Source organism: Streptomyces ureilyticus (genome assembly GCF_011045025.1).
Taxonomy (GTDB): Bacteria; Actinomycetota; Actinomycetes; order Streptomycetales; family Streptomycetaceae; genus Streptomyces; species Streptomyces ureilyticus.
In genome coordinates this window covers 1-41,896 of sequence record NZ_JAAKZX010000073.1, presented here as the reverse complement: position 1 = coordinate 41,896, position 41,896 = coordinate 1, and the positions used below count along the sequence as shown (strand labels likewise).

Annotated in this window: 42 protein-coding genes and 3 pseudogenes; 19 read left to right on the top strand and 26 right to left on the bottom strand. The window is 70.7% G+C overall.

Annotation, left to right across the window (positions count from 1 at the left end; genetic code table 11):
• Window positions 1-152 precede the first annotated feature (152 nt).
• Window positions 153-638: pseudogene (locus tag G6048_RS22880) on the top strand (Rv1733c family protein); the annotation flags it as partial.
• Window positions 639-745: 107 nt separating this feature from the next.
• On the opposite strand, the gene hypE reads toward G6048_RS22880, so the two are convergent.
• The 12 genes from hypE to G6048_RS22820 all read right to left on the bottom strand — a co-directional run bounded on the left by hypE (window position 746) and on the right by G6048_RS22820 (window position 11,985).
• Complete coding sequence (hypE, locus tag G6048_RS22875; RefSeq protein WP_165341458.1) at window positions 746-1,780, bottom strand: hydrogenase expression/formation protein HypE; 1,035 nt, start codon at window positions 1,778-1,780, stop codon at window positions 746-748.
• A complete protein-coding gene (hypD, locus tag G6048_RS22870; RefSeq protein WP_165341457.1) occupies window positions 1,777-2,880 on the bottom strand; it encodes a hydrogenase formation protein HypD in 1,104 nt (367 codons plus the stop codon). The genes hypE and hypD overlap by 4 nt, the downstream gene beginning before the upstream one ends.
• Entirely contained in the window at window positions 2,877-3,512 is a 636-nt protein-coding gene (locus G6048_RS22865; protein WP_165341456.1) for a CBS domain-containing protein, read from the bottom strand. The genes hypD and G6048_RS22865 overlap by 4 nt, the downstream gene beginning before the upstream one ends.
• A complete protein-coding gene (locus G6048_RS22860; RefSeq protein WP_165341455.1) occupies window positions 3,505-4,854 on the bottom strand; it encodes a Ni/Fe hydrogenase subunit alpha in 1,350 nt (449 codons plus the stop codon). Before G6048_RS22860 ends, G6048_RS22865 begins: the two co-directional genes overlap by 8 nt.
• Window positions 4,851-5,666, bottom strand: a complete 816-nt coding sequence (locus G6048_RS22855) for an NADH-quinone oxidoreductase subunit B family protein (RefSeq protein WP_165341454.1) — start codon at window positions 5,664-5,666, stop codon at window positions 4,851-4,853. The genes G6048_RS22860 and G6048_RS22855 overlap by 4 nt, the downstream gene beginning before the upstream one ends.
• Before the next feature lies 1 nt (window position 5,667).
• Window positions 5,668-6,474 (bottom strand): FAD/NAD(P)-binding protein, encoded by an 807-nt coding sequence (locus G6048_RS22850; protein WP_165341453.1) that lies wholly within the window; start codon window positions 6,472-6,474, stop codon window positions 5,668-5,670.
• Entirely contained in the window at window positions 6,471-6,935 is a 465-nt protein-coding gene (locus tag G6048_RS22845; RefSeq protein ID WP_165341452.1) for a Crp/Fnr family transcriptional regulator, read from the bottom strand. The genes G6048_RS22850 and G6048_RS22845 overlap by 4 nt, the downstream gene beginning before the upstream one ends.
• Window positions 6,932-8,086 carry a 4Fe-4S dicluster domain-containing protein gene (locus G6048_RS22840; RefSeq protein WP_165341451.1) on the bottom strand — a complete coding sequence of 385 codons (1,155 nt, stop codon included), beginning with the start codon at window positions 8,084-8,086 and terminating at the stop codon, window positions 6,932-6,934. The genes G6048_RS22845 and G6048_RS22840 overlap by 4 nt, the downstream gene beginning before the upstream one ends.
• 148 nt (window positions 8,087-8,234) lie before the next feature.
• Window positions 8,235-8,492 carry a HypC/HybG/HupF family hydrogenase formation chaperone gene (locus G6048_RS22835; protein WP_165341450.1) on the bottom strand — a complete coding sequence of 86 codons (258 nt, stop codon included), beginning with the start codon at window positions 8,490-8,492 and terminating at the stop codon, window positions 8,235-8,237.
• Window positions 8,493-8,498: 6 nt separating this feature from the next.
• Window positions 8,499-10,787, bottom strand: a complete 2,289-nt coding sequence (hypF, locus tag G6048_RS22830) for a carbamoyltransferase HypF (RefSeq protein WP_165341449.1) — start codon at window positions 10,785-10,787, stop codon at window positions 8,499-8,501.
• Window positions 10,784-11,290, bottom strand: a complete 507-nt coding sequence (locus tag G6048_RS22825; protein ID WP_165341448.1) for a hydrogenase maturation protease — start codon at window positions 11,288-11,290, stop codon at window positions 10,784-10,786. The genes hypF and G6048_RS22825 overlap by 4 nt, the downstream gene beginning before the upstream one ends.
• Window positions 11,291-11,763: 473 nt before the next feature.
• Window positions 11,764-11,985, bottom strand: a complete 222-nt coding sequence (locus G6048_RS22820; protein ID WP_165341447.1) for a hypothetical protein — start codon at window positions 11,983-11,985, stop codon at window positions 11,764-11,766.
• Between the two features lie 451 nt (window positions 11,986-12,436).
• On the opposite strand from G6048_RS22820, the gene G6048_RS22815 reads away from it, so the two are divergent.
• Window positions 12,437-12,859, top strand: a complete 423-nt coding sequence (locus tag G6048_RS22815) for an Hsp20/alpha crystallin family protein (protein ID WP_165341446.1) — start codon at window positions 12,437-12,439, stop codon at window positions 12,857-12,859.
• A gap of 406 nt (window positions 12,860-13,265) precedes the next feature.
• Here the strand turns inward: G6048_RS22815 and G6048_RS22810 are convergent, their stop codons facing one another.
• The gene (locus G6048_RS22810) at window positions 13,266-13,724 is read right to left on the bottom strand and encodes an OsmC family protein (RefSeq protein WP_165341445.1); all 459 of its coding nucleotides are present in this window, start codon (window positions 13,722-13,724) and stop codon (window positions 13,266-13,268) included.
• A gap of 199 nt (window positions 13,725-13,923) precedes the next feature.
• Here G6048_RS22810 and sqr point away from each other — a divergent pair, with 199 nt between their 5' ends.
• Entirely contained in the window at window positions 13,924-15,165 is a 1,242-nt protein-coding gene (gene sqr, locus G6048_RS22805; RefSeq protein WP_165341444.1) for a type III sulfide quinone reductase, selenoprotein subtype, read from the top strand.
• A 16-nt stretch (window positions 15,166-15,181) separates the two neighbouring features.
• Window positions 15,182-15,499, top strand: a complete 318-nt coding sequence (locus tag G6048_RS22800; RefSeq protein WP_165341443.1) for a TusE/DsrC/DsvC family sulfur relay protein — start codon at window positions 15,182-15,184, stop codon at window positions 15,497-15,499.
• 193 nt (window positions 15,500-15,692) lie between these two features.
• Here G6048_RS22800 and G6048_RS22795 read toward each other — a convergent pair whose 3' ends face one another.
• Complete coding sequence (locus G6048_RS22795; protein ID WP_165341442.1) at window positions 15,693-16,418, bottom strand: CBS domain-containing protein; 726 nt, start codon at window positions 16,416-16,418, stop codon at window positions 15,693-15,695.
• Window positions 16,419-17,032: 614 nt separating this feature from the next.
• Between G6048_RS22795 and G6048_RS22790 the strand changes: the two genes are divergently transcribed.
• The 3 genes from G6048_RS22790 (at window position 17,033) to G6048_RS22780 (ending at window position 19,708) form a co-directional block, all read left to right on the top strand.
• Window positions 17,033-17,941 carry a universal stress protein gene (locus G6048_RS22790; protein WP_165341441.1) on the top strand — a complete coding sequence of 303 codons (909 nt, stop codon included), beginning with the start codon at window positions 17,033-17,035 and terminating at the stop codon, window positions 17,939-17,941.
• Window positions 17,942-18,602: 661 nt separating this feature from the next.
• Window positions 18,603-19,115, top strand: coding sequence for a universal stress protein (locus G6048_RS22785; RefSeq protein ID WP_165341440.1), 513 nt, complete (start codon window positions 18,603-18,605; stop codon window positions 19,113-19,115).
• A gap of 83 nt (window positions 19,116-19,198) precedes the next feature.
• Window positions 19,199-19,708 carry a flavodoxin domain-containing protein gene (locus tag G6048_RS22780; RefSeq protein ID WP_165341439.1) on the top strand — a complete coding sequence of 170 codons (510 nt, stop codon included), beginning with the start codon at window positions 19,199-19,201 and terminating at the stop codon, window positions 19,706-19,708.
• Window positions 19,709-20,022: 314 nt separating this feature from the next.
• Here the strand turns inward: G6048_RS22780 and G6048_RS22775 are convergent, their stop codons facing one another.
• The gene (locus tag G6048_RS22775) at window positions 20,023-21,459 is read right to left on the bottom strand and encodes an MBL fold metallo-hydrolase RNA specificity domain-containing protein (protein WP_165341438.1); all 1,437 of its coding nucleotides are present in this window, start codon (window positions 21,457-21,459) and stop codon (window positions 20,023-20,025) included.
• A gap of 374 nt (window positions 21,460-21,833) precedes the next feature.
• Between G6048_RS22775 and G6048_RS22770 the strand changes: the two are divergent.
• Window positions 21,834-21,987: pseudogene (locus G6048_RS22770) on the top strand (sugar ABC transporter ATP-binding protein); the annotation flags it as partial.
• 148 nt (window positions 21,988-22,135) lie between these two features.
• On the top strand, window positions 22,136-22,507 hold the full coding sequence (locus G6048_RS22765; protein WP_235990205.1) for a hypothetical protein: 372 nt from the start codon (window positions 22,136-22,138) through the stop codon (window positions 22,505-22,507).
• A 652-nt stretch (window positions 22,508-23,159) separates the two neighbouring features.
• On the opposite strand, the gene G6048_RS22760 is transcribed toward G6048_RS22765, so the two are convergent.
• Complete coding sequence (locus tag G6048_RS22760; protein ID WP_165341437.1) at window positions 23,160-24,143, bottom strand: Acg family FMN-binding oxidoreductase; 984 nt, start codon at window positions 24,141-24,143, stop codon at window positions 23,160-23,162.
• A gap of 252 nt (window positions 24,144-24,395) precedes the next feature.
• Between G6048_RS22760 and G6048_RS22755 the strand changes: the two genes are divergently transcribed.
• Window positions 24,396-24,725, top strand: coding sequence for a hypothetical protein (locus tag G6048_RS22755; RefSeq protein ID WP_165341436.1), 330 nt, complete (start codon window positions 24,396-24,398; stop codon window positions 24,723-24,725).
• A 496-nt stretch (window positions 24,726-25,221) separates the two neighbouring features.
• On the top strand, window positions 25,222-27,132 hold the full coding sequence (locus tag G6048_RS22750; protein ID WP_408056155.1) for a stealth family protein: 1,911 nt from the start codon (window positions 25,222-25,224) through the stop codon (window positions 27,130-27,132).
• Window positions 27,133-27,801: 669 nt separating this feature from the next.
• Here G6048_RS22750 and G6048_RS22745 read toward each other — a convergent pair.
• Window positions 27,802-29,565 carry a sensor histidine kinase gene (locus G6048_RS22745; RefSeq protein ID WP_165341435.1) on the bottom strand — a complete coding sequence of 588 codons (1,764 nt, stop codon included), beginning with the start codon at window positions 29,563-29,565 and terminating at the stop codon, window positions 27,802-27,804.
• 443 nt (window positions 29,566-30,008) lie between these two features.
• Here G6048_RS22745 and G6048_RS22740 point away from each other — a divergent pair, with 443 nt between their 5' ends.
• Window positions 30,009-30,596 carry a hypothetical protein gene (locus G6048_RS22740; RefSeq protein ID WP_206342010.1) on the top strand — a complete coding sequence of 196 codons (588 nt, stop codon included), beginning with the start codon at window positions 30,009-30,011 and terminating at the stop codon, window positions 30,594-30,596.
• Between the two features lie 193 nt (window positions 30,597-30,789).
• Here G6048_RS22740 and G6048_RS22735 read toward each other — a convergent pair whose 3' ends face one another.
• Together G6048_RS22735 and G6048_RS22730 are read right to left on the bottom strand one after the other, a co-directional pair.
• The gene (locus tag G6048_RS22735) at window positions 30,790-31,164 is read right to left on the bottom strand and encodes a hypothetical protein (RefSeq protein ID WP_165341434.1); all 375 of its coding nucleotides are present in this window, start codon (window positions 31,162-31,164) and stop codon (window positions 30,790-30,792) included.
• 27 nt (window positions 31,165-31,191) lie between these two features.
• Complete coding sequence (locus G6048_RS22730; RefSeq protein ID WP_165341433.1) at window positions 31,192-31,704, bottom strand: hypothetical protein; 513 nt, start codon at window positions 31,702-31,704, stop codon at window positions 31,192-31,194.
• Window positions 31,705-31,917: 213 nt separating this feature from the next.
• On the opposite strand from G6048_RS22730, the gene G6048_RS22725 reads away from it, so the two are divergent.
• The 5 genes from G6048_RS22725 to pspAB all read left to right on the top strand — a co-directional run bounded on the left by G6048_RS22725 (window position 31,918) and on the right by pspAB (window position 35,925).
• Entirely contained in the window at window positions 31,918-32,910 is a 993-nt protein-coding gene (locus G6048_RS22725; protein ID WP_165341432.1) for an Acg family FMN-binding oxidoreductase, read from the top strand.
• A 396-nt stretch (window positions 32,911-33,306) separates the two neighbouring features.
• Window positions 33,307-34,083, top strand: a complete 777-nt coding sequence (locus tag G6048_RS22720; protein WP_165341431.1) for a PspA/IM30 family protein — start codon at window positions 33,307-33,309, stop codon at window positions 34,081-34,083.
• A complete protein-coding gene (pspAA, locus tag G6048_RS22715; protein WP_165341430.1) occupies window positions 34,080-34,358 on the top strand; it encodes a PspA-associated protein PspAA in 279 nt (92 codons plus the stop codon). The genes G6048_RS22720 and pspAA overlap by 4 nt, the downstream gene beginning before the upstream one ends.
• Window positions 34,359-34,363: 5 nt before the next feature.
• On the top strand, window positions 34,364-35,266 hold the full coding sequence (htpX, locus tag G6048_RS22710; RefSeq protein WP_165341461.1) for a zinc metalloprotease HtpX: 903 nt from the start codon (window positions 34,364-34,366) through the stop codon (window positions 35,264-35,266).
• A gap of 80 nt (window positions 35,267-35,346) precedes the next feature.
• On the top strand, window positions 35,347-35,925 hold the full coding sequence (gene pspAB / locus G6048_RS22705) for a PspA-associated protein PspAB (RefSeq protein WP_165341429.1): 579 nt from the start codon (window positions 35,347-35,349) through the stop codon (window positions 35,923-35,925).
• 77 nt (window positions 35,926-36,002) lie between these two features.
• Here pspAB and G6048_RS51000 read toward each other — a convergent pair whose 3' ends face one another.
• Window positions 36,003-36,128 (bottom strand): hypothetical protein, encoded by a 126-nt coding sequence (locus G6048_RS51000; protein WP_268978972.1) that lies wholly within the window; start codon window positions 36,126-36,128, stop codon window positions 36,003-36,005.
• A 223-nt stretch (window positions 36,129-36,351) separates the two neighbouring features.
• Between G6048_RS51000 and G6048_RS22700 the strand changes: the two genes are divergently transcribed.
• Together G6048_RS22700 and G6048_RS22695 are read left to right on the top strand one after the other, a co-directional pair.
• Entirely contained in the window at window positions 36,352-36,615 is a 264-nt protein-coding gene (locus G6048_RS22700; RefSeq protein ID WP_165341460.1) for an SHOCT domain-containing protein, read from the top strand.
• A gap of 49 nt (window positions 36,616-36,664) precedes the next feature.
• On the top strand, window positions 36,665-36,916 hold the full coding sequence (locus tag G6048_RS22695; RefSeq protein WP_165337584.1) for a DUF2933 domain-containing protein: 252 nt from the start codon (window positions 36,665-36,667) through the stop codon (window positions 36,914-36,916).
• A gap of 407 nt (window positions 36,917-37,323) precedes the next feature.
• Here G6048_RS22695 and G6048_RS22690 read toward each other — a convergent pair whose 3' ends face one another.
• The 6 genes and pseudogenes from G6048_RS22690 to G6048_RS22675 all read right to left on the bottom strand — a co-directional run.
• Entirely contained in the window at window positions 37,324-37,980 is a 657-nt protein-coding gene (locus tag G6048_RS22690; protein WP_165341428.1) for a potassium channel family protein, read from the bottom strand.
• Window positions 37,977-38,636, bottom strand: a complete 660-nt coding sequence (locus G6048_RS51465) for a potassium channel family protein (RefSeq protein ID WP_165341427.1) — start codon at window positions 38,634-38,636, stop codon at window positions 37,977-37,979. The genes G6048_RS22690 and G6048_RS51465 overlap by 4 nt, the downstream gene beginning before the upstream one ends.
• A 132-nt stretch (window positions 38,637-38,768) precedes the next feature.
• Window positions 38,769-39,080: pseudogene (locus G6048_RS51460) on the bottom strand (cation transporting ATPase C-terminal domain-containing protein); the annotation flags it as partial.
• A complete protein-coding gene (locus G6048_RS49740) occupies window positions 39,080-39,880 on the bottom strand; it encodes an HAD-IC family P-type ATPase (protein WP_328826695.1) in 801 nt (266 codons plus the stop codon). The gene G6048_RS49740 and the pseudogene G6048_RS51460, both read right to left, overlap by 1 nt.
• Window positions 39,881-39,942: 62 nt before the next feature.
• Window positions 39,943-41,484: a cation-translocating P-type ATPase gene (locus tag G6048_RS49735; RefSeq protein WP_235990204.1), complete on the bottom strand. Its 1,542-nt coding sequence runs from the start codon at window positions 41,482-41,484 to the stop codon at window positions 39,943-39,945.
• Between the two features lie 25 nt (window positions 41,485-41,509).
• Window positions 41,510-41,896: molybdopterin oxidoreductase family protein (locus tag G6048_RS22675; protein WP_328826692.1), on the bottom strand; the 387-nt coding region annotated here is incomplete at its 5' end.

The following is a 41,896-nucleotide window of genomic DNA, read 5'->3' as shown; positions in this document are numbered from 1 at the left end:
GGCGGGGCCGGCATAACTCATGCTGGCCATCGCGTAGCACGCGAGCGCGGCCGTGCACCCGCCGGGACCGAGAGGTCACAACCCTACCCGTGAGGGCTGCAGAAGGGATGGTCCTCTAATGAGCGAGGGGACCCCCACCACGCCGCAGCGATGTCGTTGAAGCCCGGCTGCTGCTCGGGGTCTGGTGCCTCGCGGCGGCCGCCGGCGCTGCCGCGGGCACGGCGACCGCGCACGCTGTGGTGCAGAACCTGGAGAGCCGACGAGCCGAGCGGCACGCCGTCCTGGCCGTGCTCATTCAGGGCGCTCCTCGTGCCACCTCCGAGGCCGCCGGGGCCGGCGACCAGGTGTGGGCCAAGGTGCGCCGGACGGCGTCGGACGGTTCGACCCGCACGAGCCTGGCCCGGGTCGACCCTGGAGAGAAGACCGGAGCCAGGACGCAGATGTGGCTGGACCGGAACGGCAAGCTGGTGCCCGCGTCCGTGGCCGGCGTGGAGGCCGAGTTTCAGGTCGTGGCGCTGGGCACGACGACCGCGGTGGGCGCCGGCGCGGCCGTCCTGTCCGTCGGATGGATTGTGCGCGGACGCCTGGAGCGGCGGCGCATGCCAGCAGTGGGACAGGGAGTGGGCCTGGTTCGGTGAGCAGTGGGGGCAGACCGGCTGACGGTCGGACGGATTCCTGCCGCTCGCCCTCGGTCAGAGGGCATCAGAGGGTCGGGGGTGCCTGGTCCCCTTCGCTCGAACAACAGTCAGCAGATCCGCGGTAGTTGCTCACCCAGCGGCATCTCCACGATCCGTCGGGCGCCCACCAGGGTCCGCAGCGTCACCCGTCCACGCGGCCCTTCCAGAAGCACCTCGCCGATCCGCACCGCTTTGGCTCCCTCGGGCACGGATCGCATCATGGCCAGGGCCTCGTCGGCCACGGCGGCGGTGACGAAGGCGACCAGGCACCCCTCGTTGGCCACGACCAGCGGGTCGAGGCCGAGCAGGTCACAGGCGGAGGCCACGGCCTCCGGTACCGGGACCGCGCTCTCGTCGATCTCGACGGCGACGGACGAGTCGCGGGCGATCTCGTTGAGGGCTGCGGCGAGCCCGCCCCGGGTCGGGTCCCGCAGGACGTGTACATACGGGCCGAGCGGCGACATCGCTCGCACGAGGCGGTGCAGTGGCTGGGTGTCCGAGGCGATGTCGCTCTCGAAGCCCAGGCCCTCGCGTGTGCTGAGCACGGTCGTGCCGTGCAGCCCGATCGGCCCGGACAGCAGCACCGCGTCGCCCGGGCGGGCCAGGGCGGCGGACGGGTGCAGCGATCCGGTCCGCTGCCCGATGCCGGTGGTGTTGATGAACAGCTTGTCGGCCGCGCCGCGGCCCACGACCTTGGTGTCCCCGGTCACGACGGGCACGCCGACGGACTGCGCGGCCTTGCCCAACGAGCGGAGTACGGACCGGAGTTCGGACAGCGGCAGCCCTTCCTCGACGATGAGGGCCACGGACAGGGCGAGCGGCCGGGCGCCGCGCATGGCGAGGTCGTTGACCGTGCCGTGAACGGCGAGCGAACCGATGTCACCGCCGGGGAAGAACAGCGGGCTGACGACGAAGCTGTCCGTACTGACCACCAGGTCGGGGCTCCCCGGCAGCAGCGCGGCGTCCTCCATCGGGCCCGAGCCGCTGTCGAAGGCCGGAAGGATCAACTGGTCGAGCAGATCCGCGGTCAGGCGGCCGCCGGCGCCGTGGCCCAGCAGGACGACCTCGTCCTCGTGGTTCGGGGTGGGGCATTCGATGGTCATGCCGAGCTCCTCGCAGACGTGCGTCCGGCCGCGTGGAAAGCGGCGCAGGTGCCCTCGGTCGACACCATGGGCGCGCCGAGGGGATGACGTGGTGTGCAGCGGGTGCCGTACGCCGGGCAGTCGGTGGGCAGGCGGGCGCCTGTGAGGACGGCACCCGCGATGCACTCCGGGTCCTCCACCGGTCGTAGTCCGTCCACGTCGAAGCGATGGGCCGCGTCGAACCGCTCGTACTCCTCAATGAGTTCGAGGCCACTGCGGGGCAGCGGACCGATGCCGCGCCAGGCCCGGTCGGTGACCCGGAAGACGGTACGCACCGCATCCTGAGCCCGGGTGTTGCCGGATCGGCGCACGGCCCGCGCGTACTGGTTCTCCACCTCGTGGCGGCCCGACTCCAGCTGCCGTACGGCCATGAGGATGCCCTCCAGCAGGTCCAGCGGCTCGAAGCCGGTGACCACGATCGGCACCCGGTACCGGGCGGCGATCGGCTCGTACTCGTGCCAGCCCATCACCGCGCAGACGTGCCCGGCCGCCAGAAAGGCCTGCACCTCGCAGTCGGGGTCGTCGAGCAGCGCGGTCATCGCAGGGGGCACCAGGACGTGGCTGACCAGCATCGAGAAGTTGGTCAGGCCGAGGCGGGCGGCGTGCAGGACGGCCGTCGCGTTGGCGGGCGCCGTCGTCTCGAATCCGACGGCGAGGAAGACCACTTCGCGTTCCGGGTGGTCGGCGGCGATGCGTACGGCGTCCATCGGTGCGTAGACGACGCGGACGTCAGCGCCCCGCGCCCGCAGAGACAGCAGGTCCGTGTCGGTGCCGGGGACGCGCAGCATGTCGCCGAAGCTGGTGAGGATGACGCCGGGGCGGGCCGCGATGTTCATGGCCCGGTCGAGGGTCTCCAGCGGGGTCACGCAGACCGGGCAGCCGGGACCGTGGATCATGCGCATGCCGGCGGGCAGCAGTTCGTCGATGCCCTGGCGCACCAGAGTGTGCGTCTGGCCTCCGCAAACCTCCATGATCCGCCAGGGGCGCGTCGCGGTGTCCCGCAGCTCGTCCAGCAGGCGCCGGGCGAGGACGGGATCGCGGTACTCGTCCAGGTACTTCATCGGTGCGTCAGTTCCAGTCGGATGTCCACGACCCCCTCCACTGCCCGCACGGCCCGGGCCACGACGGGGACGAGTGCGCGGTCGGGGAGGGAACCGCCCAGCGTGACCACGCCCTCGGTCACCGACACCGTCAGTGTGGTGGTGAGCGGGAGCTGGTTCAGAACGGTGTGCCGGATCTCCTCGGCGATCTCCTCGTCGGAGCGGAGGAAGACCTTGAGCAGGTCGCCGCGGCTGACCACGCCCTGCAGGATGCCCACGCCGTCCACGACGGGCAGCCGCTTGACGTGCCGGCGGGCCATGATGCGGGCGGCCTTGGCCAGCGAGGCGTCCGCGTGCACGGTGACGGCCGGGGTGGTCATCAGTTCGCCCGCGGTCACCGCCGCCGCCTTCGCCCGCTCGGCGGGCTCGCCCGGGTTGACGTCGGTGTAGTCGGCGTCGCGGAACTCCTCCTTGTGCAGCAGATCGGCCTCGGAGACCACGCCGATGACCCGGCCCTCGCCCTCCAGGACCGGCAGCGCGCTGACCTTCCACTGGTCGAACAGCTCGACGATCTCCTTGAAGGACGCGTCGCGCCCGACGGCGACGACGGTGTGCGTCATCACATCGCTCACGGTGTACGGGGCTTCAGGCATCGCGGCCTCCAGAGGTGCGGACGACCCTCAGGTCGAGGAAGTGGGTGGAACAGGAGATGCAGGGATCGTGGTTGCGGATGGTCCGCTCGCACAACGCCGTCAACTCGGCGTCGTCCGGGTCCTGTTCAGTGATGGCGTGCTGCGCGACGCGGCGCAGATCGTCCTCGATGGCGCCCTGGTTCTGCGCGGTGGGCGGCACTAGGAGGGCGTCGGTGACAGTGCCGTCGGCGTCGAGGGCATAGCGGTGGTAGAGCAGCCCTCGCGGGGCCTCGGTTGCGCCGTGTCCGACACCGGCGGCGGGTGGCACGTCGGTGTACGGGCGCCCCGGCGGCTCGTACTCCTCGATGATCCGCAGCGCCTCGTCGACGGCGTACACCACCTCGACGGCCCGCACGAGGATGGACCGGAACGGGTTGCGGCACACCGAGCCCTCGCGTGGATCGCCGAGCCCCGCCTCCCGGGCCGCCTCCAGGGCTGCCGGGGACAGGCGGCGCCCGCTGATCGCGAACCGGGCGAGGGCCCCGGTGAGGTGGCGGCGCCCGTCGAGCCGCGAGTGCAGAGCGGTGGAGTGCGGCACGTGGGTCTCGGTGACGCGGTCCGTGAAGTCCCGCACCGGGAACGAGCCGAGGGTGCCGTCGGAGCGCAGCACGGTCGGGGTGCCGCCCTCGATGGAGTACGTGTCCGGGGCGGCCAGTGCCAGCAGGTCGGCGTCGACACGGGCGTCCGGGAAGTCGAACCCCGCCACCCAGCGCACGGTCTCCCGGGCGTCGTCGAGCGCCTGCTTCAACTCCTCGGCCAGTGGCCGCAGTTCGGCACGGGTCGGGGTCCGGTGGAAGCCTCCGAGTCGTACGTTGACGGGGTGGACGGCCCGTCCGCCGAGCAGCTCCATGAGGGAGTTGCCCGCCTTCTTCAGCCGCAGCCCCCGCTCCACGTCGGCCCGGTGCGTGCGGGCCAGTTCGATGGCGCTGGCGCGTCCCAGGAAGTCCGGGGCGTGCAGCAGGTAGATGTGCAGGGCGTGGCTCTCGATCCACTCTCCGCAGTACAGCAGCCGGCGCAGCTCACGGATCACCGGATCGACCGTCACCCCGCAGGCGTCCTCGATCGCCGAGCACGCGCTCATCTGGTACGCCACCGGGCAGATCCCGCACACGCGGGCCGTGATGTCGGGCGGCTCGGTGTACGCACGGCCGCGCAGGAACGCCTCGAAGAAGCGGGGTGGTTCGTAGATGTCGAGCCGGGCCTCGGTGACCGTGCCGTCGTGGACGTGCAGGCGCAGCGCGCCCTCGCCCTCGACCCGGGAGAGCGAGCCGACGCGCAGGACACGGGATCCGCGGTGGGTCACGTCCTCGCCTCCTTGTCGATCTTGTCGAATGCGGCGGCGTTGAAGGTGTGCAGGAGCCGTTCGACGGCGGCCTCGTCGAGACCGCCCGCCCGTTTCCCACCACCGCCCTTGCCGGAATCGCTACGCGATGCACCTCCGTTGCGCAGCAGCGGAATCAGCGCGGGCAGGTTCACCGAACCCGACGGGCCGAAGCAGCCGAAGCAGCCGCGCCCGTACGCCGGGCACAGTGCCCCGCACCCGGCGTGCGTGACCGGGCCGAGGCAGGGGGCGCCGTGGGCGACGGTGACGCAGACGGTTCCGCGCCGCTTGCACTCGAAGCACACGCTGTGGTTCGGGACGTCGGGCTTGCGGCCGGCGAGGAAGGCGGTGATGACCTCGAGGAGCTGGCGGCGGTCGATGGGGCAGCCGCGCAGTTCGAAGTCGACGTCGACGTGGGCCGAGACGGGGGTGGAGGTGGCCAGGGTGGAGATGTACTCGGGGTGCGCGTAGACCGTGCGGCGGTACTCGTCCACGTCCGCGAAGTTCCGCAGTGCCTGGATGCCTCCGGCGGTGGCGCACGCGCCGATGGTCACCAGGTGGCGGGAGGCGGCCCGGATCGCGCGGACGCGCTCGGCGTCCTCGGTGGTGGTGACCGAGCCTTCGACAAGAGTCAGGTCGTACGGTCCGGGTGCGACCGCGCTGGACGCTTCCAGGAAGTGGGTGATGTCCACCCGGCCCGCCAGGGCGAGGAGTTCGTCCTCGCAGTCCAGCAGGGTGAGCTGGCAGCCGTCGCAGGAGGCCAGTTTGAACACGGCGAGTGTGGGCGCGTTCATCTCACAACTCCCTTACGGACAGCAGGGGTTCGGCGACGTCCCAGCCGGCCACCGGTCCGTCCCGGCACACCAGCAGGGGACCGAGCTGGCAGTGCCCGCAGTGCCCGGTGGCGCAGCGCATGTTGCGCTCCAGCGAGACCCGGATCCGCTCCTTGGGCACACCTCGGTCCGCGAGCTCGCGGGCGGTGGCGCGGATCATCGGCTCGGGGCCGCAGACGAAAGCCCAGGTGCCGGCGGGGTCGAAGGGGGCACGCCCCAGCAACTGGGTGACCACTCCGACGTCCCCTCGCCACTCCTTGTCGGGCCAGTCGACCATCACCCTGGTGTACGCCGTCGGCCAGCTCTCGATCTCCTCCCGGGCGATCAGATCACCGGGCGTACGTGCCCCGACGAGCACGCTCACCCGGCCGTACGCCTCCGGCTCGGCCAGCGCGCTCAGGATCAGCGGCCGCAGCGGAGCGAGCCCGATGCCGCCGGCCACCACCAGCACGTCCCGGCCGCGCGCCCGATCCAGCTCCCAGCTCGTGCCGTAGGGGCCGCGCAGGCCCAGGAGGTCGCCGACGCGGGCCGCGCACAGGCCGTCGGAGACCGCGCCCACGTTGCGGATCGTGTGGGCGAGGCCGCCCGTGGTCTGCACGGAGCTCACCGACAGGGGGATCTCGCCCCGGCCGAAGCAGTGCACCATCGCGAACTGCCCCGGCGCGAAGTCGTCCAGTGCTTCGGCGACCGGTTCGAGCCGCAGCGTGACCGACTCCTCGGTCTCCCGCCGCCGGTCGACCACGAGGTACGGAACCGGTACGGCGGTCATCGCACACCGCCGCTGGTGGAGGTGCCGTACAGGTCGACCAGCCGGGCGCGGGCGGCGTTCAGCCGATGGGACAGCACCCGACCGACCCAGCGGCCGATCTCCCGCCCGAACTCGGCGTCGTCGTCGCACATCAGGCGCACGGCGACGGCGTCGAACTCGTACGCCCGCACCGGCGTCTGCGCCCGGGCGCCCAGTTGCCAGACGTACGGCTCGAACAACCAGGACCAGCCCACGAGATCACCCTCGCCGAGGGTTTCGATGACGGGCGTGGGGTGACCGGGGACGTGCATGTCGAGGGCGACCGTGCCGTCGCGGACGATCCAGAAGCGGTCGGCGTGACCGCCCTCCTCGAACAGCCGGGCGCCCTGGCGGAAGCCGACCTCGCGGGCGACGCGCAGGAGTCGCTCCCGGTGCTCGGGAGGCAGCGCGTGCGGCATGCGCAGGGTGATCGAGGGGGTCATCGCTCCGTCTCCTTCTCCGTCTCGAGTTCGGCGTGCAGTGCGGCGACTTCCTCCGTGATGTCGATGCCGGCCGGGCACCAGGCGATGCACCGCCCACAGCCGACGCAGCCGGACGTGCCGAACTGGTCGTGCCAGGTGGACAGCTTGTGGGTGAGCCACTGCCGGTAGCGGGCACGCCCCGAGGAACGCACCGGGCCCTCGTGCAGATAGGAGAAGTCCAGGTCGAAGCAGGAGTCCCAGCGCTGCCACCGCTCGGTGTGGTCACCGGTGAGGTCGGTGACCTCCTCGGTAGTGGTGCAGAAGCACGTGGGGCACACCATCGTGCAGTTGCCGCAGGTCAGACAACGTGACGCGACGTCATCCCAGCGCTCGGCCGCCAGGCTTGCACCCAGCAGCGTGCGCAGGTCGACCGGGGGCAGCGCCCGGCCCATGCGGTCACGTGCCGCGTCCACCGCGGCCCGGGCGGAGGCGTCCGTGACCATGTCGGCGGCCCGGTGCGGAACCTGCTCCAGCAGCCGGGCACCCTCCTCGCTGCCTACGCGGACGAGGAACCGGTGCCCGCCCTCGTCCACCACCTCGGTGAGCGCCAGGTCGTACCCGGCGTCGGCCGCGGGGCCGCCGCCCGTCGACACGCAGAAGCAGGTCGCGCCCGGTTCGGTGCACTCGGCGGCGATGAGCAGCGCCCGCTTCCGGCGCTTGCCGTAGCCTCCGTCCGTGTGCCGCCCGCCGGTCAGGACGCCGTCCTGGATTGCGATGGCCCGCAGGTCGCAGGGGCGCACGCCGAGGAAGGCGTACGACGGTGCCTCGGGTTCGTCGGCCGTGAAGGACAGGTCGCCCTCGGGTGTCCGGTCGGCGCTCCAGAGGCGCTCCCGCGCGGGGTGCAGGTAGGACTTCCAGGACTGCGGGCCCGCGCTGTGCGCGAAGGCGGCACCGTCCTCGCGGCGGACGAGACGGTAGCGCCCGGCGTCGAGCTCGACACCCCAGCCGTACGGCAGCTCGGCCGCCGAGGCCAGCTCGGCCAGCACGATCGCTCCGTCGCGGACCGTCGGCCCGACGACGGTCCGTCCGTCGGCCACCAGGGCCGCAACCAGGGCGTCGAGCCCGTCACGGTCCAGGACTGCAAGAGCTTCCGGGGCTTCGGTGCCGGTCATCGCGGTCCTCCTCGCCAAGGGGCTGCTCCGTCTCCCTCGCCTTAAGCGTGCAGCCGGGCCACGGCACATGGCAGGGGCCGTTCGGCCCCTCGACGGGCCCGGTCGGGCAAGGGCGAGGGGCGCATGACCGCCCCGGGGCCGAGTTGTCTCACGGCAGCGGCTCGCCCAGCTCGCCCTCGACCGCGTCGGCCATCGCCCGGAGCACGTCGAATGTCCGCCGCGCCTCTGCCTCGTTCACCTCGGTGATCGCGAAGCCGACGTGCACGATGACGTACGTGCCCACGTCCGCGTCGGGGGTGCAACTGAGGCAGACCTCGCGCCGTACACCGCCGAAGTCGACGGTGGCCATGCGGAGCCCGGCGTCTTCGTGGACTTCCAGGACCTGTCCCGGGATGCCCAGACACATGAGTGCTCACCTCTCCCCGGCCAGCCGCGCGGCCGCGACCGCCGCCTGGCCGTAGCTGATGCCACCGTCCCCGACCGGGACCTGGCTGCCGACCAGCACGCGCAGGCCCTGTGCGTGCAGCCGTCGCCGTACCTCGGTGAGCAGCAGCCGGTTGACGAAGCAGCCGCCGCCCAGGCACACCGTGCGCGGCGCGCCGTCCTCGACGGCCCGTGCGGCGAGTTCGGCGGTGACGATCGCGAGCGTCAGATGGAAGGCCGCCGCCAGCCGGGACACGGGCTCCCCGCCCAGTCGGCGTTCCAGCAGGTCCGTCAGGGTCGGCGCGGAGTCGTACACCCACAGGCCCTGCGCGCGGACGACGCGGTGGTCGAGTGGTACGGCGTGCTCGCGGCCCGCCGCCGCTTCGAGCAGCACGGCCGCCTCGCCCTCGTAACTCACCTGGTCGGCAAGGCCGAGCAACGCGGCGACCGTGTCGAAGAGCCGCCCGGCGCTGGACGCCCGCGGGCAGTTGACGTCACGGGCCACCATGGCGCGTACGGCGGCGACCTCGCCGGCGTCGAGCCGGTCCGTGAAGGGCCGACTCAGCCAGGGGTAGGGGCGCGGGCTGCCCAGTTGCTCGCCGCCCAGCAGGTGCCCGAGCGCGGTGCGGGATGGATGGCGTACCGCCGCGTCGCCGCCGGGCAGGGGCGCGGTCGCGAACCTGCCCACACGGCGGTAGCCGCTCAGATCGGCGACGAGGAGCTCGCCGCCCCAGAGCGTGCCGTCGTCGCCCAGCCCCAGACCGTCGTACGCGATGCCGAGGAAGCGGCCCCGCACCCCGTGCTCGGCCGCGCAGGCGGCCACATGCGCATGGTGGTGCTGCACCGGGATTCGGCGCAGCGGCTGCGCCTCGGCCCACCGGGTGGAGAGGTAGCCGGGGTGCAGATCGTGCGCGATCGCCACCGGTTCGATCCCGGTGAGGCGCTTGAGATCGTCGTACGACGTCCGGAACGCGTCGAACGTCGCCACGTCGGCCAGGTCGCCGGTGTGCGGTCCGAGATGCGCCCACCCGTCGGCGGCCAGCGCGAAGGTGTGCTTGAGATGGGCACCCGCCCCCGCGATCGGCTCGCGCACGTCGAGCGGCAGTGGGGCCGGCGCCAGGCCGCGTGCCCGGCGGACGGTGATTCGGGTCCGGCCGGCGAACTGCACCACGGAGTCGTCGTAGCGGGCCCGGATCGGCCGATCGTGGGTGAGGAAGCCGTCGGCGACGGCGGCGAGCGCGCGGCGAGCGTCGGCGTCCTCGACGGCGATGGGCTCGTCGCTGAGGTTGCCGCTGGTGACCACCAGCGGGCGGGCCAGCTCGTCGAGCAGCAGGTGGTGCAGGCCGGTGGTGGGCAGGAACAGGCCGACGCGGGACAGTCCGGGATGGACCCCGTCCACAAGAGGCGTCTCACCGCGTGACCGCAGCCGGGCGAGCAGGACGACGGGGCGCGCCGACGACGTCAGGGTCGCGCACTCCGCGCTGCCGATCCGCGCCAGCCGGGCCGCCGTGTCGACGTCCCCCACCATGACGGCGAACGGCTTCGTGGGGCGGTGCTTGCGGCGTCGCAGCTCGGCCACGGCCCGCGGATCACCCGCGTCGCACACCAACTGGTAGCCGCCGAGCCCTTTCAGCGCGACGATTCCGCCCTCGGCGACGGTCTTGACCGCCGCTCGCAGCGCTTCCCCACCGCGCAGTTCGTCCCATGCCAGGCGAGGACCGCAGGCGGGGCAGGCCACGGGCTCGGCGTGGAACCGCCGGTCGCCGGGATCGGCGTATTCGGCCGCGCAGTCGGCGCAGAGCGGGAAGCGCCGCATCGTCGTACGGATCCGGTCGTACGGAAGGTCTTCGATGATCGTGGCGCGCGGCCCGCAGTCGGTGCAGTTGATGAACGGGTAGCGGTGGCGCCGGTCGTGGGGGTTACGCAGCTCGTGCAGGCAGGCGTCGCAGATCGCCGCGTCCGGAGGGATCTCGCGCGGCACCGTGCCCGTGTGACCGGGCGCGCTGTGCCGCACATCGAAGCCCGCTGCGGACATCGACTCCTGTGTACCGCGCGTCAGGTGGATCCCGCGTACCCGGGCGAGAATCGGAGCGTCGGCGCGCAGACGCGCCGCGAAGTCCTCAATGACCTCCGGCGCTCCCGCGACCTCGCCCTCCACGTGCCCGTTCACATTGGCCACCCAGCCGTCCAGGCCGAGCGCGGACGCCGTGCGGTACACGAAGGGCCGGAAGCCGACTCCCTGGACGATCCCGTCCACCTGGAAGCGTCGCACGGTCATGGCAGCCTCCGCGCCGGTGCGCCGCGATGGCGCGCGATCTCGTCCTCGACCGAACCGGCGAGCGGTTCGACGACGGCCGCGACGGCGGGGGAGAGCCCGGTGCCGAGCGAACCGTCGGCGCCCTCCGCCGCGTAGACCACCAGCCGGGACGGAAGACGCCCCAGGACACGCGCAAGTTCGACGGCCTCACCGAGGCCCAGCCCGTGCGAGCTGGTGGTCGGCGGCTGCTCCAGGCGCTCGGCGTCGAGTTCGATACGGTGCACACGGCCGGGGCGTCCGGGATGCGCGTGCGCGGCGTCCACGACGACCGCGAGAGCGGCGTCCTCCCACAGGCCGATCAGCCGACCCGGGTCGCCGTCGCAGGTGGCGAGCACCGTGCCGGGCGGCAGCGGCCGGTCCTCGGCCCGCTCCCGCAGCCGGGCCACCACGGCCCAGCCGACGCCGTCGTCGCGCCGGAATTCGTTTCCGACGCCGATGACGGCGATCCGCGTGTGCGTCGTCATGTATCTCACCGTGCGCTGCCACGAGTGCGGTCCACAGGGGCCGAACGACCCATGGCGAGGGCCGATCCTCCCTTTCCGGTCAGGGTCTGGCGGTCCGGTCGGTGCACAGACCCAGGCCGGCTCGCCAGGGCCGCTGTGAGCACGCCCGCGTCGAGCAGGGTGCCGAGGGACGGCCAGGGGCTGAACCACAGGGCCTTGAGCAGCAGGCCGGCGGACGCCGCGATGAACTGGGGACGTTCCGCCGTTGCTGTCCGTCACGGTGGCGGAGCCCGCGCCCCAGAGCACCGTATGCGCAGTACGCGACCTGCCAACTCAACGGTCACCAAGCAAGCCGGGTGACGTCGGCTGCGGTCCGGCAACGCCCCGAAGGGGCCCGGGGCTGTATCGATTTGCGGCTCCGCCGCGTGGGCGCGACCAGCCACGATGGTGCCGCAGAGGACCGACGGCACATCGTGGCACTTCCAGCGGAGCGCTCAGCGGTAGCGCCGGTGGTCGTCGTGGTCGCCGATGTAGTGCCTCTCGTCGATGACAACCTCCCGCTCACCTGGGCGCCGGACCATGCCCGGCGTGGCCATGAACGTGATCAGCCCGAGGACTCCGGCGGCCATCAGGACGAAGCCGACGACGAACGAGCTGTAGCCGAACACCAGGCACGCGCCCAGCACGGCCGCGCCGATCAGGATGAGCGGAACCATGGCTGCCTCCTGCGCCAGGCCCGGGTTGTCCCGGACGACAGAGCCTCCGAGGCGGACACCACCGGTGTGCCGTCCGCCGGTTTCCTCAGTCGGCTCTTCGCCTCCAGCTTCGGACGTTCGCGTGTTCGCGCCCAGAGGCCGACCGGTTCCTCGAGGAGGGCCGGACGTCCTTCCGCGAGGATTGGCTCGCGCTTCCGCAGCTCGGTCGTGAACACGGGTCGTGCGCAGAGAGAGGGGCCCTCCAGGCCCCACCGGCCCCTCAACAGCCTTGAGTTGAGGGCGCCTTGCGCGGGACCGCGAACGGTGGCCCTCGCCCGGCTCCTGGCGGACGAGCCGGGAACAGGGCCCGACCGGGTCCCGTACGGGGCCGATGGGCCCGCGCAGGCACGGCTCCCCATACGGGACTTTGGAAATGGCAAAGGACAAGGAGAGAGACAGAGGAGGGAGACAGATGAGCGGCATGATGGAGCGGCTGCCGGGCTGGCCGGCACTGCCCGACCTGTTCGGCTGGGTCGAGTCGGGGTTCCCCGGAGGGCACCTGGTTCCGGGAATGCACGGCATCCGTATCGAAGAGCACCTCGCGGATGAGAAGTACGTGCTGCGGGCCGAACTCCCGGGCATCGACCCCTCCAAGGACGTCGAGATCACCGTCACGGAAAGCGTCCTCACCCTGCGGGCCGAGCGCGGCGAGGAGGCCACGCAGAATCACCGGACCGAATTCCGCTACGGAGTCTTCGCCCGCTCCGTTCGGCTCCCGGCCGGAGCCAAGGGTGACGAAGCGACAGCTGAGTACAAGGACGGTGTCCTGACCATCACGGTCCCGGTGCCGGAGGCGAAGGCGGGCACCAGGAGCATCCCTGTGCGGCACGGCTGAGGGCAGGCTCGTGCCGAGCCGCTGAGAGTGCGCAGCCGGGAGAGCGTGTCGGCTGCGCACACGCCTGTCGTTCTCCGTGCGCCGGGATGCGACCGGTGTGCGCGGCGGGATGGAGCGAGAGGCCCTCGGCTTGATGACGCGGCCGCGCCGCGGGGCTGGAGGCATACAGGGGAGGGAGACGGACGACGGCCGTCTCCTGTCTCCGCCACCACCCGCTTCGTAGCGGTCATCGCCGCCGGCGACCGGCTACGGCCGACGCGGTGCGGACGTGCGGGATGCGGAGGGTGGTTGGCACGGACAGCCCGTCGGCGCTGCCACACCAGACCTTCCTTCAGTCCGTCGTCCCCGATGCGCTCCTTGAAGACGCGCTCCAGGAGAGGCGGTACGCGCGGTACGAGCGGTGTGCTCACTGCTCCAGCTCGATGCCGATTTCGGGTGTTTCATGAAGCGTGTTGTGGATGGTGCAGTGGGAAGCGACGGCGAGCATGGCCGCGTGGCGTTGGGGTGAGAGGGCGGGAGGCGGTACGAGGACGAGGCGTATGGAGGCGACGCGGGCGGGACGGTCGGTGGCCATGGTGAACTCCGTACGGACCCCGAGCCCGGTGCTGTGCAGACCGTGGCGCTGGAGGTAGCGGCCCGCGTAGAAGGCGACGCAGGTGGCCAGGGACGCGGCGAACAGTTCGACGGGCGTGGGTGCAGTGTCCTTCCCGCCGGGTTCCACAGGCTGGTCGACCAGGAGTTGGTGACCGCGGACGTCCACCGCGTACGCGTCGCCGTAGACGTGGGTGACCTCGAGCCGGTGCACGTCCGCTTCCGGTTCCGTAGGCCGCGGGGTGGTGGCGATCTCCGGTGCTGTGCGGGTCATGGCGGGGCCCTCCTTCGTACGTCGACAGCTGCCGGACTCCAGTGGAACGCGAACGGCGCGGGACGGGGAGAGGCCGAACGGGTTGGCCGGAGGGCCGGTCGGCCCGGCGGGGACAGTCCCGGCGGTATACCCCCATGGGTAAGCGGCCAGGGACCATCGGCTCCTGCCCACGCCCCAAATCCCGCACGACAGTGGAGGCATGAGCAAACACATCGTGGTTCTCGGAAGCGGCACCGCCGGCACGCTGACGGCCAACCGGCTGCGGCGGATGTACGACGAGCGCGAGTGCCGCATCACAGTTGTCGACCAAGACGACGACCACGTCTACCAGCCCGGGCTGCTGTTCGTGCCCTTCGGGCTTGCACAGCCCCACGGACTGGTCCGGTCCCGGCCGCGCCAGCTCCATGACGGCATCGACTACCGGAGGGCCCGGATCGACCGGGTGGACCTGGACGCCGACACCGTGCACTTTGCTGTCGGCGGTTGGCTGACCTACGACGTCCTCGTCGTGGCGACCGGAGCCATGCTGCTGCCGGAGGAGACCGAGGGGCTGACCGGCCCCGGCTGGGGCGAGAAGGTGTTCACCTTCTACGACCTGCCCGGCGCGATTGACCTGCACCACGCGCTGGAGCACTTCGACGGCGGTCGCGTGGTGGTGAACGTGGCCGATCTTCCCGTCAAATGCCCCGTCGCGCCCCTGGAGTTCGCCTTCCTCGCCGACTGGTACTTCCAGCGGTGCGGTATCCGCGACCGGGTCGAGCTGACGTACGTCACACCGCTGGACGGGGCCTTCACCAAGCCAGTCGCCGCGAGGGCATTGAGCGGTCTGCTGGCGCACAAGGGCATCGAGCTGGTCACCGAGTTCACGCTCGGCGAGGTCGACGGCACGGGCGGACGGCTGGTGTCGTACGACGAGCGCGAAGTGGCGTTCGACCTGGCCGTCGTCGTGCCGCTGCACGGCGGTGCCGCCTACGTCGGCCGCTCACCGGGCCTGGGCGACGAACTCGGCTTCGTTCCCGTCGACCCGCACACCCTCCAACATCCGGACCGGGCCAACGTGTTCGCCATCGGTGACGCGGCCGGTCTGCCCGCGTCCAAGGCCGGTTCGGTGGCCCACTTCGAGGGCGAGGTGCTGGCGCACAACATCGGCCGCTTCCTCGCCGGGCAGCCGCTGGACGCCTCCTACGACGGACACACCAACTGCTTCGTGGAAACCGGCTTCCACAAGGCTCTGCTCATCGACTTCAACTACGAGACCGAGCCGCTGCCCGGGCACTTCCCGGCCGCCGTCGGCCTGCCGCTGCTGAAGGAGTCGCACGCCAACCATCTCGGGAAGCTCGCCTTCGAGTGGCTGTACTGGCACAGCCTGCTGCCCGGCCGGGAGCTGCCCGGCATCGGCTCGGCGATGCCCGAACACGGCAAGAACCACGTCCACGTCTGAGCCGAGGAGAATCGTCATGCCCACTGCTACCTACGACGACACCGCCGTCCCGGTCGACGACGAGGGCTTCTTCACCGAGCCCGACCGGTGGACCGAGGCCATGGCCGGGCAACTCGCCCGCGAGCAGGGGATCGAGGACCTGACCGAGCGGCACTGGACGGTCATTCGCTTCATGCGCTCCGAGTACACCGCCAAGGGCACCGGTCCCACTGTGCGGGTGCTCGGCAAGACTTCCGGCGTGAGCGTCAAGGAGCTCTACCAGCTCTTCCCGAAGGGCCCGGCGAAGACCGCCGCGAAGATCGCCGGAATCCCCAAGCCCCGCGGCTGCATCTGACGTGGCCGCCGCATTCGAAGGAGTACCTGTCATGGCATGTCGTCGAGCATGGGCATCCGCGGGTGCGCACTGGTTCTCGAGGCATTGACGGCCTGCCGGGGGCAGGGCGTCCTCCGTATGCTTCCGCGAGCGCCGGGGCGCCAGTGTGGATGACCGCGCTGTGGCCCTGGCCGCCGACAACGCGCCGTCGAGGTCACCGCTCCGGGAGCCAGTGATGGGCGATCCGGTGCGAGGGGTGTTGCTCGGGCGGGTGGGTGTCGTCGATGCGGAAGGTGAGGCTTTTCATCACTCCCACGACGCCGTCCACCTTCCAGACCAGCTGGACCACCAGCGGAATGTCGCTGCGGTGCTCCAGACGGCCTTCCAGCGTGGCCACGCCGTCGCGGACGGAGACGATCACTGTGTAGTGCGGTAGGCACATGGCGCGGGTCAGGACCTCGTCGATGATCTCCTGGCGGATCTCCTCGTCGGTGCGCAGGAAGACCCGCATCAGGTCGCGGCGGGTGGCGATGCCGATGAGGCGGTCTTCCTCGTCGACCACGGGCAGCCGTTCGACGTGGTGACGCTCCATCACCCGGGCCGCGTCCGCGACGCGTTGCTCCGGGTGCACCGTGATCGCGGGCGTCGACATCAGCTGCCCTGCAGTCGTGGCGCGGACTTCGACGGCCCTGGGCCGCGCCCTGCCGCGCAGGGCGGGGAGTCGGAAGCGGCGTCCCGGGGCCCGTTCGCCCTGAGCCGCCTGTCGGCGTATCAGGTCGGTCTCGGAGATCACGCCCACGACCTTGTCGTCGGTGTCCACCACTGGCAGGCCGCTGATCCGATGCTGGTGCAGCAGTCGGGCCACATCTTTGAACGGCGTCTCCTGGCGGGCGCCGATGACCTCGCTGGTCATCACCTCGCCGACTTTGCACGTCTTCATGGCTGTCTCCTCCTTTCCTTCACCGCTTCAAGCAGAGCGCGACAGATCTGTGGTGCGTACGGCGTCCGCAGGCCCAACCGGACACCGCCGGGTGCCGTGCCGCTGCGGTGTGCGCCGGGGGGCCAAGCGGCCGGTTCGGCCGTTTCCGTCCCGTTGGGCTGTCCCGGTAGCCGGCCCTCCGATGCTCCTTCAGCCTCGCGTGCAACGGATTGAGGGGGCAGGGGCCGACCGGCCCGGACTCCCGGGTCGAACCGTCCTCTCATCGACCGGTCCTGGCAGGACCGACGGGCCGGCCAGAGACGCCGGAGACCCGAAGAGCGGGTGGCCGGCTCACGTGGCTGTGGCACCAGGGGCGGTGGTGAGAGGTGCGGGCGTCAGTCGGCGAACGGTCAGCACTTCTGCCCCGCTCACCTCCGCCGAGGATGGTGAGACTTCCGGGATGTGCCAGGGCGGGCAGGAAGGTGATCAGCTGTCCGGCTCCAACGATTCACGCGGCGGCAGCGGGGCCGTGGAGCCCGGGGAAAGGGCCCGTCCGGCCCCTGCGCACCGCTCGGTGTTCGTACCAGGCTTGATGACGGACACACGGACATACGCACACCGAGGAGGCACGGGTCATGGATCGACACGTTGTCGCGGGGATCGATGGTTCCCCCGAGAGCCGCGCTGCCGCGCACTGGGCAGCCCGGGAAGCACTGCGCCGCGGAGCCGCGCTGCGGCTCGTGCACGCCTGGCAGTTGCACGCACGTCCCGCCGCCAACGTGCCCTTGGACATGACCGAGCGAAGCTTCGCACGGCAGATCCTTGCGGAGGCGTTGGACAGCGTCCGCGCGGCGCATCCCGGGCTGCAAGTCGTCGACCAGCAGGTGAAGGGCTCACCGGTCACCGCCCTGCTGGCAGCGGGGGAACGGGCCGAGCTGATGGTGCTCGGGTCCCGGGGGCTCAGCGGTTTCGTAGGCTTCCTGCTCGGCTCAGTGTCCGCGCGCGTCGTCGCCAGGTCGTCGCGACCCGTGGTTCTGGTCCGCGCGGGTGAGAACGTCGCTGATGAACACTTCCCGGTCCCTGACGGCGTCGCTCCGGACGAGATCCCCGAGATTCCGTACCGCGATGTCGTCCTCGGCCTCGACACCGGCCAACCCTGCGACGATCTTCTCGAGTTCGCTTTCGAGGCCGCTCGGCGCCGTGGCGCAGCGCTGCGCGTGATCCACACCTTCACGGTCCCGCCGGGATACGCCACCGCCGACCGGGTCGTCCCGCCTCCGGGCCCGGAGCTGCTCGCGGAGCACGAACACGCCGTGGTCGCGACGCTGCGTCCGTGGTGCGAGAAGTTCCCCGAAGTTGCCGTCACCGAGACCGTCGTCGAAGGCCGGGCGGCCACCGAACTGACCCGCGCCGCTTCCGGAGCTGCCCTTGTCGTCGTGGGACGCCGGTTGCGGGACATCCGTCTCGGCGGCCATGGCGGACCGGTCACCCACGCGGTACTGCACCATGCCGGCTGCCCCGTCGCTGTCGTCGCGCACGTCTGAGCCAGTGCCCGAAACCGGAATCCGTCCACCTCGCGGAGGAACCATGGGGTGATACCCCGTATCCGGTCGCATCCGATGCGAGAGCCGTCGGCGCACGCGACCGGCCCTGGAAGTCCGGTGGATCCCCGCGATGCCTCATCATGTCCACGCGGATCCACCGGCCCTCCGCGTTCGCGACGTTGCGGCGACACCGTCCACAGTCTCAGGGACCGCTGGTCCCCAGCCACGGCCACTCGGCCCTGCACCCAGGGCCCGGTCGGTCCCTCCGTCTCCTCGCCGCGGCCTCTCATCGGTCCTGTCGGCCTCACCCAGCCCTCGAAGGCGGGCCGAACGTCCCCCTGCGCGCGCCCGTGCGGCCCATACCCCAGAAACGAGCGGTGTCAGAAACGAGCTCCGTCACGACGACGGCGGCGTGGGCCGGGCCGTGATCACACGACCGAAGGATCACGCGATCCGCCGTCCTTCCCCAGGCCGTCACCTCCGTTCGAGCGCGGGAGACTCCATCCCGCCCGGCGCCGCTTTACCGAGCCGCCCGCGACCACGGCCGACAAGGGACCGTTCGGCACGTGGACGGGGCCCCATGACCCACGCCTGGCCCACCCGGTTCGGGTCACCGTTGACGTTGAGACGTTGAGACAAGAGTCCATCGACGGAGGCTGCCATGACCGAACCCGCCCACGGCAACAGCATCGTGGTAGGCGTCGACGGGTCCGAAGCGTCCATGGCCGCGCTGCGCTGGGCCTCAGGGCAGGCCGGTGCTCTGGGCGCCGACGTCGTCGCCGTACACGCCTGGGAACCGGCGGGGCGCAGCATGGCCCCCTACGCAGCCGTTTCAGCGCGTCCGACCCTCGCCGACGAGCGGGTCCAGGCCGCGGAACTGCTCGCCGCGACGGTGCGGGAGGTCTTCGGCCCACAGGTCGACGGTGCCGTACGAGCCGTCCTGGTGGAGGGCCCGCCCGCGCGGGTACTGGTGCAGCAGGCGCGCGGCGCCCTGTTGCTCGCCCTCGGGCGCAGGGCACACGGACAGTACGGGCAGCCCCCCATCGGTGCGGTCGGCCGTGCCTGCCTGCGGAACGCGGCGGTCCCCGTGGTGGCGGTGCCCGCCACGGAGCGGGCCGCGACGCCGCTCGCGGCCGTCGCGGCACCCCCTCTCGCCCGAAGCGGCGCCGCGTAGCGGGCGGTGAAATGGGTCGTGCCTCGGACAGCGCGGACTCCGCCCCGAAGCTCGGCGAAGTCGAGGAACGTCGAGGTGACGTCATGGACATCCTGGTGGGCTACGCGACCGCGCACGGCTCGACGCGCGAGATTGCCGAACGACTGGCCACCAAGTTGAGCGAGACAGGACTCAAAGCCGAGGCGCGGTCCATGGAAACGGTGGACGACGCCGATGCGTACAGCGCGTTCGTCCTGGGCAGCGCCGTCCACGGACAGGCCTGGCTGGATCCGGCCAAGGACTTCGTACGTGGGAATCTCGACGTACTGGGCTCCCGCCCGGTATGGATCTTCAGTGTCGGCATGCCAGGCGCGCTGCGCGGACCCTGGCGGCGCATGGCGGACAAGGAGATCCCGGTGATCGTCGAGAGTCTGCCCGGTGACCTGTCGTACCGGGACCATCGGCTGTTCTCCGGTGTCGTCGCACCGATCCAGCTACCCGTCACCGGGCGCATCCTGTTCCGCCTGTTGGGCGGCCGGTTCGGCGATTACCGCGACTGGGACGCCATCGACGCCTGGGCCTCCGGGATCGCCGACCAGCTGGCTCGCGGATGAGAGGCAGGACCGAGACGAACGGCAGGACGGAGACAGACGGATAGCGCCGCGTCAGGGCCCTACGCCTGCTCGTCGTCGTCCGTGCGCAGCATCTCGGCGTCCTCTATCAGGCGGCGGAGATCCACCACGAACCGTCCTGGCTCCCTCGGATCGGCGTCGTTTCTTCTCACTTCCAGCCAACTCCGGTACAGATTCCGGCACATGGGCCAACCGGCCCGGTCCGTGACCGTTGCTTCATCGCCGTGCGGCGGAACACGTTCGGGGCTCTCCACACCGACCAGGCGACTCGCCGAGGAGCCGGCGAGCGCGCCCTGTCATCGGACGAGCACGCGCTCCCCGGAGCGCGGTACGACGGCGGCCCAGCCCAGGGCCCGGTCGATACGGTCACGCAGCGCGCCGGCCGCGTCGGGCTCGCCGTGTACCAGGTAGGTGGTGTGCGGGGCGGGGGCACCGCGCAGCCAGTCGATGATCTGGGTGGCGTCGGCGTGGGCCGAGAAGTGCGGTACGTCGGCGACCTGCGCACGCACCGGGACGTACTCACCGAACATCTTGAGCGCCTTGGCCCCGTCGACCAGGTCCCGGGCACGCGTTCCCTGCGCGGCGAAGCCCACCACGACGACGGCGTTGCGCGGGTCGGGCAGCAGACGGCGGAGGTGGTGCAGGACGCGGCCCCCGGTGGCCATGCCCGACGCCGAGACGATGATGGCAGGTCCGCCCGCGCGGCTGATGTCGACGGACTCCTGGATCGACCGCACGGCGAGGAACGGCTCGGGACTCAGCACGGCCGTGCCCGCCGCCGTCACCTCCGGGCGCAGCTCGGGGTCCCGGGTGAGGATGGCGTCCCGGTAGACGTCGAGCGCGGCGAGGGCCATCGGGCTGTCGACGTACACGGGAACGGTTGCCGGGATGCGGCCCGCGCGGCGGAGTTCGGCGAGTTCGTGCAGGACGACCTCGGTGCGGTCGAGGGCGAAGGCCGGGATGACGACGGTTCCGCCGCGCGCGAGGGTACGGGTCAGCACGTCGGCGAAGTGTGTCCGCCCCGCCTCATCTTCGTGGCGACGGTTGCCGTACGTCGACTCCATGAGCAGCACGTCCGCCCCGGAGAACGGCTCCGGAGGGCGCAGCAGCGGATGGCCGGGGCGGCCCAGGTCACCGCTGACGGCCAGCGTGTGTCCGTCCTCGAAGGTCAGCCGGGCCCAGGCCGATCCGAGGATGTGGCCGGCGGGATGCAGCGTGAGCCTGGTTCCGGCGGCGATGTCGGTTGGTGTGCAGGTCGGTATCGGGTCGACGAGTTTGAGGGCGCGGTCAACGTCTGAGTCGTCGTACAGCGGCTGTGCGGGCCGGTGTTTGGACCAACCGTGCTCGTTGGCGTGCCGGGCGGTCTCTGTCTGCAGCTTGGCGCTGTCCCGCAGCACGATCTCCATGAGGCGGGCGCTGGACTCCGTCGTCACGATCCGTCCCCGGAAGCCGTGACGGACGAGTCGGGGCAGATATCCGCAGTGGTCGAGGTGGGCGTGGGTGACGACCACCGCCCCGATGTCCGCGGCGTCGCAGGGCAATGCGCGCCAGTTTCGCTTGCGCAGGTCGGCGAGGCCTTGGAAGAGCCCGCAGTCGACGAGTACGCGGGCGTGGTCGCTCTCGACGAGGAACTTGCTGCCGGTGACCGTTCCTACGCCGCCCAGGAACGTGAGCAGTGCGGGCCGGGGGTGCGTTTCCGGCCGAACCGTCGGGCTAGGTACCACAGCGGTCATGACGTCGGTCTCCTCGAAGTTGGGGCCGAACGGCCTTGGTGGTTCCCCAGCTTGCGAGGACATGGGTGCCGTGCCATGGGCCGATGGGTCCACGGGCCGGGTCTGGGTGGCCTTTCCTGCTCGGACGGGTATCTCTGGCGGGTTCCCGGCCGTGCCGAAGGGGTCCACAGCGGTCGTGCTTCGTGCCGCACGCCGACAGGGCCGACCGGCCCACGGGCGGGGACGTCGAGGACCTGCCGCGCCGGCAGGCGCCGTTCGAACCTGAGGGTGTAACGCACAGTCAGGTACAGGAAGCCCTCGCTCCGTGTCGGATTCTCCGATGCACTGCTGAGAGGCCGTCAGGGAGGGGAAGAATCATGGCGTCCGTCACCTTCCGTGAACAGCAGGTGTTCCTCGGACGAGCCGCTGTCCAACCTCGACGCGAAGCTGCGGGTCCAGACCCGCGCACAGATCGCCTCGCTGCAACGGCGCCTCGGCACTACCACGGTCTACGTCACCCACGACCAGGTCGAGGCTCTGACCATGGGGACTGGCTTTATCGGTGAGTCCTGGCACCGGTTGTCGATCGGCGGCGACACCGCCCGCAGTTGGCGGAGAGTGATATCGCTGAGTTCTGACACCACTTGGGTGTTTGCGGTGGGAGGGTGGGAGTGCTCTGCATGGTGAGGGGGCGCCGGTGCCACCGAAGACCAAGGTCGCTCTGTACGCGGCGATCCGCCGTGATGTCCGGGCGGGGATGTCGAACTGGGCATTGCAGCGCAAGTACGGGGTGGGCTTCCGGACGGTAAAGGCGGCCATGGAGTCCGTCTGGCCGGAGCCGCGCAAACAGCTGCCACCCCGCAAGACGCGGCTGGACGTGTTCAAGCCGGTGATCGACCAGATACTGCGGGCGGATCTGGACGCGCCGCGCAAGCAGCGGCACACCGTCAAGCGGATCTTCGACCGGCTGCTGGACGAGCACGGTGCGGTGGAGGTGACCTATCCGATGGGGCCACGTCCACGCTCTCAGCGTGCTGGGCGGCGTCCCTTGCGGCAAGGTGCGCTATGACAACCTGCGGGCCGCGGTCGCCCGGGTGCTGGGCTTGTCGAGAGCAAGGGTGGAGAACGAACGGTGGACCGCGTTCCGTTCGCACTACAGAATCGAAAGCATGTACTCCCGCCCGGGACTCGAAGGAGCCCGTGGCCGAGTCGCCTTCCGAAGCGGTCCCGGGAACCCGGGATCACCCAGGAAACCCAAGCCGATTAGAGATGCTTGCCCGGCTGTTCCAAGTGCGGCTGGTCCTACCCCGAGGAGCTTGGCACCGGCCCCGTACGTGGGAGTCCGGTGCATACAGAACTGCTGCCCCGCTCGGCGGCCCGAGTGGGAGGACGTCGCCGGTTGCTGCCGGTCACCGGCTGGCGCGGATCATCACGGTGAGGACCGGCGAGGCCGGTGACGGCGGTTTGTTCCGATGTCCTCGGGCTCCCACGACCAATAGAGGGCGTGGGCCTTTCCGTCCCCGGCGGCCCGGTTGCGAATCGTTGCGCGGCTCGGCCGGGGTCCTGTTCGGCGTGGATGGTCAAGTCCCACAGCGCATGAGTCGTGTCGCCGTGGTGCTGCGCCTCGTCGTAGTAATGGATCCACGCCGGATTTTCGGCCGGGTTCGAGCGAACGAACGTGTTGTCGGCGGCGCCGACCCTCGCCTACGGCGACGTCGACCTCAGGCGAGCAGGTCACGCGCGGCGCGGCGGGGGGTGGCGGGGCCTTCCGGGCCGTAGCCGAGGCGGATCAGCATCTGAGCGTGGCCCGTGTGTTCGGGTGCGGGGTTCAGGGAGCGGCGCAGGTCGGGCCACTCCATCGGCTGGTGCAGGAGGGATGCCCGCAGCCCGTGGACCGTGGCGACCAGGAGGGCGTGTTCCAGTGCCTCGCCGGCGCGCAGCCAGTCCGTGCGGCGATCGTGTTCCGTCGTCAGCAGGGCGATGACGGGGGCCGTCTCGAACGGTTGGGCGCGGAGTCGCTCAGGGTGCCGCTGGGCGGTGAAGTCGCGCAGGGGGACGTGCTCGTGGGCGTCCTGCGGGCCGAGAGCCGTCTGGGGGAGTCCGAGGTCTCTGGGCTCGTCCGGGTCCCGGTGGACCCAGCGGCGGCTCTCCGCCCCGCGGTCGGGGTCGTTCCTGTTGCGCTGCTCGGCTTCGGCGGTCAGGCGGAGCAGTCGCGCTGTCTCGGAGGGCGCGGGGAAGGTGAGTGCCGCACCTTCCATGCGTGCGGCCTCGGTCAGCTCGGCGCGTACATGTGTGGGCAATGGCCTGTCGGAGAACGGGAACCGGCTGCTGTGCCGCCGCCAGATGGCCGGGTACAGGTCGGCGCGGCGACCCGTGGGGCGTTGGGCCGCGGGAGCAGTCGGCCGAACGGTGGCGAGCAGGCTCGGGTCCTCGGGGTCCGGCAGCAGGCGTGTGACCGGCGTCCAGCCGAGGTGAGCAACTGTGACACGCAGGTTGAAGACGGCGGCCCCCACGGAGAGGTGCAGGGCGCGGCCCGCGGGGTCCGTGTGGCGCAGGCCTCGTTCCGGAGCGGCGCGTACCTCGATAGCGACCGTCTCGGGTTCCAGGCGATAGCGCCACGGCTGCGTGTTGAAGATCGAGGGCGCGGCGACGGCAGCCGCGAGGTACTTCTCCACGGTCTCGGCGTCGAAGTGCGTGAAGTGCATGACGCCCTCCTCACGATCCTGCGTCGTGTTGTTGTCCTCCGAGTGTGGGAGTCCGGCCAGGACACCGTGAGGGGCCGACGGTCCCTTCCCGGGGTCCGGTCGGACCACACCCGGCATGGGGCTTCCGCGGCTCCAGGGCCGAACGGCCCATAGCCGCACGGGAGTCGGGTCCGTTCGGCCTCGCCATGCCGCCTGATCGGCCCCTGCCGGGCTCACGTCCCGGTGTCACGGTGCGGCGTGGCCGTCGCGGCGGTGACCGCGCACACTGCCGACAACGTCTTCGCTCGGCAGCAGGCTGAGAAGCACTCCATCCGGGCCGTACTCGTCGACTACGTGCCTCTGACCGTGTGGCGTGCGGTGACGAGCGACCAGGTCCGGGCAAAGGTCCGCTGGACAGCGGCGGACGGCTCCACGCGCACGGGTACGACCCTGGTGGATGCCGGACACAGGGCCGGATCCGACGTCGTGGTCTGGGCCGACGGCCAGGGCGGCCTCACCCCCCCCCGGCCGGCGAGCTCCGGCGAGACCGCCGCTCGCGTGGTACTCATTGGCACCGGGCCGCGCTCGCCTTCGGCGGTCTGACGTTCGGCGCGGGAGCCGTCGCACGGTGGCGGCTCGACCGGCGCCGTATCGAGCGGTGGGGGCGTGAGTGGGACCTGGTGGGACGTCGGTGGGGGCACAGGACGGGACGTTGCCCCCTCCTGGCGCGTGCGGTCTGAGAGACCCGACGGTGGATCCCGAGGACGGCGACCCCATCCCCGACGGCCCGAATAGACCAAGTGGCTGTCCCCTCCCTCATGCAGTGCCCGTCGTACACCGCAGGGAGGTTTCACAGCCGAGTGAGGGCGATGGACCGGGGCACGCGGCCGGTGAGGGCGATGGACCGGTCACGCGCCGGTGAGGGCGATTGCAGTGAGTACGGCGTCGATGCCGCACACGTCGTGGACGGTGCGGCCCGGCGAGCCCAGCGGTTGCGGCCCGTTCGGCCCCGGATCGGACCCGAAAGGCCCAGGCCCGTCGCGTGCGTTGGGAGGGAGAGTGATCGGGCAGCGACCTGACGCGTGAGGAGGGCCGCGACGTGAGCGCCTCGGTATCCCGAGAAGACACTTCCAGCCGACCGCACCCGCCGCGGGTGTCCGCGGTCCGCCGTGATCCCGAGGGCTCGTGGCTGACGCGCCTGTACCGGCGCACGGTGCCCGCACGCCTCAGACGGGCCGTCGTGGCCCGTACGACTCCGCGGGCACGCGCCCGCGTCAAGCAGCACTTCGCACGGCTGCCGTCCGCGCGCCTGATGATGGGCCGGGTGCGCGCGGCCTGGCTGGTGCGCCGCCATTCCGGCCTGCTCGCAGAGCCGGACCGGGAGGTGCAGCTGGTGCGCGGCGCGCCCAAGATGGTCCTCGTACACCCTGGCATCTCGCCGATGGCGGCACGCAGCGCCAACGCGGCAGCGGTCCGCGCGGCCTTCGACGAGGCGGGACTCGACTACTTCTGCGTCCGCGGGCTCAGCAACACCGCCGCGGTCGTCGCCCTCGCCGCCCAGGACCGGGCCGCGGCTCACCGCGCTCTGGAGCGGGCCTGCCGTAACCGGCCCGGTTACGTCTGTGCCGTCGACGGCCACTGGCGCGAGCGGCGCACGACCCGGCCGGGGTTTTGCCGCGGCACCTGGCGGCGGCTCGCACGGGCGGACGTACTCCGGGTGACCTGGTACTACGGCGATCCGCGCGGGCAGTTGACGCTCGGCCCCAAGTACGGCTGCGACGTCGAGTTCTGGACGGCGGACGAGGAGACGGGGGATTTGCTGCTGGCGCCACGCCCGAACCGGATGGCCGAGCAGGTACCGCGCGCCGACGCCCCGGTGTCGGCCTCCGACTCCCTGTTCACCGCGTTGGCCCCCGCCGGCCGCCCGCTGCCCCAGGTGCGCACCCGCAAGGAGTTCGACCGGCCGGGCTGCGAGGACGTCCGGTTTCCCGTGGACGTCGTGTACACCTGGGTCGACGGACGCGACCCGGAGTGGCTGCGGCGCCGTGCGGCCTGCGCGGGGCAGACATACCACGAGGAGGCGGCGAACGCGGCGCGGTACCTCAGCCGCGACGAACTGCGCTACTCACTTCGCTCACTGAGCCAGTACGCCCCTTGGGTGCGCAGGATCTACCTGGTCACCGACGAGCAGGTGCCGCCCTGGCTGGACACCGGCGTGTCCGGCCTGCACGTCATCAGCCACAAGGAGATCTTCAGCGACCCGAGCCTGCTCCCGACGTTCAACTCCCACGCCATCGAGAGCCAGCTACACCACATTGACGGCCTGTCCGAACACTTCCTGTACTTCAACGACGACGTCTTTCTGGGCCGGCCCGTCGTCCCCCAGGACTTCTTCTTCCCCAACGGGCTGACCAAGTTCTTCCCGTCAAAGGTGCTCATCCCGCCGGGTGAACCGACCGCGGAGGACGTGCCGATCGCGGCCGCGGGCAAGAACAACCGCGCCCTCATCAAGGCTGCCTTCGGCACGGTCATCAGCCACAAGATGAAGCACACGCCGCATGCGCTGAGGCGCAGTGTTCTGGACGAGATGGAGGCGAGGTTTCCGGCACAGCACCACGCCACTGCCAGTCATCGCTTCCGCAGCCTCGACGACCTGTCCTTCGTCTCGTCGCTGCACCACTACTACGCCTTCCACACCGCCCGCGCCGTTCCCGCTCACATGCGCTACGCCTACCTCGACCTGTCCCACCCCGCACTCTCCACCCGCCTCGCGGCCTTGCTGGCCCGCCGGGACAGGCAGGTGTTCTGCCTGAACGACACGGTCTCCGCCGAGCAGGAGCTCGACACCCAGCAAGCCCTGCTGACCGCGTTCCTGGAGGCGTACTTCCCCGTCCCCAGTCCCTACGAGCTCGACCGGTCCGCCGAATGCGGCAATGACCGGCCGGCGGACAGGCCATTACAGAGGTGTCCGAGCAGGCGCATATGTGTTTCCCCGGCGGATGTCCCCTGACCATGGGCATCCTCGACTCGCCGCCGCCGCCGCCAGGCACCGGTATGCGGGCGCAATCAATCATGCTCACGGTGGTCTCGACGCGGCGGCGCGGTCGGCGTTGAAGGGGCTCACGATCTGGTCGCCCGTGCACTGGTGGGTGTGCGGTAGGGCTGCGGGCTGATGGCGCGGCTGCGGCACGGTGACCGTCCGGCCCGCGCCCGCCTCGAGGCTCAGCTGATAGCGGCCCGTGCAGGCGGACTCGCATACCCCTGCAGGGGGAGAATCCGCAGAGGCAAGTCGTGCGTGGTGGTTCGGGCGGGGGGACGTGCCCGCATGGGTACGAATCCCGCGGGCACGCGGCCGACGACCCACGTACGGCCGCTGCCTTGGAGAGGCCGTCCCCCTGGCGCGGTCGCCGTTCCGGCAGGGGACGGGGGAACCCCTCGCGGATGCCGAATTCGACGCCGCGCCTGATTCAAGGATTACTCGGTGGTAGCGGACACCAGAGAGGCGTCCGGCCCCACTTGGGGGACAGTGGGGGCCTTGCGCTCCGTGTTCCGCGGTGTCTGCGCGAGCGGGCCGAGGAAGGCGAGGCCGGCCGCGTGTCACGGTCGGAACGGCGCCCCGAGCTCCCGGCCACGCGCCAGGCACCCGGCGGCAGGTGACCAGGGAGAGGCACAGGGCTCCTTACCCCTCGCCCACCGGCACCCGCCACACCAGCCGTGCGCCGCCGCGGGGAGGGCTGGCCACCTCCAGCGTGCCGCCCAACTGCTCAGCCCGGTCGACCATGTTGCGCAGGCCGCTGCGGCGACCCCCGGACGGGATACCGACGCCGTTGTCGGAGACGGTGAGGCGCAGCTCGTCGCCGTCGGTCTCCACTACGATCTCGGCCCGCTCGGAGTGTGCGTGCCGGGCGATGTTGGTCAGGGCCTCGGTGAGGACGGCCATCACGTGGTCGGCGGTCTCCCTGGGGACCTGCGTGTCCAGCAACCCTTCCATGCGCAGGCTGGGCGCGAAACCCAGCACTGGGGCGGCCTCTCCGGCCGCGCGGACGATCCGGGCTCGCAGGCCCTGTCCCACGGCGTCCTCACGCGAGCGCAGCCCGAAGATCGTCGACCTGATGATCTTGATGGTCTCGTCCAGGTCGTCCACGGCCTGGAGCACCCGCTCCGAGGCTTGCGGGTGCTCGATGAAGCGCCCCGCGCTCTGCAGCGTCATGCCGGTGGCGAACAGCCGCTGGATCGCCAGGTCGTGGAGGTCGCGGGCGATCCGGTCACGGTCCTGCAGGAGCGCGATCTTTTCGGCGTCCTTGCGGTGTTCCGCCAGTTCCATCGCGACCGCGGCTTGGGCGGCGAAGCCCTCCAGCGGTTCGGTCTCCTTCTCGGTGAACACCGTCCGATCCGCCGCGCGGACCAACAGGACCACGCCTCGTACGCCGTCTACGCTGCTGATGGGCACGGCCACGGCCGGGCCGAGGCCGGTGAAGGGCGGCGGACCCGACGAGACCAGCCCTCCGCCTCCGGCCGGGGGCGCCCCGCTCTCGCTGCGCTCGTCGTGGGAGACGTCCGGGCTGATGACCGGGGCGGCGTCGGAGAAGGCCCGGCCGATCAGGCTGTCGTCGACGGGCAGGACCAGCCCGCGGTGCCCCTCGGCTCCCTGTCCGATGGCCAGCTCCACCGTGAGCGAGTCGGTGCCCTCCATCGGCACGGCGACCACCGCGAGGGCGGCGCCCGTGATCTCCCTGGCCCGTTCGGCGATCAGCCCGAGCACCTCGCTGCGTTCGCTGCCGGACATCAGGCTGTGGGTGATCTCCGCGCTCGCCTGAAGCCAGCGCTCACGCAGCCGGGACTCCTCGTAGAGTCGGGCGTTGTCGATCGCCACGCCAGCCGCCACGGCCAGAGTCGACAGCACCGACTCGTCGTCTTCATCGAACTGCGCCCCACCCCGTTTCTCGGTCAGATACAGATGGCCGAAGACCTGATCCCGCACCCGGATCGGGACGCCGAGAAAGGTGTTCATCGGCGGGTGGCGGGGCGGGAAGCCGTACGAGGAAGAATGCTCGGAAATCTTTGGCAACCGCAGCGGCTCAGGGTGCCGGATCAGTTCCCCGAGGATGCCATGGCCCTCGGGGAAGGGACCGATCCGGGCGATCTGCTCCTCCTTGACCCCGACCGTGAGGAATTCCGACAGCCGCTTGCCGTCCGGTCCGATCACGCCCAGGGCGGCGTACTCCGCGTCCACCAGCACGGCCGCTGCCTGCACGATGCTGCGCAGCGCCTGCTCGAGATCCAGCTCGCGGCCGACCGAGAGCACTGCCTCCAGCAGGCTGTGTACGTGATCACGGGTACCGCGGGCCGCGTCCAGGCGCGCCTGAAGCTCCTCCAGCAACTCGTCCAGCCTCAGCTGGGGCAGCCGTACGCGGGCCTCCCCGCTTCCTATGGGGCTTCCCACCGGCGATCCTCCAGGTCTCCTCGGCGTACCCACCGCCGACCGATCCGGACACGTGCCACCGTATCGGTCCACGTCACGTGGCGGTACGGGATCAGGGCAGCGGCTTGGGGGGCACGACGGCGGTCGGCTTCGTGGGAAGCGGGCGAAGCGGGCGGCGACGCTTTGGTGAGGTCCAGGAGCCGGTTGATGAGGCGTCACTCGTATCGGCGACAGCGTCGCGGGAGACGATCGGGGCGTCGGGCACCCGAGGAATTGCCGTGGTGCGGGGCCGCCGGTCCCTGATGGGGCCGGGCTCTGGCGCTGGCGGTTGCGAGTCCTGTGGTGGCACTGAAATGGAGCTGCGACGCTGAAGACATGAGCGAGCACCGGCCCAGGGCCCGGCGACGTCTCTTCGGCGTGGCGGCCGCTGCGCCGGCGCTGTATGGCGTCTTCTGCGGCCGCGGGTGCTGACCTGGGGCACCGAGCGCGACGAAGCTGAACGCGGCTTCCCCGGCGATGACCTCATCCCCGAGGCCCACGGCTCCTCGACCATGGCCACGACCCTGCCGGCGCCGCCCGAAGAAGTCTGGCCCTGGCTGCAGCAGATGGGCTGCAACCGCGGCGGCTGGTACAGCTGGGACCGCCTGGACAACGGCGGACGCCCGAGCGCGCAACGCATCGTCCCCGAGTGGCAGCGCCTGGAGCAGGGCCAGCACCTGGACTCCCTGCCGAGCGGCGACGCCTGGTTCACCGTCGCGGCCCTGGAACCGGAGCGGACACTGGTGCTGCGCTCACAGGTCCAGCTCCCGTCGGGGCGCCCCTTCGACGAGCGGTACGGCCGGCTGCCCACGGCGTACATCGACTCGATCTGGGGCTTCCACCTCCAGCCGGAGTCCGGCGGAAGAACCCGGCTCATCGTCCGCGCGCGGGCCCACAGCCGCCCGCGGCTCCTCACCCGGCCCATGGACGTGCTGTTCTGGGAACCCGCGCATCTGATCATGCAGACCCGCCAGTTCCACAATCTGCGCACGCGCGTCAGTGCGGAGGCATGAATCCGGGGAGGACGCCGAGGCACTGCACCCGCGGACCGACCTCGTGCGGATCCTCGTGGAACAGGCGATACGCTCGCCCGTCCGTTGGTGGGGACGCGGCCGACGCCGTTGCCCGGCAGGGCGTGAGCAGGCTGGCTGGTTTGGCGAAAACCCGGTGACGCGTCCGGTGGTGCCAGCTGTGCGAGTGCAGGTCCTAGGCGAAAAGCTGGAAGAACGGGGGGAAGGTTCCGAGGATCCCCAGGGCGATAAGTACGAGGCTGATGACGAGGGCACGCACGGTCTCGAACGGCTTGTTGTGCAGTACGGCGTACAGGACACCCCAAGCCAGCAGCCATACGATCACGGCCAGGACGGTCTTGCCGGACAGAGGACCGACCGAGTCGCTCCACTGCAGGCCGTCCTGCACCGCCGTGCTGGCCTCGGTGAGTGTGGTGAGCAGGCCCAGTGCGGTGGCTCCGACACCTGCGGCGATGATCGCTGCCGAGATCGGTCCCTCCACCTTGTCGCTCAGGGGAAAGTCCTCTTCCCTCCCGCTCGGGGTGGGTGTTGCGCCGTTCTTGGGTTCCATGTCCGTGGCCTCCGTTTCAGAGCCTGGTCATTGGACGGATTCCACCTTGGTGATGAAGGCGCCGAATGCCCCGGCCACCGCCGCGAAGGCGAAGGCGAGGACGAACAGGGTGATGGTGGTGTGGCGGACACGGTTGTGCCGGATCAGGCCGGGGCCGTAGTACCAGACGATGAAGACGACGGCCGTCGCCAGGATCGGGCTGAGCCAGGCGATGTGCTCCTTCCACTCCATGCCGAACTCGTGCCAGTCCGCCGTGTCCGGGTCGGCGAGCAGCTGTGACCTGGGACTGTCCGGGGTTTTCTCCCGGTACCACGGGTAGACGACCCAGGTGCCGGTGATCACGGTCGCCCATGCCGCCACCGCCATGGCGGTGACCCCGATCCGTACTCGCCGCATCCGCTCCACCACTCCCTCGCGCGTCATCAGGGCGGGCTTGAGGCTGTACAGCTCGGCAAGCCCACCGGCGAAGGCGAGTAGGAAGGCGGCGCCGAGGATCATGCCGTGGACGAGGGTCCACCACTCGCGCTCGGTGAAGTTCACGGCCCATCTCCTGTTCAGCCCTCGGAGGCGACGCTGCCGCCGTGCCCCTCTCCGTTTCGGCGCTGATCGAAAAGTAGCAATTTGTTCAAGAGAGATCGGTGATGACGTTATCGCCATGGTTCGGCACTGCTGTGCGGGCGCGCCGCGACTACCGTGAGGAGAGACGGGCCACAGTTGCGCCAGGCCAGCCGGTTCCCGGAGGGAGGCTCCTCGGTGTCAGCAAGACCGCTCGACGCGAAGACCGTGGCCGCTCTCGTCAGCGACGCCACAGCCGCACCGTCCATGCACAACGCGCAGCCATGGAAATTCCGCTACTTCCGTGCCGCCGGCACCTTCCATGTCCGGATGGACATCGAGCGGACCATGCCGCATTCCGATCCCACCACTCGCGCCCTCCACATCGGATGCGGCGCGGCCGTGATCAACCTGCGCGTCGCCGCCGCTCACGCGGGCTGGGAGCCGGCCACCCGGCTGCTGCCCGACCCGGCGGACTCGGAGCTGCTCGCGACGGTGGAGCTGGCCGGTCCGGTACGTCCGGAGACCGACCTCGCCCCGCTGTACCCGGCCCTCCGCCGCCGGCACACCAGCCGTTATCCGTACTCGGACGAGGACATACCCCAAGCCATACAGGACGCCCTCTGTGGCGCTGCCCTGCGGGAGGGAGCGCGGTTGCTCTTTCCTGACGCCTGGCATGCGGAGTCGGTGCTGGACCTGGTCCACGATGCCGAGGGACGCGACTCGTTGGACCCGGGCCAGATCCAGGACATCGTCCGCTGGACCCGTATCGGCGCCGACATCGCCGCCACGTCCGTGGACGGAATCCCCGACTACGCTTTCGGCCCGCGCAAACAGGACGGAAAAGCCCCTGTGCGCGACTTCGCGGGCCGACGCGTTGTCCCCGGCCGCGAGGTGGCCATGTTCGAGAAGAAACCTCATCTAGCCCTGCTGGGCACCACCGGCGACCGGCCGGAGGACTGGCTGACGGCGGGACAGGCAATGGAGCGTGTCCTGCTCGAAGCAACCCTTGACGGGCTGGCGACCTCGCTCACGTCCCACGCCCTCGAGTGGCCGGAACTGCGCTGGGCCGTACGCCACCCGCAGTCGGCGATGGGGTACGTGCAGATGGTGCTGCGCCTGGGATATGGCAAGCAGGGCCCGGTGACCCCACGTCGCCCGGTGGAAGACCTACTCGACATCGAGCCATAGGGGGCGGTTTCGGAAGCTTCCCCAGCCTGTACCGGATCCATCGCGTAGGCCGCATCGCTCACGCCCCCATCGCATGCGCCCACAGCTTGGGAGTTGCGCCTACAGCTTGGAAGTGGGGCCGCCGGTCGCCCACACCAGATTCTCGACACCAGCGGCACCTGTGTGCAACCGATGGTGTGCCGTGCGGGGTGAAGTGCGCTGTGGACGATGCAACGCGAGGCGGAGAGCAGCGGCCGAAGGCCCCCCTCGCAGCAGGCGCCCTGTACCCGCCGTGGGGTTTGGGCCTGAGCCGGCCGAGGTTGCGGCCCGGACCACGCCGCCGGAGCCTGGAGATGTCCCGCAGACGAAGCATGGCCTGGCTGATTCCTCACCCCTGTCGAGAGGAGGCAGGCCGCTATGACCAGCATCGCCCACCGCATGGCGACCCTGTTCAGGACCAAGGCGAACAAGGCCCTGGACCGGGCGGAAGACCCGCGCGAGGTCCTGGACTACTCCTATACCCAGCAGCAGGAAATGCTGCAGAAGGTACGACGTGGTGTGGCGGACGTGGCCACCAGCCGCAAGCGCGTCGACCTGCAGATCAACCAGTTGCGCCAGTCCAGCGGCAAGCTGGAGGGACAGGCCCAGCAGGCGCTCGCCGCCGGACGCGAGGACCTCGCCCGCGAAGCCCTGAGCCGACGCACCGCCGTGGCCTCCCAGCTCACGGACCTCCAGACCCAGCAGGCATCGCTGCAGGCCGAGGAGGAGAAACTCACCCTCGCCTCACAGCGCCTGCAAGCCAAGGTGGACACCTTCCGCACCAGCAAGGAAACCATCAAGGCCCGCTACACCGCGGCCGAGGCCCAGACCCGCATCACTGAGGCCGTCACCGGCATCGGCGAGGAAATGGGCGATGTCGGCATGGCCATGCAGCGCGCCGAGGACAAGACCGAGCAGTTGCAGGCCCGTGCTGGTGCGTTGGACGAACTGCTCGCCTCCGGCGCACTGGAGGACGCCACCCTCCCCGCCGGCCGCGACGACATCCAGGCCGAACTCGAGCGCGTCACTGCGGGCCAGGACGTGGACAAGGAACTGGCGCGAATGAAAGCCCAGCTCCCGGCGTCCGCCAGCCCGCCGGCCGTCGAAGGCAGGAGCGCCGAGCAGGGCCCGCCGGACCAGGAGGCGACATCATGATCATGCGGATTCTCGGCGAGGGCCAGTACGAGATCACCGACGATCACCTCGGCCGGCTCAACGAGCTGGATGCCGCCCTGCAGTCGGCAGCCGACGCCGACGACGAGACGGCGTTCACAACCGCCCTCTCGGCCCTGCTGGACGCGGTACGCAGCTATGGCACGCCCGTGCCGGACGCGACGATCACGCCGTCCGACCTGGTCCTGCCCGACGAGGACACCAGCCTCACCGAGGTGCGGGAACTGCTCTCCGACGAGGGCCTCATCCCGGGGTGATGGCGATGCACAGCCGCTTCGAGCCCGACCGGCAGCTCACCACCCGGATGCTGGTCACGATGTTCCTGCTCGGACTGCTGTACGTGGCGTTCATCGCAGCGCTGATCGTGCTGCTCAAGTCCGTCGTCCTGGTCGTCGTCATCGCCGCCGGGCTACTGGCCGCGCAGTACTGGTACTCCGACCGGATCGCCCTGTACGCCATGCACGGCAGCCTCGTCACCCGGGAGGAAGCACCCCAGCTGCACGGCGTCATCGACCGGCTGTGCGCCGCCGCGGACATGCCGAAGCCACGGGTGGCCGTCTCCCGGATGGACCTGCCCAACGCGTTCGCCACCGGCCGCAACGCCGACCACGCCGTCGTCTGCGTGACCACCGGGCTGCAGCACCGCCTGGAACCTGCCGAGCTCGAAGGCGTCCTCGCCCACGAGCTGTCCCATGTCGCGCACCGCGACGTCGCGGTGATCACCATCGCCTCGTTCCTGGGCGTGATCGCGGGCCTCATCGTCCGTTTCGCCTTCTACTCCCAGCTGTTCGGGGGACGCAGTCGCGATCAGAACACCGCAGCGGTGCTCGCTCTGGTCATGGGGGTCTCCGCCCTGGTCTACGCGATCAGCTTCCTGCTGATCCGGGCGCTGTCCCGCTATCGCGAACTGGCCGCCGACCGCGCCGGAGCCATGCTCACCGCGCGGCCCTCCGCGCTGGCCTCGGCATTGACCAAGGCCACCGGCGACATCGCCCGTATCCCGACCCGGGACCTGCGCACCACCCAGGCGTTCAACGCGTTCTTCTTCACGCCCGCCCTCGGGCCCGGCACCACGGTGGCCCGTCTGTTCTCCACGCACCCCAGTCTGGAGCGGCGTCTGGAGGCGCTCACGGAGATCTCCGCAGAGTTGGGTGAGACGTCATGACCGCCACCGCTGCCGTACCGGCCACACCCGACCGGCATGCGGTCTCTGAACCGGGAACGTGAGGAAGGAGCTGAACCGCTGTGAGTTTCCTCGATGCCCTGTTGGGGCGGAGCAGGCCGGTCAAGCCCGACCTCGACCAGCTCTTCGGCCTGCCCTCCGCGGCGATCACTCTCCAGGCGGCCATCGGTTTCGCCCCGACCGGAGCGGGCTCGGTCTGCTTCGCCAGCATCGAAGGGGGCGCATTCGCCCAAGTCCAGCAGGACGTGCGGGCTCTGCTGGACGCCGACCCCGAACGCAGCGGCACACCCGTGGAGTTCAGCCGCGACGACTACGGCCACTCATGGCTGCTCTCCCGCCGTGGTCCCGACGACCTGCCCGCACTCGTCAACGACCTGCACGCGGTCAACACCGCCCTGCAGGACAGTGGCTTCGGTCCCCAACTTCTCTGCTCCCTCGTCGCCTTCCACGACGCCGAGCTCCGCCCTCTGGCGCTGGTCTACCTCTACAAACGCGGCACGTTCTATCCCTTCGCGCCCCAGCCCGGCGAGAAGCGCGACAACCCGCTCGAACTCCAGGTCAAGACCATCGTCAAGGATGACCTGCGCATCGAGCAAGACCTGACTCGCTGGTTCCCCCTCTGGGGTGCCCCCGGCCTGTGACTCTCACGCCCCGAGATCCAGTCCACCGCAGGCTCCTGCTGGGCCGAGCCGGGGAAGCTCAACCGCCTGGTGGCGACCTACGTCGTGACCACCCGATGCACTCCGCCTTCCACCCGGGCGGCACCCGCACGGCGAGGGCCGAAGACCAACCAGCCAAGCGCGGCGATCAGTCCTGCGGCGGCCAGGACAACGATGACATCCATGGCACCCATGGCAGCGCGCCCCCTTCCAGCTCGCTCCTTCAAGGCTCCGCCCGGCTACCCCTACCTGGCAGGGGCTGAACGGCCCACCCGGTCGGGACCATCCGGCCCCAGTGCGCCGCTCCCCGGGAGAGGCACGATGTGTATGAGGACACAGGCTCCTTCAGGGCGCCGGACCTCCGGTCCCGCACCCGATCGCCGAACGATCCGAAGCAGGTGAATGGCGATGTTCTGGTACGGCCACGACGTCAGCGGATGGGGCTGGTTCGCGATGTCCGCCAGCATGATCCTGTTCTGGGCGCTGATCATCACTGCGGCTGTCCTGCTGTTCCGCGCCCTCAACCGCCCACACGAGCACACCCACACCCCCGCCGCGCCGCAGACACCCGAGCAGGTCCTTCGGGAGCGGTTCGCCCGCGGGGAGATCGAGGAAGAGGAGTACCAGGGCCGCCTGAACGCCCTGCACGCCGGCCCTCTCACCAAACCCTGAAAGCCGGCCGCACCGGCTGCGGCCTCTGCTCACCTGAAGGAGGCTCGCGATGAACCAGCGCAACTACGGCATGTACGCGCTCGCCGCCGCGATCGTCGTCGTCGGAGCCCTGATGGTCGGCGCCTCGCTGGAGAGCCTCGTCTGGCTCGCCCTCGTGGCCGCCTGCCCGCTGATGATGTTCTTCATGATGCGCGGCATGCACGGCCAGGACACGCACGGCGGTCACAGCCGCGACGACCGGGACGACGACCCGCTGCACAAGCACGACCAGCACCAGCACCCCGGATCCGGCCGGCGCTGACCGGCCGGATACCGGCATCCACGGCCACGGCGAGGAGAACGCCATGAGCGCCGCCGTAGCCATCGGGATCGGCGTACTGACCCTGGCCGCCAGCACGGCCGGATCGACACGGCGACCTACCAGCGCCGGATGAACACTCTGGCCCGCGGCCGACGGCGGCCGACCGCCGATCGAGCTCCCATGAGACCAGCGGCAGGCCGATCCCTCCAGCCGGGTTGCGCAGGAGGCTTCGCATCTCTGCGGCCAGGCAAGCTGCCGACCGATGCCCGCTGAACGACACGCTGGACCCGAAGATGCCGCGCGGCGCCCGCGTACGGACGCCGTGGGTTCCGGGAGTGGGCCCTTTCGTCCAGGTGGTCTGCGCGTCTCCCTGACCACGTGGCCACACTCGGCTGAGAGGACGACCGTCACTGGAATGCGGTGTGGATCTCCTGTTCGGTGGCGGCGTGGGAGACGACGAGGAGTTCGTCACCGGGCTGGAGCCGCATCTCCGGGGCGGGGACAGTGGGTTGGCCGCCGCGGATGACGGTCGCGATGACGGTGCCTGTGGGAAGGGGGATCTCGGCGAGCGTGGACCCCGCGGCGCGGGACTGCGGCGTGATGGCGGTTTCGATGACGTCGACGCCCGCCTTGCTCAGGCGCAGCAGGGCGACGGTGTCGGTGGCGCCGGTGGCTTCCTCGATGAGGGAGATAAGGGGGGTGGCGGCGGGGACCGCGGTGTCGACTCCCCAGTTCTGGTCGAAGAGCCAGGTGTTCTCCGCGTCGTTGACGCGTGCCGCGACGCGGGCGACGGTGAACTGCCGCTTGGCGAGGAGGCTGATGACGAGGTTGTCCTCGTCGTTTCCGGTGGCGGCGATGACCAGGTCTGCGGTGAGTGCGCCGGCGTGCTCGAGGAAGGTGGGTTCGCCGGTGTCGCCGGCCAGGAGGCGTACGGGGAGATGGCCTTCGAGTTCGGCGATGCGGTCCTCGTCGACATCGACGAGGGTCACGTCGTTGCGGGCGGCAGCGAGCACCCGGGCGATCTGGGTGCCCAGGCGTCCCGCGCCGGCGATGAGAGCCTTCATGTCCCCAGCTCCTTGTCCAGGAAGCCGCGCAGTCTGCCGAGCGCGGTGGCGGCTACGGCGAAGGTGACCAGGTCGCCGGGCTCGGCCGGGGTGCTGTGCGCGGGTACGAGCGAGCGGCCCGCGCGGGTGATCTCCACGACGCGGATCTCACCGTCGACGTCGAATTCGGTCAGGCGCCGCCCGGTGAGGTAGTCGGGCAGCAGCGAGCGGAGCAGCAGGGTCTCCCCGTTGCCGAAGGTGAGTTCGGGTGTGAGGTGGCGGTGCAGCAGCATCTGGTGGATCTGGTGCACGGTCCAGCGGACGCTGGCGATGGTGGGGATGCCGAGCTCGCGGCAGATGTCGGCGCGACGGGGATCGTAGATGCGGGCGAGGACGATCGGAACCTGGTAGGTCTCCTTGGCCGTCCGCACACTGACGATGTTGCTGTTGTCGCCCGAGGTGACGGCGACGAACGCGTCCGCGTGCTCGATCCCGGCGGCCTCGAGCACCGCGCGGCTGTATCCGTTGCCCTCGTGGAACCGACCTGGGAAACCGGCCGGGAGCAGCCTGCGGGCCCGGCCCGATCGGTCGATGAGCCGTACGTCGTGGCCCTCGGCGACGAGCTGGACCGCGAGCGTGGACCCCACCCGGCCGCAGCCCGCGATGATCACTCTCATCGTGTTTCTCCCTTCGGAGTCGTCGTCGGGCGGCGGCGCAGCCACCACTTGCGGGTTTCCTCCGCGGCCAGCAGGCAGTGCGCCGAAGGCGGCGAGAACCGCCCAGTCGGTGGCGGCCAGCGGAGCGGTGTTGAAGAGAGCCTGGAGCGGGGGAAGGTAGCTGATCGCCGCCATCAGGGTGATGCCGAAGCATCCGGCGGCCAGCAGCCACGGATTGGACAGCAGCCCGATCCGGAACACGCTCTGCCGGTCGGTGCGCACGGCGAGCGCGTTGAAGAACTGGCTGACCACGATCCCTGCCTGGACCAGGGTGATCGCTTCCCGGTAGACGGTGTCGTCCTCGGTGAAGTCCGAGTAAGGGATTCCGGAGGCATGGATGTGCCAGAAGAACACGGCGGTCACGCCGAGGGCCTGGATGCCGCCCAGGAAGAGGATGCGTCCCATCACGGCGGACGAGAAGAGCCGTTCGCGCCGGGAACGTGGGGGGGGCGGTCCATGACGTCGGGTTCCGGCGGCTCGGCGCCGAGCGCGAGGGCGGGCAGGACGTCGGAGCCGAGGTCGATGGCGAGGATCTGCACGGCGCTGATCGGAACCAGCGGGAACCCGGCGAAGGTCGCGGCCAGGATCGGGACGAGCTCGGCGATGTTGTGGCTGAAGAGGTAGACCAGGAATTTGCGGATGTTCTGGTAGACCGACCGGCCCAGCCTGACCGCCGCGGCGATGGAGGCGAACGAGTCGTCCAGCAGCACCATCACCGCGGCCTCCCGGGCAACGTCGGTGCCGGAGGCGCCCATCGCGACGCCGATGTCGGCGTGCTTGAGGGCGGGTGCGTCGTTGGCGCCGTCGCCGGTGACCGCGACGACCTCGCTGCGTCGCTGCAGCGCGGTGACCACCCGCATCTTGTGCTCCGGGCTGACCCGGCACAACAGCAGTTCGCCCGGTGCGGCCAGCAAGGCGTCCAGGCCGTCGTCGTCCAGGGTGTCGAGCCGTGCCCCGGTCACCACGGTCGGCGCGGGCCTGGAGACGATGCCGACTCGGCGGGCGACGGCCTCAGCGGTCAGCGGGTGGTCCCCGGTGACCATGACGATCTGGATGCGGGCCCGTCGGCAGGCAGTGACCGCGTCGCTGACCTCGGGCCGTGGCGGGTCGAGCATGCCGACGAGCCCCAGGAGCGTCAACTCCGACTCCACCTTGTCCTGGGCAGGGCGGGAGTCCGATACGGGCCGCCATGCCGCCGCCAGCACGCGTAGCCCCTGAGAAGCCAGTTCGTCGTTGGCGGCGGTGACAGCGGCACGCAGCTTCTCGGTCAGCGGCAGCCGCTCTTTCCTCTCCAGTCGATGCTGGTGCAGCGGGCGAGCAATTCCTGCGGCGCACCTTTGACGTACGCGTGGTGACCGTCGGCGGTGCCGCCGTGCACGGTGCTCATCAGCTTGCGGACCGAGTCGAAGGGGTACTCCGCCACGCGCGGGGTCGCCGCTTCCTCGGCGGCACGGTCGAGTCCGGCCTTCGCCGCGGCCACGAGCAGCGCGCCTTCAGTGGTGTCGCCGAGCACCCGCCGGCCCTGGCGATCCGACTGGGGGTACCTCCGAGCGTTAGCTGGGGGAGGGACCAGTCGGGCGTTGGAGCACAGTGCCGCCGCCCTCAGCAGCTCCCGCACCGGCTGCGGGTCGGCCACGTAGCCCTCAGGTGCGTATCCCACCCCGGACACGGCGTGCGGCACACCGCCGGCCCATACCTGCACGACGGTCATCTCGGCCTGGGTGAGTGTCCCCGTTTTGTCCGTGCACACGACGGTGGTGGACCCCAGTGCCTCCACGGCGAGCAGCTGTTTGACCAGGGCGTGCCGACGGGCCATGCGCCGTACGCCGATCGCCAGCGACACCGACAGGGTCGCGGGCAGGCCCTCGGGGACGAGCGCGACCATGACCCCGAGCGCGAACACGAAGGTCTCGACGAACGGCTGCCCGGTGGGCACGCGCACTGCGAACAGGGCAGCCCCGATCGCCAGGGCGGTCCCCGCCACCCTTCGGGCCATCAACGCCACCTGACGCTGCAGTGGAGTCCTCTGCCGAGGCGCCGCGGCTGCGAGCCGGAAGATCCCTCCGAACTCGGTCGCCGCGCCGGTGGCGAACACCACCGCTTTCGCGGAGCCCGCCACGACATCGGTGCCCATGAACACGCAGTTGCGGGCCTGCAGCACCGGTCCGGCCGCCACCGGGTCGGCCGTGCGGCCCACGGCGTCGCTCTCCCCGGTCAGCGCCGCGTTGTTCACGGAGACCTCGTGTGCCTCCACGAGGCGGCAGTCCGCCGGTACCGCGTCCCCGGCCTCCAGGACGACGACGTCTCCGGGCACCAGGTCCCGCGCGGGCAACTCCCGTCGCTCCCCGTCGCGGAGCACCCGGCAGGTGTGCGGCACCATGGCCTGCAGCGACTCGGCCGTTCGCTCGGCGGAATACCCCTGCGCGAAGCCGATGGCCGCGTTCAGCACCACCACACCGAGGATCGCCACGGCCAGTTGCAGGGTTCCCACGTCCCGGGGCTCCTGCAGCTCGTAGGCCAGGAACGTGATCGCCGACGCGACGAGCAGTACGACGGCGAAGAGGTCGGTGAATTGACCGACCAGGTCTCGCCACAGCCCCCTTCGCCCGGCGGGCGGGAGTTCGTTGGGGCCGTACCGGTCGCGCCGCGCTGCCGCATCCGCCGACGCCAGTCCCCGCGGCGAGGTGCCCAGCGCGGCGAAGACATCCGTGGTCGCGAACGTCTGCACCGCGGGGCCGTGGGTCCCGCTCAGGGCTTCCGGCCTGTGGCCCCCGTCTCCGGGCGTCAGTACGGGAGTTCCGGTACCCATCGCCGAGTGCCTTGGACCGTCGCCGTCACGGTGCGGCCACGCGGACCGCCGTGACCTTGTACTCGGGGCAGGACGTGACGGTGTCCGCGTGGTCGGAGGTGAGGCGGTTCACGCCGCTCGCGGGAAAGTGGAAGGAACAGAAGACCTGGCCAGGGGCTGTCTGTTCACTGACGCGGGCAATGAGACGGGCCTGGCCGTGCCGGCTCTCCACAGTGACGTGCCCGCCGTCCCGCAGCTCGTACCGCGCGGCGTCGTCGGGGTGGAGGTCGAGGAAGTCGACCGGATCGAGGGCGAGGTTGCCGCCGCGCCGGGTCATGCTGCCGGAGTTGTAGTGCGCCCAGCGCCGCCCGGTGACCAGGACCAGCGGATAGCCGTCGTCGGGCTGCTCGCCGGGCGGGAGGTAGGGGGCGGC

Bases quoted from the DNA above. Each gene is read 5' to 3' on its own strand.
- G6048_RS22790 (WP_165341441.1), top strand. From the start codon at position 17,033: ATGGATCGACACGTTGTCGCGGGGATCGATGGTTCCCCCGAGAGCCGC.
- hypF (WP_165341449.1), bottom strand. From the start codon at position 10,787: ATGACCGTGCGACGCTTCCAGGTGGACGGGATCGTCCAGGGAGTCGGC.
- G6048_RS22820 (WP_165341447.1), bottom strand. From the start codon at position 11,985: ATGGTTCCGCTCATCCTGATCGGCGCGGCCGTGCTGGGCGCGTGCCTG.
- G6048_RS51465 (WP_165341427.1), bottom strand. From the start codon at position 38,636: ATGAGAGTGATCATCGCGGGCTGCGGCCGGGTGGGGTCCACGCTCGCG.
- G6048_RS22795 (WP_165341442.1), bottom strand. From the start codon at position 16,418: ATGAAGACGTGCAAAGTCGGCGAGGTGATGACCAGCGAGGTCATCGGC.
- hypE (WP_165341458.1), bottom strand. From the start codon at position 1,780: ATGACCATCGAATGCCCCACCCCGAACCACGAGGACGAGGTCGTCCTG.
- G6048_RS22850 (WP_165341453.1), bottom strand. From the start codon at position 6,474: ATGACCGCCGTACCGGTTCCGTACCTCGTGGTCGACCGGCGGCGGGAG.
- G6048_RS22735 (WP_165341434.1), bottom strand. From the start codon at position 31,164: ATGGAACCCAAGAACGGCGCAACACCCACCCCGAGCGGGAGGGAAGAG.
- G6048_RS22695 (WP_165337584.1), top strand. From the start codon at position 36,665: ATGAACCAGCGCAACTACGGCATGTACGCGCTCGCCGCCGCGATCGTC.
- pspAA (WP_165341430.1), top strand. From the start codon at position 34,080: ATGATCATGCGGATTCTCGGCGAGGGCCAGTACGAGATCACCGACGAT.
- htpX (WP_165341461.1), top strand. From the start codon at position 34,364: ATGCACAGCCGCTTCGAGCCCGACCGGCAGCTCACCACCCGGATGCTG.
- G6048_RS22720 (WP_165341431.1), top strand. From the start codon at position 33,307: ATGACCAGCATCGCCCACCGCATGGCGACCCTGTTCAGGACCAAGGCG.
- G6048_RS22785 (WP_165341440.1), top strand. From the start codon at position 18,603: ATGACCGAACCCGCCCACGGCAACAGCATCGTGGTAGGCGTCGACGGG.
- G6048_RS22815 (WP_165341446.1), top strand. From the start codon at position 12,437: ATGAGCGGCATGATGGAGCGGCTGCCGGGCTGGCCGGCACTGCCCGAC.
- G6048_RS49735 (WP_235990204.1), bottom strand. From the start codon at position 41,484: ATGGGTACCGGAACTCCCGTACTGACGCCCGGAGACGGGGGCCACAGG.
- hypD (WP_165341457.1), bottom strand. From the start codon at position 2,880: ATGAAGTACCTGGACGAGTACCGCGATCCCGTCCTCGCCCGGCGCCTG.
- G6048_RS22845 (WP_165341452.1), bottom strand. From the start codon at position 6,935: ATGACCCCCTCGATCACCCTGCGCATGCCGCACGCGCTGCCTCCCGAG.
- G6048_RS22865 (WP_165341456.1), bottom strand. From the start codon at position 3,512: ATGCCTGAAGCCCCGTACACCGTGAGCGATGTGATGACGCACACCGTC.
- G6048_RS22825 (WP_165341448.1), bottom strand. From the start codon at position 11,290: ATGACGACGCACACGCGGATCGCCGTCATCGGCGTCGGAAACGAATTC.
- G6048_RS22840 (WP_165341451.1), bottom strand. From the start codon at position 8,086: ATGACCGGCACCGAAGCCCCGGAAGCTCTTGCAGTCCTGGACCGTGAC.
- G6048_RS22775 (WP_165341438.1), bottom strand. From the start codon at position 21,459: ATGACCGCTGTGGTACCTAGCCCGACGGTTCGGCCGGAAACGCACCCC.
- G6048_RS22800 (WP_165341443.1), top strand. From the start codon at position 15,182: ATGCCCACTGCTACCTACGACGACACCGCCGTCCCGGTCGACGACGAG.
- G6048_RS22760 (WP_165341437.1), bottom strand. From the start codon at position 24,143: ATGCACTTCACGCACTTCGACGCCGAGACCGTGGAGAAGTACCTCGCG.
- sqr (WP_165341444.1), top strand. From the start codon at position 13,924: ATGAGCAAACACATCGTGGTTCTCGGAAGCGGCACCGCCGGCACGCTG.
- G6048_RS22835 (WP_165341450.1), bottom strand. From the start codon at position 8,492: ATGTGTCTGGGCATCCCGGGACAGGTCCTGGAAGTCCACGAAGACGCC.
- G6048_RS22690 (WP_165341428.1), bottom strand. From the start codon at position 37,980: ATGAAGGCTCTCATCGCCGGCGCGGGACGCCTGGGCACCCAGATCGCC.
- G6048_RS22700 (WP_165341460.1), top strand. From the start codon at position 36,352: ATGTTCTGGTACGGCCACGACGTCAGCGGATGGGGCTGGTTCGCGATG.
- G6048_RS22780 (WP_165341439.1), top strand. From the start codon at position 19,199: ATGGACATCCTGGTGGGCTACGCGACCGCGCACGGCTCGACGCGCGAG.
- G6048_RS22855 (WP_165341454.1), bottom strand. From the start codon at position 5,666: ATGAACGCGCCCACACTCGCCGTGTTCAAACTGGCCTCCTGCGACGGC.
- G6048_RS22810 (WP_165341445.1), bottom strand. From the start codon at position 13,724: ATGACCCGCACAGCACCGGAGATCGCCACCACCCCGCGGCCTACGGAA.
- G6048_RS51000 (WP_268978972.1), bottom strand. From the start codon at position 36,128: ATGGATGTCATCGTTGTCCTGGCCGCCGCAGGACTGATCGCCGCGCTT.